The 49,719-nt window shown below is 64.9% G+C and carries 46 protein-coding genes; 23 read left to right on the top strand and 23 right to left on the bottom strand.

Annotated features, from left to right (window positions below; genetic code table 11):
- Positions 1-371: 371 nt before the first annotated feature.
- On the bottom strand, positions 372-833 hold the full coding sequence (locus AB0L63_RS21345) for an NUDIX domain-containing protein (RefSeq protein WP_364503473.1): 462 nt from the start codon (positions 831-833) through the stop codon (positions 372-374).
- A 296-nt stretch (positions 834-1,129) separates the two neighbouring features.
- Between AB0L63_RS21345 and AB0L63_RS21350 the strand changes: the two genes are divergently transcribed.
- On the top strand, positions 1,130-1,912 hold the full coding sequence (locus AB0L63_RS21350) for a pirin family protein (protein ID WP_364503476.1): 783 nt from the start codon (positions 1,130-1,132) through the stop codon (positions 1,910-1,912).
- A gap of 85 nt (positions 1,913-1,997) precedes the next feature.
- Complete coding sequence (locus AB0L63_RS21355; protein WP_364503479.1) at positions 1,998-2,459, top strand: DUF4190 domain-containing protein; 462 nt, start codon at positions 1,998-2,000, stop codon at positions 2,457-2,459.
- On the opposite strand, the gene AB0L63_RS21360 is transcribed toward AB0L63_RS21355, so the two are convergent.
- Positions 2,437-2,988, bottom strand: a complete 552-nt coding sequence (locus AB0L63_RS21360; RefSeq protein ID WP_364503482.1) for a hypothetical protein — start codon at positions 2,986-2,988, stop codon at positions 2,437-2,439. The genes AB0L63_RS21355 and AB0L63_RS21360 overlap by 23 nt on opposite strands.
- A 131-nt stretch (positions 2,989-3,119) precedes the next feature.
- Here AB0L63_RS21360 and AB0L63_RS21365 point away from each other — a divergent pair, with 131 nt between their 5' ends.
- From AB0L63_RS21365 to AB0L63_RS21375, 3 genes are all read left to right on the top strand, one after another.
- Positions 3,120-3,971 carry a DUF5753 domain-containing protein gene (locus AB0L63_RS21365; protein WP_364503485.1) on the top strand — a complete coding sequence of 284 codons (852 nt, stop codon included), beginning with the start codon at positions 3,120-3,122 and terminating at the stop codon, positions 3,969-3,971.
- A gap of 10 nt (positions 3,972-3,981) precedes the next feature.
- A complete protein-coding gene (locus tag AB0L63_RS21370; RefSeq protein ID WP_364503488.1) occupies positions 3,982-4,359 on the top strand; it encodes a DUF397 domain-containing protein in 378 nt (125 codons plus the stop codon).
- An 80-nt stretch (positions 4,360-4,439) separates the two neighbouring features.
- Positions 4,440-6,458 carry a M13 family metallopeptidase gene (locus AB0L63_RS21375; protein WP_364503491.1) on the top strand — a complete coding sequence of 673 codons (2,019 nt, stop codon included), beginning with the start codon at positions 4,440-4,442 and terminating at the stop codon, positions 6,456-6,458.
- Positions 6,459-6,486: 28 nt separating this feature from the next.
- Here AB0L63_RS21375 and ugpC read toward each other — a convergent pair whose 3' ends face one another.
- The 8 genes from ugpC to AB0L63_RS21415 all read right to left on the bottom strand — a co-directional run bounded on the left by ugpC (position 6,487) and on the right by AB0L63_RS21415 (position 15,059).
- Positions 6,487-7,566 carry a sn-glycerol-3-phosphate ABC transporter ATP-binding protein UgpC gene (gene ugpC / locus AB0L63_RS21380; protein WP_364503494.1) on the bottom strand — a complete coding sequence of 360 codons (1,080 nt, stop codon included), beginning with the start codon at positions 7,564-7,566 and terminating at the stop codon, positions 6,487-6,489.
- Between the two features lie 27 nt (positions 7,567-7,593).
- Entirely contained in the window at positions 7,594-8,922 is a 1,329-nt protein-coding gene (locus AB0L63_RS21385; protein WP_364503497.1) for an ABC transporter substrate-binding protein, read from the bottom strand.
- Positions 8,923-8,979: 57 nt separating this feature from the next.
- Positions 8,980-9,771 carry a carbohydrate ABC transporter permease gene (locus AB0L63_RS21390; RefSeq protein ID WP_364503911.1) on the bottom strand — a complete coding sequence of 264 codons (792 nt, stop codon included), beginning with the start codon at positions 9,769-9,771 and terminating at the stop codon, positions 8,980-8,982.
- Between the two features lie 144 nt (positions 9,772-9,915).
- Positions 9,916-10,845, bottom strand: coding sequence for a sugar ABC transporter permease (locus AB0L63_RS21395; protein ID WP_364503500.1), 930 nt, complete (start codon positions 10,843-10,845; stop codon positions 9,916-9,918).
- 452 nt (positions 10,846-11,297) lie between these two features.
- Positions 11,298-12,197: a L,D-transpeptidase gene (locus AB0L63_RS21400; RefSeq protein ID WP_364503503.1), complete on the bottom strand. Its 900-nt coding sequence runs from the start codon at positions 12,195-12,197 to the stop codon at positions 11,298-11,300.
- A gap of 386 nt (positions 12,198-12,583) precedes the next feature.
- The gene (locus AB0L63_RS21405) at positions 12,584-13,072 is read right to left on the bottom strand and encodes a cytochrome P450 (protein ID WP_364503506.1); all 489 of its coding nucleotides are present in this window, start codon (positions 13,070-13,072) and stop codon (positions 12,584-12,586) included.
- A gap of 120 nt (positions 13,073-13,192) precedes the next feature.
- The gene (locus tag AB0L63_RS21410; protein ID WP_364503914.1) at positions 13,193-14,416 is read right to left on the bottom strand and encodes a serine hydrolase domain-containing protein; all 1,224 of its coding nucleotides are present in this window, start codon (positions 14,414-14,416) and stop codon (positions 13,193-13,195) included.
- Between the two features lie 88 nt (positions 14,417-14,504).
- Positions 14,505-15,059 (bottom strand): DUF6764 family protein, encoded by a 555-nt coding sequence (locus AB0L63_RS21415; protein WP_364503509.1) that lies wholly within the window; start codon positions 15,057-15,059, stop codon positions 14,505-14,507.
- A 237-nt stretch (positions 15,060-15,296) separates the two neighbouring features.
- Between AB0L63_RS21415 and AB0L63_RS21420 the strand changes: the two genes are divergently transcribed.
- The gene (locus tag AB0L63_RS21420; protein WP_364503512.1) at positions 15,297-15,947 is read left to right on the top strand and encodes a hypothetical protein; all 651 of its coding nucleotides are present in this window, start codon (positions 15,297-15,299) and stop codon (positions 15,945-15,947) included.
- 38 nt (positions 15,948-15,985) lie between these two features.
- The gene (locus AB0L63_RS21425; protein ID WP_364503515.1) at positions 15,986-17,506 is read left to right on the top strand and encodes an MFS transporter; all 1,521 of its coding nucleotides are present in this window, start codon (positions 15,986-15,988) and stop codon (positions 17,504-17,506) included.
- A 43-nt stretch (positions 17,507-17,549) separates the two neighbouring features.
- On the opposite strand, the gene AB0L63_RS21430 is transcribed toward AB0L63_RS21425, so the two are convergent.
- Positions 17,550-18,224, bottom strand: coding sequence for a S1 family peptidase (locus AB0L63_RS21430; RefSeq protein ID WP_364503917.1), 675 nt, complete (start codon positions 18,222-18,224; stop codon positions 17,550-17,552).
- A gap of 600 nt (positions 18,225-18,824) precedes the next feature.
- Here AB0L63_RS21430 and AB0L63_RS21435 point away from each other — a divergent pair.
- From AB0L63_RS21435 to AB0L63_RS21475, 9 genes are all read left to right on the top strand, one after another.
- Positions 18,825-19,643, top strand: coding sequence for an ABC transporter permease (locus AB0L63_RS21435; RefSeq protein WP_364503518.1), 819 nt, complete (start codon positions 18,825-18,827; stop codon positions 19,641-19,643).
- Between the two features lie 4 nt (positions 19,644-19,647).
- On the top strand, positions 19,648-20,511 hold the full coding sequence (locus tag AB0L63_RS21440) for an ABC transporter permease (protein WP_364503521.1): 864 nt from the start codon (positions 19,648-19,650) through the stop codon (positions 20,509-20,511).
- 6 nt (positions 20,512-20,517) lie between these two features.
- The gene (locus tag AB0L63_RS21445; protein WP_364503524.1) at positions 20,518-21,990 is read left to right on the top strand and encodes an MCE family protein; all 1,473 of its coding nucleotides are present in this window, start codon (positions 20,518-20,520) and stop codon (positions 21,988-21,990) included.
- Complete coding sequence (locus AB0L63_RS21450) at positions 21,987-23,030, top strand: MCE family protein (RefSeq protein WP_364503527.1); 1,044 nt, start codon at positions 21,987-21,989, stop codon at positions 23,028-23,030. The genes AB0L63_RS21445 and AB0L63_RS21450 overlap by 4 nt, the downstream gene beginning before the upstream one ends.
- Entirely contained in the window at positions 23,027-24,025 is a 999-nt protein-coding gene (locus AB0L63_RS21455; protein WP_364503920.1) for an MCE family protein, read from the top strand. The genes AB0L63_RS21450 and AB0L63_RS21455 overlap by 4 nt, the downstream gene beginning before the upstream one ends.
- Positions 24,026-24,030: 5 nt before the next feature.
- Positions 24,031-25,143 (top strand): MlaD family protein, encoded by a 1,113-nt coding sequence (locus AB0L63_RS21460; protein ID WP_364503530.1) that lies wholly within the window; start codon positions 24,031-24,033, stop codon positions 25,141-25,143.
- Positions 25,140-26,246, top strand: a complete 1,107-nt coding sequence (locus AB0L63_RS21465) for an MCE family protein (RefSeq protein WP_364503533.1) — start codon at positions 25,140-25,142, stop codon at positions 26,244-26,246. The genes AB0L63_RS21460 and AB0L63_RS21465 overlap by 4 nt, the downstream gene beginning before the upstream one ends.
- Positions 26,243-27,421 carry an MlaD family protein gene (locus AB0L63_RS21470; protein ID WP_364503536.1) on the top strand — a complete coding sequence of 393 codons (1,179 nt, stop codon included), beginning with the start codon at positions 26,243-26,245 and terminating at the stop codon, positions 27,419-27,421. The genes AB0L63_RS21465 and AB0L63_RS21470 overlap by 4 nt, the downstream gene beginning before the upstream one ends.
- A 108-nt stretch (positions 27,422-27,529) precedes the next feature.
- On the top strand, positions 27,530-28,276 hold the full coding sequence (locus tag AB0L63_RS21475) for a hypothetical protein (protein ID WP_364503539.1): 747 nt from the start codon (positions 27,530-27,532) through the stop codon (positions 28,274-28,276).
- Positions 28,277-28,382: 106 nt separating this feature from the next.
- Here the strand turns inward: AB0L63_RS21475 and AB0L63_RS21480 are convergent, their stop codons facing one another.
- The 6 genes from AB0L63_RS21480 to AB0L63_RS21505 form a co-directional block, all read right to left on the bottom strand.
- A complete protein-coding gene (locus tag AB0L63_RS21480; RefSeq protein WP_364503542.1) occupies positions 28,383-28,961 on the bottom strand; it encodes a ribonuclease H in 579 nt (192 codons plus the stop codon).
- Between the two features lie 10 nt (positions 28,962-28,971).
- Positions 28,972-29,442 carry an SRPBCC family protein gene (locus tag AB0L63_RS21485; RefSeq protein ID WP_364503545.1) on the bottom strand — a complete coding sequence of 157 codons (471 nt, stop codon included), beginning with the start codon at positions 29,440-29,442 and terminating at the stop codon, positions 28,972-28,974.
- Positions 29,443-29,632: 190 nt separating this feature from the next.
- Positions 29,633-30,916, bottom strand: coding sequence for an L-2-hydroxyglutarate oxidase (gene lhgO, locus AB0L63_RS21490; protein WP_364503548.1), 1,284 nt, complete (start codon positions 30,914-30,916; stop codon positions 29,633-29,635).
- Between the two features lie 40 nt (positions 30,917-30,956).
- Complete coding sequence (locus AB0L63_RS21495) at positions 30,957-31,628, bottom strand: hypothetical protein (RefSeq protein ID WP_364503551.1); 672 nt, start codon at positions 31,626-31,628, stop codon at positions 30,957-30,959.
- A 329-nt stretch (positions 31,629-31,957) separates the two neighbouring features.
- Positions 31,958-32,749, bottom strand: coding sequence for a TIGR03084 family metal-binding protein (locus tag AB0L63_RS21500; protein WP_364503554.1), 792 nt, complete (start codon positions 32,747-32,749; stop codon positions 31,958-31,960).
- A gap of 209 nt (positions 32,750-32,958) precedes the next feature.
- The gene (locus AB0L63_RS21505; RefSeq protein WP_364503557.1) at positions 32,959-33,396 is read right to left on the bottom strand and encodes a MerR family transcriptional regulator; all 438 of its coding nucleotides are present in this window, start codon (positions 33,394-33,396) and stop codon (positions 32,959-32,961) included.
- A gap of 124 nt (positions 33,397-33,520) precedes the next feature.
- Here AB0L63_RS21505 and lon point away from each other — a divergent pair, with 124 nt between their 5' ends.
- Together lon and AB0L63_RS21515 are read left to right on the top strand one after the other, a co-directional pair.
- Positions 33,521-35,938 carry an endopeptidase La gene (gene lon, locus AB0L63_RS21510; RefSeq protein WP_364503560.1) on the top strand — a complete coding sequence of 806 codons (2,418 nt, stop codon included), beginning with the start codon at positions 33,521-33,523 and terminating at the stop codon, positions 35,936-35,938.
- Positions 35,939-36,045: 107 nt separating this feature from the next.
- Complete coding sequence (locus tag AB0L63_RS21515; RefSeq protein WP_364503563.1) at positions 36,046-37,686, top strand: FAD-dependent monooxygenase; 1,641 nt, start codon at positions 36,046-36,048, stop codon at positions 37,684-37,686.
- Here AB0L63_RS21515 and AB0L63_RS21520 read toward each other — a convergent pair.
- Both AB0L63_RS21520 and AB0L63_RS21525 read right to left on the bottom strand, forming a co-directional pair.
- Entirely contained in the window at positions 37,641-38,078 is a 438-nt protein-coding gene (locus AB0L63_RS21520) for a PaaI family thioesterase (RefSeq protein ID WP_364503566.1), read from the bottom strand. The two genes, AB0L63_RS21515 and AB0L63_RS21520, sit on opposite strands and share 46 nt — an antisense overlap.
- A 20-nt stretch (positions 38,079-38,098) precedes the next feature.
- Positions 38,099-38,659 (bottom strand): TetR family transcriptional regulator, encoded by a 561-nt coding sequence (locus AB0L63_RS21525; protein ID WP_364503569.1) that lies wholly within the window; start codon positions 38,657-38,659, stop codon positions 38,099-38,101.
- Between the two features lie 142 nt (positions 38,660-38,801).
- Here AB0L63_RS21525 and AB0L63_RS21530 point away from each other — a divergent pair, with 142 nt between their 5' ends.
- Positions 38,802-40,682, top strand: a complete 1,881-nt coding sequence (locus tag AB0L63_RS21530) for an ABC transporter ATP-binding protein (protein WP_364503572.1) — start codon at positions 38,802-38,804, stop codon at positions 40,680-40,682.
- Positions 40,683-41,321: 639 nt separating this feature from the next.
- Positions 41,322-41,729, top strand: a complete 408-nt coding sequence (locus AB0L63_RS21535; protein WP_364503575.1) for a hypothetical protein — start codon at positions 41,322-41,324, stop codon at positions 41,727-41,729.
- 254 nt (positions 41,730-41,983) lie between these two features.
- On the opposite strand, the gene AB0L63_RS21540 is transcribed toward AB0L63_RS21535, so the two are convergent.
- Both AB0L63_RS21540 and AB0L63_RS21545 read right to left on the bottom strand, forming a co-directional pair.
- Positions 41,984-42,979 (bottom strand): oxidoreductase, encoded by a 996-nt coding sequence (locus AB0L63_RS21540; protein WP_364503578.1) that lies wholly within the window; start codon positions 42,977-42,979, stop codon positions 41,984-41,986.
- 56 nt (positions 42,980-43,035) lie between these two features.
- Entirely contained in the window at positions 43,036-44,106 is a 1,071-nt protein-coding gene (locus AB0L63_RS21545) for a DNA polymerase IV (RefSeq protein WP_364503581.1), read from the bottom strand.
- Between the two features lie 121 nt (positions 44,107-44,227).
- Between AB0L63_RS21545 and AB0L63_RS21550 the strand changes: the two genes are divergently transcribed.
- The 3 genes from AB0L63_RS21550 to AB0L63_RS21560 all read left to right on the top strand — a co-directional run bounded on the left by AB0L63_RS21550 (position 44,228) and on the right by AB0L63_RS21560 (position 48,962).
- On the top strand, positions 44,228-44,836 hold the full coding sequence (locus AB0L63_RS21550; RefSeq protein WP_364503584.1) for a DUF1707 domain-containing protein: 609 nt from the start codon (positions 44,228-44,230) through the stop codon (positions 44,834-44,836).
- A gap of 77 nt (positions 44,837-44,913) precedes the next feature.
- On the top strand, positions 44,914-47,688 hold the full coding sequence (locus AB0L63_RS21555) for an FAD-binding and (Fe-S)-binding domain-containing protein (protein ID WP_364503923.1): 2,775 nt from the start codon (positions 44,914-44,916) through the stop codon (positions 47,686-47,688).
- Between the two features lie 338 nt (positions 47,689-48,026).
- On the top strand, positions 48,027-48,962 hold the full coding sequence (locus AB0L63_RS21560; RefSeq protein ID WP_364503926.1) for a DNA-3-methyladenine glycosylase 2 family protein: 936 nt from the start codon (positions 48,027-48,029) through the stop codon (positions 48,960-48,962).
- A gap of 149 nt (positions 48,963-49,111) precedes the next feature.
- On the opposite strand, the gene AB0L63_RS21565 is transcribed toward AB0L63_RS21560, so the two are convergent.
- Positions 49,112-49,318 carry a hypothetical protein gene (locus tag AB0L63_RS21565; protein ID WP_364503587.1) on the bottom strand — a complete coding sequence of 69 codons (207 nt, stop codon included), beginning with the start codon at positions 49,316-49,318 and terminating at the stop codon, positions 49,112-49,114.
- Positions 49,318-49,608 (bottom strand): hypothetical protein, encoded by a 291-nt coding sequence (locus tag AB0L63_RS21570; RefSeq protein ID WP_364503590.1) that lies wholly within the window; start codon positions 49,606-49,608, stop codon positions 49,318-49,320. The genes AB0L63_RS21565 and AB0L63_RS21570 overlap by 1 nt, the downstream gene beginning before the upstream one ends.
- Positions 49,609-49,719 lie beyond the last annotated feature (111 nt).

A 49,719-nucleotide genomic window follows, 5' to 3' on the forward strand; every position in this document is an offset into this window, starting at 1 on the left:
CGCATGCGCTTCGACGACTCGGACGCGAGACGGGCCGCGAACTCCTCGCTCGTAAGACTCGCTCCGTTGTGGTGGCTGATGGAGGGGCGTTCGGCGCTTGATGTGCACACGCCAGGCGGTCGAGTTCAGTGCCTGCGGCGTATGTGCTTCGACGATTCGGATGTGAGATGGCCCGCGAACTTCTCGCTTGTGGGGCTTGCTCGGTGGTGGTCGCGGATGGCAGGTCGTTCGGTGCTTGATGTGTACGTGTCGGGCGGTGGAGTTCGGTGCGTGTGGCGTGTGTGCTTCGAGGAGCTGGGTGTGGGTCGGCCGCGAAGTCGTCGCTTGTGGGGCTCGCTCTGTGGCGGTCGAGAATGGGGGCTTGTCACGGTTCAAACACAGTTGACCAGTGTGCTGATTGTCTCGCGCATATCCGGCGCCATCGGCAGATCTGCCAATGTCGCGGCATCTATCCAGGCGAAGGCGTCGTGTTCGCCTGGGGCCAGCGCGACCGCGCCTGGTTCCACCTCGACGATGAAGCTGTACTTGCGCACTCGGGGCTTGGTCCTGGTGGCGTAGTCGAAGTCGCCGAGGAATTCGGTGATGGCGCGGACGCGCAGCCCGGTCTCTTCGAACAGTTCCCGCACCACGCATTGGGCCAGGGTTTCCCCGGATTCGACTCCGCCACCGGGCAGTTCGTACATGCCGCCGTGGTAGTCGTCCGGTACGCGGCGCACCACCAGGAGTTTGCGATCGCGGAATACCGCGACACCGACGACGAAATCGCTGATGCCGTCGCGCTGTGCCGCATCGCGGAGTTGCCGCTCGATGTGTGCGAGCACCTCGGTTCGCATTCGTTCGTCGCCTCCGATTCCGTTGTGGCACATGATGTTATGAATCCGCCGTGCGCACGTTCAGACCCCTGTCGTTCGGTGATGGGCCGTGCCGACCGCAGGTTCGCCCAACCGGTCGGTACTGCTCGCTCGCCGTTCAACCGTCGGCCGCTGGTGACTGCTCGCAGGTCACTCGCAAAGATCGGCTCGCGTAAACTGCCGAGTGCAGGACAACTTACTAGGAAATCGGAGTACCACGTCATAAGTGCTCCTACCCTGAAAGCTGATCGGTGCACGGTCCTGAGAGGAGGGCCACGATGTCCACACTCACGACACCACACATCGATGTCCATCGCGGCGGCGATCGCATGAAAACGCGCGTGTCCTGGCTGGATTCGAAGCACTCGTTCTCCTTCGGGGAGCACTACGATCCGGACAACACCCATCACGGGCTGCTGCTCGTCAATAACGAGGATATTGTTTCCCCTGGTCAGGGCTTCGAAACCCATCCGCACCGGGATATGGAGATCGTGACCTGGGTGCTCGGCGGCTCCTTGGTGCACCAGGATTCGCTCGGGCACAGCGGCGTCATCTATCCCGGTCTGGCACAGCGGATGAGTGCGGGCACCGGAATCCTGCATTCGGAGAAGAACGACTCCTGGCGCCTGGACCGCGGCACCGAACACGATGAGCCGGTCCATTTCGTGCAGATGTGGGTTGTGCCGGACGAACCGGGTCTGGAGCCCGGATATCAGCAGTTGGAGATCGACGACGAATTGGCGCACGGCACCCTGGTGACCGTGGCCTCCGGCCTGCCGCGCTACCGCGATCGCACCGCGATCGCCATCGGTAGCAGCCATTCGGCGATGCATGTGGCGCGGCTGGTGGGTAGCGGGGAAACCGAACAGGCGATCGACCTACCGGACGCGCCGTATCTGCATCTGTTCGTCGCCAGGGGCGAGGTGGGGATGGAGGGCGTCGGTCCGCTGTACGCGGGTGACGCTGTGCGCCTGACCAGATCGGGTGGCCAGCGGGTGATCGCCAACGGGCCCGCGGAGATCCTGGTCTGGGAGATGCACGCTCGGCTCGGCTCGACGTAGCGTGTTCGGCACATTGACATCCCTGCTCAGGGAGTGCGATCAGAAGGCGACCGCAACACAAGCGCACCGGCTGAGAGGAAGCCTCATGACGCAATATCCACCACCGGGTCAGTACCCGCCGCCACCGGATCAGGGGCAGCCGAACTACTGGCAGGAATCCCCGAAGCGCAAGGGCATGGCGATCACCGCACTGGTGCTCGGCATTCTCGGATTCCTGACTTGCTGGACGCTGATCGGCGGTTATCTGTTCGGCTTCTTCGCGTTGATCTTCGGCATCATCGCGCTGGTCAAGATCCGTTCCGGGAGTGCGGGCGGTACCGGGATGGCGGCCACCGGGTTGATCCTGGGTGTGCTCTCGCTGGTCGCCGCGATCGTGCTCAGCATTGTCGGCTGGCATTTCTTCGTCGACTCCGGCGGTAAGGATTATCTGGACTGCGTGCAGAAGGCGGGCAACGATCAGACCAAGCTCAACGAGTGCCGGGACAAGTGGCAGCACAGTATCGAGCAGAGCTACAGCGTGACGGTCACTCCACACCCGACCCGTTGACAACACCCCTGATGCCCGTGACGACCGACCGGCGGCCGCTGCTCGCGCATGTGCGGGTGGCGGCGATGACATCGCCGAGTTCCGGGCGGTAGTCGCCATCCGGCGGTGCGATCCAGATCCGGTAGCCGCTCTGCTCATCGGTCGGTGAGGGCAGCACGATCCGGCTGCCCGGCAGCGCCACCGAGGCGCAGACCCGGAACAACTCCGGAAACAGCGTCATATCCAGGTATGAGTTATCGGTTGGGCCGGTCAGGAAGGACCACCGGTCCGAGCGCGGATGCGCGATGATCGGTCCGGTCTGCCCGGAGGTGGCCAGGAGGTGGGCGCGGACCCGCTTGCCGAGTGCGGCGGGCATGACGACCGCACCGACCGCGCCGATTTCCAACAGGATTCGTCCGAGTGCCGGATCAACGACCCCATACAGGCCGTTGTCCTTGCGGTAGCAGCGACAGCGCGCCAATGCGTCCTGGGCCGCCGCGAAATGCTGGGCTGCCAGGTAGCTACGCGATTGCATGCGCGACGTACTCATGACGAACCTCGCCTCGACTCTGAGTGGATCGACGTGAAAACCGAAGTTGCCGCTGGAATCGACAGTAAACCCGCACAAGTTCCATGACAATAGTCACACGCCGGGTAAATTCCGGCGTACCATCTCGGGCCATGGCACCCGTTTCGCCGACCGTCGCTCGCTGGGAGCTGGTGCTGCGCCTGCGCGAATTGCGCGAATTGCGCGGCTTCGATTCGGCCACCTTCGCCAAGCGGGTCGGATTCACCCCGGCCAACTGGTCGCATGTCGAGAAGGGGCGCCGGGTGCTCACCACGAACACCATCGGCCCGGTGCTCGAACTGCTCGAGGTGGATGCTGAGGAACGCACGGAATTGCTGACCCTGCTCGAGGCGAGTAAGCAGCGCGGCTGGTGGGCCAAATCGTCGGCACTGATCGGTCCGGAACTGCAGCGGCTGTATGGCATGGAGTACGGCGCGCAGAGCATTCGCAGCTATGACAGTTTGGTTTTCCCGGGTCTGCTGCAGTCCGAGGACTATGCACGGGCGCTCATCAGTGCCGATGTGATGATCCGGCCGGTTCAGGTCGAGCAACTGGTAGCCATCCGGATGCGGCGGCAGGAGCGGTTGCGCGGCAAGAAACCGGTAGAACTGACCGCGGTTATCGGCGAGGGCACGCTGCTGCAACAGACCGGTGGGCCGGAGGTACTGCGCGGGCAGTTGGAGTATCTGGCCAAGTCGATCGAGCAGCTCGACAATATCGAGGTGCGCGTCATCCCGTTCGCGGCGCGGGCGGGTGCGGTGCTCGGCGGGTCGAGCTTCCACCTGATCGACTTCGCCGGCGAACAGTTGCCGACCTTCGCGTGGGCCGAGAGCGCGGTCTTCGGCGGAGCGGTCGACGATCCGGAACAGGTGCGCGATTTGAGCTTCGCTTACGTTCGCGCACTGGAACAATCGTTGAATCGTGCAGCATCATTGGCCCTGATCAGCAGGTATGCACGAGTGTAAAATCCTGCCCATGGCCACCACCGCTACCCTCCGGTCGGTTTTCTCTGACTGGTTCACGTCGAGTCGATCGAACAACGGCAATCAATGCGTCGAGGTCCGGTTCGATGGTGACGTGGTGCTCATCCGTGACAGCAAATACCGCCGCAACCCGGCCAACCGCCCTGCTGAAGAGCCCGTCATCACCGTCACCGCGAGCCTTTGGACATCGTTCATCCACCTACTCAACAGCGGCCGATCGCACAACGAGCTGATCGCAGACACCTCCGCCGACGGCAGCGCCACCCTGCGCCACGGCGGTATCACCCTCTCCTACACCGCCGAGGAGTGGGATGCGTTCGCCGCCGGCGCGCGCGACGGCGAATTCGACCGCGTCATCGTGCCCGTCTGACGGCGCCGCCCCGGCCGTTCGTGCGGCCGGGGCCTACTCGGCGACGGCGGCCCGCGCCCCATCTCTGCATACTGGAGATCGTGACCTCCGATCTGAGCAGTCCCTCCGGTATCGATCTCTCGCACCTCGACCACGCCGTACGCGTGCAGGACGATCTGTTCGTCCATGTCAACGGCGGGTGGCTGGATACCTATGAGATACCGGCGGATCGTGCGGTCGACGGCGCCTTCCGGACGCTGTACGACCAGGCGGAGCTGGATGTGCAGACGATCATCCGGCAGGCCGCGGACTCGGCGGCGGAGCACGGCAGTGACGCGCGCAAGATCGGCGATCTGTACTCGAGCTTCATGGACACCGACACGGTGGCTGCGCTGGGGCTGGCGCCCATCGCGGGGGAACTCACCGAGCTCCACGAGGTCGCCGATCGCAGTGCCTTCGCCGCGCTATTGGGTCGCCTGCAACGCACCGGTGTCGGCGGCGCGCTCAGCTTCTACGTCGATACCGACGATAAGAATTCCAACCGGTATCTGGTGCACGCCACCCAGTCCGGGATCGGACTGCCCGACGAGTCCTACTACCGGCAGGACGAATTCGCCGCGATCCGGGCCGAATACATCCAGCACATCGGTCGGATGTTCACATTGGCCGCCGCCGAACCGCAGATCGCGGCCCTGCTGCCCGCCGACCTGGCGACGGTCGGACAGCGGATCTTCGAATTGGAGCGCAAGCTCGCGGCCGGACACTGGGATGTGGTGCGGCGCCGCGATGCCGAGTTGAGCTACAACCTCACCACCTTCGACGCGCTGGTCGCCGAGCATCCGGAATTCGACTGGCACGCCTGGACTGCCGCGCTCGCCGAGGGGATCTCGCCGTCGGGTCCCGATCTATTCGCCGAACTGGTTGTGCGCCAGCCGGATTACGTGCGCACCTTCGCCCAGACCTGGGCAGCCGAACCGCTCGCCGACTGGCGGGCATGGGCGATGTGGCGGCTGCTGCGTTCGCGGGCGGCCTATCTCACCGATCCGATCGTCGAGGAGAATTTCGACTTCTACGGCCGCACCCTGACCGGCGCGCAGGAGAACCGGGAACGCTGGAAGCGCGGTGTTTCGCTGGTGCAGGATCTGCTCGGTGAGGCGGTCGGCAAACTGTATGTCGCCGAACACTTTCCGCCGGAGGCCAAGGCGCGGATGGTCGAGCTGGTAGCCAACCTACAGGAGGCCTATCGCCGCAATATCGCTGAGCTGGACTGGATGGGGCCGGATACCAGGGCGGCCGCGCTGGCCAAATTGGAGAAGTTCACCCCCAAGATCGGCTACCCGGACAAGTGGCGCGACTACTCCTTGATCGTCATCGTCCCGTCCGACCTGGTCGGCAACTATCGACGCGGCTATGCCGCCGAACACGATCGTGATCTGAACAAGCTCGGCGGTCCGGTCGATCGTGCCGAATGGTTCATGACACCGCAGACGGTGAATGCTTACTACAACCCTGGCATGAACGAAATCGTCTTCCCCGCGGCCATTCTGCAACCGCCGTTCTTCGATATGCACGCCGACGACGCCGCCAACTACGGCGGTATCGGTGCGGTGATCGGCCACGAGATCGGCCACGGTTTCGACGATCAGGGCGCCAAGTACGACGGCGACGGCAATATGGTCGACTGGTGGACCGATGCCGATCGCGCCGAATTCGGTAAGCGCACAAAGGCTTTGATCGACCAGTACAACGTGCTCTCGCCGAAGGCACTATCCGACGACCACACCGTCAACGGCGAATTCACCATCGGCGAGAACATCGGCGACCTCGGCGGGTTGTCCATTGCCCTGGCCGCCTACCGGATTTCGCTCGAAGGTAAGCAGGCGCCGGTCATCGACGGTCTCACCGGTCTGCAACGCGTCTTCTACGGCTGGGCACAGGTATGGCGGACCAAGGCCCGTACCGAGGAGGCCATTCGCCGGCTGGCCACCGACCCGCATTCGCCGCCCGAGTTCCGTTGCAATGCGGTGGTTCGCAATATCGACAGCTTCCACGAGGCCTTCGACGTACAGCCGAACGACGAGCTGTATCTGGAGCCCGCGCAGCGCGTCAAGATCTGGTGATCACGCGGCGGGTGCGAGGACGCCGGGCTCAGCGCAGGCGTTCCTCGGTTTCGCCGTCGAAGAAGTAGATCTCGTCGAGTTTCGGGCGCAGGTGCAGGCGATCGCCGAGGGCCACTTGAAAGCGTCGGTCCACCCGGGCCAGTACTTTGCCGGAGCGGCTGCTCCATTCCTCGGTGACGCCGTGGCTGTAGATGAAGGATTCGGCGCCGAGTTCCTCGAGCAGTTCGGCGGCCACGGCGAGGCTGTTCGCGGTCTCGGTGGTGGTTTCCCAGGATTCCGGACGGATACCGACAATGACTCGCTCGCCAGTTGCGGTGCGGGGCAAGGGGATGCGCAGCTCGCCAAGGACCGCGGCGCCGTCGCGAACCGGGGCGTCGAGCAGATTCATGCCGGGTGAGCCGATGAAGCCCGCGACGAAGGTATTGACCGGGTCGTCGTAGAGGTCACGGGGTTTGGCGATCTGCTGGAGTTTCCCTTCGCGCAGCACCGCGACCCGATCGCCCATGGTCATGGCCTCGACCTGGTCGTGGGTGACATAGACGGTGGTGGTGCCGAGCCGTTTCTGCAGGGCCGCGATCTGGGAGCGGGTGCTGACCCGCAGTTTCGCATCCAGATTGGACAGCGGTTCGTCCATGCAGAAGACCTGGGGTCGGCGCACGATGGCTCGACCCATGGCGACGCGCTGGCGTTGGCCGCCGGAGAGTTTCGCCGGTTTGCGGTCGAGCAGCTGCTCGAGTTCGAGCATTTTCGCCGCCTCCCGCACCCGAACCGCGGTATCCGCCTTGTTCATTCCGGCATTGCGCAGTGCGAAGCCCATATTCTGCGCGACGGTCATATTCGGATAGAGCGCATAGCTCTGGAATACCATCGCCACATCGCGGGCGCGCGGCGGCAGTCCGGTGACGTCCTTACCACCGATCAGGATGCGCCCGGCCGCAACGGATTCCAGTCCGGCCAGCATCCGCAGACTGGTCGATTTGCCGCAACCCGATGGGCCGACGAGGACGATGAATTCCCCGTCGGCGATATCGAGTTCCAAGTTGTCGACGGCGGGCGCCGGCGCACCGGGATACAGATGCGTCACCCCGTCGAAGTGCACTGTTGCCACGGCGTCGATCTCCCTCTTGGTTGGTGCTTACTTGGGCAGCTTCGGCGTGATCTGCCGGTCGATAATGGCCTGCAGCTGACTGGCCACATTGGCGAAAGCCGTTGCCGGATCGGCATTCTGCAGACCGATCTGCTCCAGTCCGGTGCCGATGATCTGGTCAGCGCCCGGTACGAACACCCGCGCGTAATCCTGCGATTTGGTCACCGCGAGCTGCTCGATGGCGACCTTCGAATTCGGATTCTTCGCCAGGAAGTCGACCTCGCTCGGATCGGTCACCGCGGACTTGCGCACCGGCATGTATCCGGTGCCCTGCGAGAAGTAGGCGGTATTGGCGGCATTGGTGATGAACTCGATGAACTTCAGCGCGTTCACCTTCCGCTGATCCGAGATCCGGGACGGAATCGCCAGTCCGGCACCGCCGGTGGTGACGCCGGGGCCGTTGGGATGCGGCAGGAATGCGGTGCCGAATTCCAGTTTGCCCTCGGCATTCTTCTGGATGCCCTTCAGATCGCCGGTGGAGGCGATGGTGGAGGCGATGACACCGGTGCCGAAGTCGACGGCGATCTGCGGTTTGATGCCGGCGTACTTCTTGGTGTGGATCATATCGCGCAGGAATTGACCCGCCGCAATGGTTTTGGGGTCGGTGAACTTCAGCGTCCACTGATCGGAGTAGGCGCCACCGAAGGTCCAGTTCGGACCCTGGAAGGTCCAGGCCAGATAGTTCTTGGCGTCACCCCAGCCGTGGGCGAGCTTGCCGTCGCCGATCACGGACTGGATCTTCGGGCCCCACTCGTCGAACTCCTGCCAGCTCTGCGGGCCGCGGTCGGGCAGTCCGGCCTTCGCCCAGATGTCTTTGTTGTAGTAGAACAGCGGCGTCGAGCGCGAGTACGGCAGCGCATAGTGCTTACCGTTGAAGACATAGTCGGCGGCCAGCGAATCGACATAGTCGCCGAGCTCGACCCCGGCGTCGGCGAAGTGCGAGTCGAGCGGTTCGATGGTGCCGTTGAGCGCGTAATTGAACCACCAGACATCCGACAGCACAACGACATCGGGCAGCTCACCGCCGGATAGCGCCGCATTGAACTTCTGCGACACCTCCTCGTAGTTCTTACCCGCGTCGACCAGATTGACCTTCAGATCCGGATGCTTGGCCTGGAATCGGTTGATCAGCTCGGTCTCGAGTTCCTTCGAGGTGCCAGGGTGATTCGACCAAAAGGTAATGGTGTTGGCGTCACCGGCCTGCTTATCGCCACCGCCGCTGCCCGCACATGCGGTCAGTGCGGTACCCGCCGCAAGTGCACCGGCCAGGCCGATGAATCCGCGCCGCGACAGTGCCGGGAATTGTGAAGTGGACACTGGTTTCTCCTTATAACTCAGCATCGCGTAGCGATTCCGTGAGGGTGGTGGTCGGGCTCAACCCTTGACCGCACCCGAGGTGAGGCCCTTGATCATGTGGCGCTGTAGCAGCAGGAAGACGATGAGGATCGGCAGCATGGTCAGCAGCGTCCCCGCCATCACCGGTCCCCAATTGGTGACGCTCGGATTCTCGGTGTTCTGCAGCAGGGTCAGGCCGACCGGCAGCGTGGCGACCCTGGTGTCGTCGGCCATCAGGAACGGCCAGAGGTATTCGTTCCACTCGTTGACCAGCGTGACCACCGCGAAGGCCACCATCGTCGGTCCGGACATCGGCAGCACCACCCGGGTGAGCAGGCGCCACCAGTTGGCACCGTCCATCCGGGCCGCCTCGATCACCTCCGAGGGCAGCGAGAGGAAGTGATTGCGCATCAGGAAGGTGCCGAAGGCGACCCCGCAGAGCGGAATGATGATGCCCTGGAAGGTATTTCGCCAGCCCAACTGGGCGATCAGCGCGTAGTTGGAGATCACCGTGATCTGATTGGGCACCATCAGCGCCGCGATGATCACCAGGAAGACCAGGGTCTTGCCCGGAAAGCGCAGGAACACCAGACCGTATGCGCTGAACACCCCGAGCACGAATTTCACCAGCGCGATGATCCCGGTGATGATCAGCGAATTGCGCAGGAAGGTCCAGAACGGCAGCGTGGTGGTGGCGTCCTGGTAGTTCGCCGGATGCCAACTGTGCGGCCAGTACACCGCGGGCTGGGTGTAGATATCCGGACGTGCCTTGAACGAGGTGATGAAGATCCAGAACAGCGGAACACCGACGATGATCAGCACGCACACCATCGCGGCATATCCGAGCACGGTCACCGCCCGCTGTCTGCGGCGATACGAAACAGTCTCCACGCTGTTTCGCTGGCGGCCCGCGGGGGTCGCTACGTAGTTACCCATGCTGTCTCCTCCGCGTCGGTCGCTGCGGCCGAGCGTGTTTCACTGCTCGCCCCGATCCATAACGCGCACCTGGACCAGCGTGACGACCAGCAGCACGAGGAACATTATGGTGGCGACCGTCGCGCCGTAGCCGGCCCGGAAGTTGCGGAAGGACTCCTGGTAGACCTGGTAGACCATGGTCGTGGTGCCGGTGCCGAGCGGCCCGCCGCGGGTCATCACATTGATGATGTCGAAGACCTGCAGCGAGTTCAGCAGCACCGTGATCGACAGGAAGAATGTGGTCGGACGCAGTTGCGGCAAAAGCACTTTGGTGAAGGTGGTCCAGCGGCTCGCGCCGTCCATCTCGGCCGCCTCCATGAGATCGGCGCGGGTGCCCTGCAGCGCGGCCAGGTAAATCACGAAGGTGTAGCCGAGGTTCTTCCAGATATAGGTGACCGTCACCATGAACAGCGCCCAGCGCGGGTCCTGGTAGAAGTCCGGGACCTGGTCGACGCCGATGCGGTGCAGCACATCCTGGATCAACCCGAAGCTGGGATCGAAGATGAACTGGAAGGCGACGCCGATGGCCGCGCCGGAGATCACGAACGGCGCGAAGATTGCCGAACGAACCACATTGCGGCCGAATAGCTTACGGTCCAGCAGCAGGGCCAGCGCCAGACCGAGCACCATGCTGCCGACCACGGCGGCCACGGTGAAAACCACGGTATTGGTGACGATCTGCCAGGAGTCGTCGCGACCCCACCACTCCCGGTAGTTCGCGAACCCGATGTAGGTCACGAAGTTGTCGGAGATATTGAAGTCGGTGAACGAGAGCCGGATATTGTCGGCCAGCGGGCGGTAGACGAACAGTGTCAGCAGCACCAGATTCGGCCCGAGCAAGACCAGGAACAGCGCATAGTCTTGCCACGGCCGATTGCGCAGTCCGCGTCCGCGTGATTGGGGCAGCACTCGTTCCGGCCGGGTTCGCACGGTCGAAACTCTACGGCGCGTAGCAAACAATCGGTTAACGGCGAACGCTGATACGCTGAACTTCTCGCGTGCTCTCCGGACCTTTTGCCGGTCGTCGGGTGCGAGGCCACCTTCGTCGCGGGCCGACAGTCGCGCGGGTGGCTGGATGTCGGGCGTACTCGAGGAGTTACCCATGTGCTCGTCCGCCTCCCCGGGCCGTTTGCCGGTCGTGGGGTGTGGTGCGACCTTGCCGGCGGGCCGACGGTCGTGCGGGTGTTCGGATTTTGGGCGTACCCGGCGAGTTACCCATGTTCTCCCGAAATCAGTTGTAGCGTTCCGCTACTCGGGAGGTTAACTGCCAATTGGTCTGTCGTCCGGAAAATCCCGAACACCATCTGCTGAACAAAAAGAACTCAGCCCAGGCCCTTTGAGGCTTGGGCTGAGTTCAGCTCGGGGAGCATCCGACCAGACGGTCAGTCGTTCCAGTCGCCGAGGCCGTCGCGGGCGTTCAAGGTGCCGCCGGTGGTGTTCTGGACGATGACCGGGTCACCCTTCTTGGCGTTCTCGAAGAACCACTTGGCGTCCTCGGTACTGACGTTCAGGCAGCCGTGGCTGGAATTCGAAACACCTTGCTGCGCAACCGACCACGGGGCCGCGTGTACGAAGATGCCGCTGTTGGAGATCCGGGTGGCGTACTCGACGTCGACCTTGTAGCCCTCGGGATCGGTGATCGGCACGCCGTAGGTGGACGAATCCATGGTCATCTTGCGCAGCTGCTCGCCGACGAAGTATGTGCCGTTCGGGGTCTCGTGCTTGGTCTTACCCATCGAGGTAGGCATGGTCATGATCTCCTCGCCGTTGCGAGTGATCGTGATGGTGTGTGTGTCATCGTCGGCGGTGGCGATGAAGGCGTCACCGATCCGGTATGCGGTGCGGGTGCCACCCGCCTCGACCGTCACATCGGTATCGGCCGGCCAGAACTCGTTCGGCCGCCAGCGCACCTGCTTGTCGTTGAACCAGTAGAAGTGGCCCGGCGCCGGATTCGAGGAGGTGATCTTGATGGCCCGCTCGGCGGTGGCGTGGTCGGTCACCGGTTCCTTGAAGTTGATGATGATCGGCTGCGCGACGCCGACGGTTTCGCCGTCACCCGGGCTGATGCTCGGCGGGGCGAAGTTCGCCTGCACACCCGGATCGGTGGCAGGCGAGGCGGAGGAGCCGGTATCCGGAAATACCGGATCGGCCTGAGCCGGCGCGACGGCGGTGATGCCGACCGCGGCGATCGCCGCCGACAGCAGGACGCCCTGCCGGAGTCGGCGGGCTAGCGCTCCGCGACGAGGAGCAGTCGACGTCCCGGTGTGCAAAGCGGCATGCATAGGTTTCTCGTCCAATCCATCTCTCGCCTACGCCGGTGACGCGGCGAGATCTCTCTTCAGTGTGGAGCTCGCACGGTGGTTCCACGAAGACCCTTCGTGGATTCCGCGCGAACGCCCACGGAAAAACAGCGCGGGGAACTCGACGCACCCCACGGGTTATTGATGACGCACCCGACCCCTGGCGTCCTTCCTACCTGCCGAGGCCATCCGAAGCCAGTGGTGTTTCAGATTGATTCGCGTAGTCCGTAAAATGTGTCGAGCGCCACATGTGCCATCGGAGTCACCGCCTTTTGCGAATCTGCCGGTCAGGCGGCGAGTTTCGCTAGCCTCGGACCGGCGCCAAAGTGGCAGACCGCGCTACGCGCTAAACCGCTTCGTGAGGTAAATCACGCAATGACATCGAATGAGATCGACCTATGCGGACCCGTCGCGATGTTATGCGGCACCGACGGCGGTACCCGCCCACGCGCATACCGCGGCGACAATCGCAGCCGCAGTCGAGCGAGAATGGTGGCGAGGACGATGCGCGGTTCGTAATCGGCCAGCGACGCCCCGACGCACCGCCGATGCCCGCCGCCGAATGGTGCGAATTCGAACGGCTGGATGCGCGGACGAGTTCGCCGTAGGCGCGGATCCGTGCACTGTGGAATGCGGGTGCTTGCAATGCCCGATCGCGCCGGTGGCGTTCGCCCGCGGCCAGGATGAGCGATGCGGAGCCGACCAGCGGTTCGATCGGATTCGGCCGCGGCGGTTCGAGCAATTCGATCGGCGCGCGGAAGAGTTCGCGGGCACCGTCGGCCGTGCCGGTGAACAGCACCGCGCCGAAACTGGGAAAACGCACGGAGAACGGATCGCCCTCGCGTCGGAGTCGCCACCGGAAGTACCGCTCGAACTCGATGCCCGCCGCCACCGCGTGCGCCACCACCATCCTCGGTGCGCGCGGCGGCGCCGATTCGTCGAGTGCGACCGCCTGCTCGATAGCTGTAGCTACGAATTCACGGTGGTCCCGGTTCGACCGACCTCTTCGGGCGCAACCGGCGCACCGTATTGCTGGCGAGGGCGGCCAAGCGCGCGAGCCGGGCATCCCCGAGCGCGGTCACCGCATTGCCGAGCCGGTTGGTGACAAAGGCGATCGACATGCCGAGTTCGGGATCCGCATAGGCGCCCGAACCACCGAGTCCATAGTGGCCGAAGGCATTTCGCGGCTGCTGCTTGGACATCACCACCGGTCGGTGATAGCCGAGGGTGAATTTCAGCGGCACCCCGAGCACATAGTCGCGGCTGTCGGCTCGCTGCGTCTCATTGATGATCGTGATCGTCTCCGGCCGCAGGAACTGCACTGCGTCGATGCCGTCGCCACCGCGTTCGGTGGGCAGCGCCTCGACTCGGCCGTTATTCGCAAGGGCCCCATACATTCTGGCCAGCGCGCGCGCCGAGAAGACGCCGTTCCAGCCCGGCATCACCGCATCGTGTACCCGCGGATCGCGGACGAGTTCGTCGAAGCTCTCCGGCATACCCGCCTCCGCGAGTCCGCGCACCGGGCCCACCCAGGAAAGCACCGATGACGCGGTATTCCAACGGATGCCTGGTGGATTCAGATGCGGAAAGATCTTGGCGATCCGATAGCGCTCGGATTCCGGTACCCGGAACCAGAATTCGTCATAGCCGAGTGGCTCCGCGATCTCGCGCCGCACCACATCGGTGAACGCAGCACCGGTGACGCGCTGCACAATCTCGGCAACCAGCCAGCCGAAGGTGATCGCGTGATAGCCCGATGTGCGGATCCGCCGCGGGTCGGCCGGACTCGCGGCCAGCGCCGTCACCACGGCGTCGTAGTCGAGGATGCCCTCCCGGCCGGGGACCAGGCCGCGCACCCGATGCAGTCCGGCACGGTGCGAGAGCACGTCGCGCACCGTTATCTCGGCCTTGTCGTGTGCGCCGAATTCCGGCCAGTATGTGGCGACCGGGACGTCGTATTCGATCAGCCCGCGCTCGGCCAGTCGGTGCAGCACGGTCGCGGCGACGCCCTTGCCGGTGGAGAAGGTGAGCGCCACATTGTCGCCGTTCCAGCGCCGATCCTTGGCCGCCCAGCCCGCCCAGATATCTACGACGGGGCGACCGTCGAGATAGATCGACAGGGCGCCGCCGCCGCGCGTCGGCTGGGTGAACATGTGGAAGAAATGGTCCGCGAGGCGGACGAACCTCGGATCGACGACCATCTCCCGTGGCGCCGCTGGCCACCGGTCCGATGTGGGGAAGGCAGAAACCACGCGTCATACCTCCTGCTGGCTGGCTGGGGGCGGATTCTCAGCCTAACTCGGATCGTGGTGTTTGCCAGCGTCCGAAAGGCGTGGTCAGACATGTCGCACCGGTTGCGGAATGCCACGCCAAGGCCGCCGTGCCAAGGCATACCACCGTGTTGTCGGCGGTCGTGACCTGTGCGCGCGAGCCGTCCAAGGCGATCGATACCGCGAACAGTGGGGTGCGTGGGCTCGGTTGGTCGGTCTCGGAATCCGTTGTCGGAGCCGCGATCGAGGTCAGCGCGATGGCATCGGTGCCGTAGCCGAGCGCGATCGGAATTCCGCCGACCCCGTCGCTGGCGCCGACGCCGCCCGCCGCACCGATGCCGAGTGCGGCGGCGCCGAGGCTCGCATGGGCGTAGCCGACGCCGTCATAGCCGACCGCCCATGCCCGGCCGTGGGTTTCGGCCGCGGCCCGGCATGCGGTGCTTCCGTCGATTACAGTGACATCCGTCCCGCCGTCGGAGACGCAATGCACATCGGTTGCCGAGGCCACCGCGGGAAGGAGCAGCGCGGCACCGAATGCGGCGGTGGTGCAGGTGATCGCGCTGATCAGCTTCACGGACGACTCCTCTCACACTGGAATTCCCACCATACCCAGATCGGTTGCTGGAAAGCCGATTCCGCTGGTGGGCCGCAGTGCGGCGGTGCTCGAACCACCACTTCGGCAGGCACTGTCGACTCGACGCACGTGCGCTCGGTGGTGTATGCATGGCGTGGTATTTCACGCATTGCTAGATCACTTCGGATTCCGACCCGGGGGTATGAGTTCGGAGCGTTACAGCCGGGAGGACTGTAAGTGTCTCGTCACCTGATCTCGGGTCGCCTCGCAACGGCGGTCGTCGCGGCGGTCGCGGTGGTCGCCGCGCTCTCGCTAGCGGGCTGCGGCAACAAAATCAGCGGCACCGCCCAGCCCGCGATAGGTGACGGGACCATCGACGCGGTCTCGTCCACCGATACGCCGAAAACCTCAGGGGCCCGGCCCACCTCGGGTCGCCCGACCTCGGGTAAGCCGACGGCCACGACCTCGGCGACCAAGGGCGGCAATACCGACTTCCAGGCCAATGTCGGTGACTGCGTGACGCTCGGCGGCACGACGGATAACGCCACCATCGCCAAGGCTTCCTGCGGCAGCCGGGCCTCGAACTACAAGATCATCGGCAAGGCGGCGACCAGTTCGCAGTGCGTCGCCGACCGCGACTCCGCCTACTTCGAAACCCTGAACGGCGCGCAACAGGGCGCGATCTGCCTGGACATCGACTGGGTCGTCGGTGGCTGCATGGATATCGGCGGCGAGGATCCCAAGCGCATCGACTGCACCGAACGCGTCAGCCAGGGCGTGAAGGTGACCAATATCCAGCAGAACGCCGACGACGCCAGCGTCTGCGGCAGCAGCAGCGGCTTCGAATACCCGACCCGGCACTTCGTGGTCTGCGTCCAGAATCTCTGACCGCCACGAAACCTGCCGATAGCGGTTACGTTGGGTCCGTGAGCGCTGAGTTACCTCGGCTGGGTTCGGTCACCGGCCGCTGGATCCTGCTGGCCACCATCCTCGGTTCGTCGGTGGCTTCGTTGGATGCCACCGTCGTCAATATCGCGTTGCCGCGCATCGGCGAATCCCTCGACACCGATGTCGCGGGCCTGCAGTGGACGCTCAACGGCTACATGCTCACCCTGGCTTCGTTCATCCTGCTCGGCGGTTCGCTCGGCGATCGTCTCGGCCGCCGCAAGGTGTTCGTCTGGGGCATTATCGGTTTCGCGCTGACCTCGGCGCTCTGCGGTGTCGCGGTGAATATCGAGATGCTCGTCGCCGCGCGGATTCTGCAGGGTGTTGCGGGCGCGATGCTCACCCCTGGCAGCCTGGCCCTGATCTCCTCGTCCATCGATCAACGCGATCAAGGTGCGGCGATCGGCCTGTGGTCCGGTTTCGGCGGTGTCGCCGGTGCGCTCGGGCCGTTCCTCGGCGGCTGGCTGATCGAGTTGGCCGGTTGGCAGTCCATCTTTTTCATCAATGTGCCGCTCGCGGTGATCGTCGTGCTCGTCACGCTGCGATATGTGCCGGAGAGTCACGACCCGAATGCTGTGTCGAAAGCGGCGTCCGCGGGGCCCTCCGTGGTTACGCAAGCTGCCGCCTCCGTGCCCGTCGCTCCCGCCGCGGCGCGACTGGATGTTCGGGGTGCAGTGGTGGTCGCGGTGGCTCTCGGCGCGCTGACCCTCGGTCTGATCGATGCGATGCCACTGCTGGTGGTCGTCGGTCTACTGCTGCTCACGGTCTTCGTGGTGATCGAAATGCGCAGCGATCATCCGCTGGTGCCGCCCTCGCTGTTCGGATCCCGCGTCTTCACCGCCGCGAATCTGGTCACCTTCGCGGTCTACGCCGCGCTCGGCGGCGTGTTCTTCCTCCTGGTGATGCAGCTGCAACTGGTGGCGAAGTACACCCCGCTGATGTCGGGGGTGGCCACGGTTCCGGTTACCTTGATCATGTTGGTGCTTTCGGCGCCCGCGGGTCGGTGGGCCCAGGCGCACGGTGCGCGCATTCCGATGACGGTCGGTCCGCTCCTCGCCGCACTCGGCCTGATATTGCTGCTGCGCATCGGACCCGATACCACCTATCTGACCGATGTTCTGCCTGGCGTGCTGGTCTTCGGTCTCGGCCTGTCGATATTGGTCGCACCGCTCACCGGCGCGGTACTCGGCGCAGTGCCCGCCAGTGCGGCCGGTATCGCCTCCGGTGTGAACAATGCCGTCGCCCGTACCGCCCAGTTGCTGGCCGTCGCCGCGCTGCCCGGACTCGCCGGAATCTCCGGATCGCTCAGCGACCCAGTGGAATTCGACCGCGGTTTCGGTGTCGCGATGTGGATCTGCGTCGGCCTACTGGTGACCGGCGCACTGATCGCGGCCGTACTGCTGCGCGCGCCGCGCCGTGCCGCGACACTGGACAATGTCGACTGCATGCCGCAGTGCGGGGTGGCGGGTCCGGCGCTGTCCCCGCTCCACAAAAAGGAATGAGCGGGTCATTCGACCCGCTCATTCGGTATTCGACTGATCCTGGCTAGATCGGGTGGAAGCCCGCCCCGACGTCACCACGGGCATTGATATCGCCCATGATCGAGCTCATATTGGTGCCGACCTCGGGTCCGAAGCAGGCGAGGGCGAGATAGGCGTTCACCATGCCGACCAGCGTGGTGCCGACGACGACCGGTGCTCCGGAATCGCCCTCCACCACACACATCTGCGACCAGGTCTCCATATTGGTGCCGAAGATATCGCCGTAGGCGAGGCCGCAGGTGTTGCCGGTGGTGCGGCCTTCCTTGCAGACGATCATCGGGAACCGGGCCGGGCCACCGATCCCGGTGATGGTGACATTGCCGATCCGGTTCACCGGGACGATCTTGCCCGGATCGAACTGGATGATGGCGTAGTCCAGGTCGTGGTTGGAGTAGACGAACCGGCCGATCGCGCCTGCGTCGCGGTCGGCTTCGGCGTACACCTGAGCGCCCGGGTCGCCGCAGTGTCCCGCGGTCAGGCCGACCAACCGGCCCGCACTGTCGTAGCCGACGGTCGTGACAGTGCATTCGAACTGATTATCGATAATGATTCCCGACCCACCGCCGATGACGGGGGGTCCCGGCGCGGCGTCCGCGGTCCCGGCCCCCGTCGCGACCAGCGCCGCACCCAGAGCTACGGCGAAGGCGGCGTTGGCCACCTTGGCGAGTTTGCTGAACATGTCCCTCCAGACGTCGGAAGTCCGCACGATATCAATGTGTCGCACCCATCGTCTCAGTATTCGGCTCCGGGCGCGTCCTGTATCCCGTGACAGTCGCTTATGGCTCGCTCGAAAGGGTCGGCCCTCCGATGGCGGACGTGTCGGCGAAGACCGCACTTTTCGACATTTCAGATTCAGCGTCTCATTTTATCGCGATAGCAAAAGTCTATTACTGTAATCGTCGAAAAGTGCGCGATTGCGTCTCGGTTGTATGTTGATCGGTGTTGTAGAAGCCATTCGAATCGCGCCGAGAGTTTGCATGAATATTTTCCGCGCAAATAGCGGAACGAGTCATATCCGATGCTGATCGGAGCCGGTAGAACTGTGACTCGTTCTAGAAGTATCACCGTTAACTTTGGGACCTGTTCCAAGCATCGGGCCACTGCTCATAGCGTTTTCCCGCAGCGACTCCAATCTGTGACTGCAATCACACGATGATCGTGTGTTCTGCACTACTCCGTAGTAGGGTGCCACAAGCAAACAAGTCGTCGGGGTTTGGTTACCGGCGTCGAGAGGGGTTAGCCAGTGCAGTCGACCAAGAGTCCACCAGCGCGGTCACGGATGCGTGCTGCGGTCGATTGGACGAAGGCCTACTGGGAAGACCATCCGAAGCGCTCATTGGAGACCTTCGGCAGACAGATCACGATGGGATTCGCGGCGGTCGCGGAGTTGTTCATCGCGATATTTCGACGCCGCTTTCCCTACCGTGAGTTCATCCGTCAGTGCGCGTTCATGTCCAGTGTCGCCGCGGCACCGACGCTGCTGGTCGCCATTCCGATCGGCGTGATCGTTTCGATCCAGGTCGGGGCGGTCGCCACCCAGGTCGGTGCGACCTCGTTCATCGGTGCGGCGAACGGTCTCGGCATCATTCAGCAGGGTGCGCCGCTGGTCACCTCGCTGATGATCGCGGGCGCGGTCGGTTCGGCGATCACCGCTGATCTCGGTTCGCGCACCATCCGCGAAGAGATCGATGCGATGCGGGTGATGGGCGTGGATCCGCTGCGTCGTCTGGTCGCGCCTCGGCTCGGTGCGGCCATGCTGGTCAGCGTATTGCTCTGTGGCTTCGTCGTATTCGTCGGATTTTTGACTGGCTACATTTTCAATATTTTCGCGCAGAACGGCACCCCGGGTTCCTATGTCGGCACCTTCTCCTCGTTCGCCACCACCATCGATCTGCTTGTCGCACTGGTGAAATCGTTGATCTTCGGGTTGCTCGCCGCAATCATCGCCTGTGATACCGGGCTCAATACCCGGGGCGGTCCGGGCGGAGTCGCCAACTCGGTGAACTCCGCGGTGGTCAGTTCCGCCATTATGTTGTTCGGCGTGAACTTGATCATCACCCAGATCTACAACGTTCTCCTCCCCCCACAGGTGGTCTGAGCCGGTGTCATCGACCTACATACCGCCGCTGCTGCGGCCACTTCGGCACATGAAGAAGTCCGCGCAGGCCCCGGTGGATATGGTTGCGCGCCTGGGGCACCAGGTGTTCTTCTTCCTGCGGTCGGTGGGCTCGATCCCGTTGGCGCTGCGGCACTATCCGAAGGAAGTCTGGCGGCTGCTATCGGATGTCACCTGGGGCAACGGCAGTCTGGTGGTGGGTGGTGGCACCATCGGCGTCATTCTCATCCTCAGTGCGTTCGGCGGGATGACGGTCGGCATCCAGGGCTATACCTCGCTGAATCTGCTCGGCCTGAGCCCGATCACCGGCGCCATCTCGGCATTCGCCACCACCAGGGAGCTGGGCCCGCTGCTCGCGGCACTCGCCTTCGCCGCCCAGGCCGGTTGCCGATTCACCGCCCAGCTCGGTGCGATGCGGATCTCCGAGGAGATCGACGCGCTCGAGTCCATCGCGATCCGGCCGCTGCCCTATCTGGTGAGCACCAGGATGTTCGCGGCGATGATCGCCATCATCCCGCTCTATTGCCTCGGTTTGGCCATGGCCTACATTTCGTGCTCGCTCACGGTGCAGTTGATCGGCAACACGCCCAGCGGTACCTACACGCACTACTTCTACCAGTTCCTGATACCAGGGGATGTGCTCTACTCGCTGCTCAAGGCGATGGTGTTCGTCGCGATCACCACGTTCATCCAGTGCTACTACGGGTTCTTCGCCTCGGGCGGTCCGGAGGGTGTGGGTGTCGCGGCCGGTCGGGCCATCAAGATGTGCATCATTGTCGTGGTTTTCGCGGACCTGTTCATGACATTGGCGATCTGGGGCGTCAATCCCGGCATCCGGATCTCGGGGTAGGACGAGATGATCATCGATCCCAGTGGGCGTGGCCCCACCATGCGACAACTGTTGGTCGCCGGCGTATCCGGACTGGTCGTCTTCGCGCTGATCCTCGGCTTCCTGATGGCAAGATACCGAGGCTATTTCATACCCAAGGTGCATGTGGTCGCCAATCTCTCCACCACCGGTGACGGGTTGCCGAGCGAGGCCGATGTGAAGTTCCGCGGCGTGCTGGTCGGCGTGGTCAAGGACGTCGAGATCGCCGACAAGGGCGAATTGCAGAAGGTGCAGATCGACCTGAAGCCGGAGTTCGCCGGCGATATCCCGTCGAATGTGACCGCCCGAGTGGTGCCGAGCAACCTGTTCGCCGTCACCTCGGTGGAATTGGTTTTCAACGGTCCCGCGGACAAGTACCTGCACGAGGGCTCGATCATCGAGCAGGACCAGAGCAGGGGCACCATCGCGCTGCAGGACACCCTCACCAACGTGCGGAATATCCTCAGCAAGATCGACCCGGTGCAGTTCGGCCGGGTGCTCGGCACGCTGTCCCAGGCGCTGGACGGCAGCGGCCGGATGCCGGGCTCCACCATCGAGCGGCTGGACAGGTGGCTTACCTCGGTGGACGAGTCCATCCCGAATCTCGGTGTGCTGCTCGATGATTTCGCGGCCTCGGCCCGCGCGCTCAACCAGTCCGCGCCCGAATTGCTCGATGTGCTCGGCAGTGCGGTGAAGACCGCGCAGACCATCGCCGATCACCGGTCCGCACTGGTCGCCCTGATCAGTGGTACGGCGGGCACGGTGGATACGGTCAACGCGCTGTTCGCTCGCAACGGCGATATCGGCAAGCAGGTGACCGCGGGCACCAGCGATATGTTCGGCGCGATCGCCGCAGATGCGAATTCGATCCCGGACACCATTGCCACACTGAACAATTCGCTGCGCAAACTCGGTCAGACCTTCCACTGGGGTCCGCAGCGGCAGATGGTCTGGAACGCGGGTATCACGCTCACCCCATACCGGCCCTACGAACAGGCGGACTGCCCGCGCTACGGCGATCTGGCCGGCCCGAGCTGCGCCACCGCACCGGCGGTCTCCGATCCCGGTTATCTGCCGGACTCGATGAAGCCGCGTTCGCTGGAAACCGCGCAGGGTCTTGCGAAACTGCCGCTGCCCGCGGGCTTCCCGGAGATTCCGGGTCTGATCTCGCCGGGTGATCTGCTCGCGCCGCCCTCCGCCGAGCCGAAGCCGGCCGGCCCGTTCGCGGGTACGCCGCTGGAGGGGTTGTTCCCGAATCCGGCGCCGAATGCGCCGCCCTCCGCCGACCAGCCCGCGCCCGCCCAACCGGCGAGTGCGCCCGTAACCGCCGGTCCGATTTCCTACGAAGGAGATGCCGCGATCGTGGCGCTGCTCGGACGTCGGCCGACGGCGGCCGAATATCTGCTGCTCGGTTCGGCAATGCGCGGGGGCACCCTGCAGGTCCGGGGTGCCGCCGAATGAGCATTCGTAAGCCACTGATCGGCTTCGGCCTCTTCGCGATCGTCTCGATCCTGGTCACCGTCGTCGTCTGGAATACGCTGGCACGGATCGTGGCGGGTGATACCAACTCCTACACCGCGACCTTCAGCGATGTGCTCGGCCTGCGCGAGGGCGATGACGTCCGGATGGCAGGTGTGCGGGTCGGCAAGGTCGAAAAGATCGAACTCACCCGCGATGCCAAGACCAAGAAGTCCGTCGCCAATGTGACGTTCATCGTGCAGCGCAACCAGACGGTGTACGACGACACCAAGGCGCTGGTGCGCTACCAGAACCTGATCGGTCAGCGCTATATCGCCCTGGCCCCGGGCAAGGCGGCGAGCCCGGCGGCGTTGAAGAACAAGGCCACCATTCCGCTGGAGCGGACCGAACCGTCTTTCGATGTGTCCGCGCTGCTCAACGGATTCCAGCCGCTGTTCCAGGTCTTACAGCCCGAACAGGTGAACCGGCTCTCGGAGACCTTCATTCAGGCATTGCAGGGTGACGGTGTTTCGTTGAGCTCGTTCATCACCCAGGCCGCGACCCTGGCCACGGATTTCCAGCGCCGAGACGCGATTCTCAGCGATGTGATCACCAACCTCAGCGGCGTCATGTCCGGGTTGGCCAAGCGAGGTGATGAATTGGAGACCCTGGTTACTCAGACCCGGGCATTGATCGGCGGCCTGTACGACCAGGGTAAGTCGCTGCAAGCGTCCACGGTGCAGATCGCGGATGCGACCAGCGGGCTGGTGGACATGCTGGCCAAGATCCAGCCGAAGCTGGCCGGCGCACAGGATTCGACCAGCGCCGCGCTGACGGTGCTGATCGCCAACGGCGCCAAGCTGGACCAAGCCGCGATCGACCTGCCAGCGGTGCTGGCCGACCTCGGCAAGTCCACCCAGGACGGCGCCTACGTCAATGCCTACGTCTGCAAGCTGGATATCTCGCTGTACGGCATCCTGCTCCCCCGCGGCCTGCTCCCCATGATCGGCGGTAACGGACAGTCGGCGGTGTGCCGCCCATGATGACCAAGATCAAGGACAGGTTCGACAGCAATCGCTACTTCTGGCTGGGTGTCATCGGCGGTGTCCTCGTCATCGCGCTGCTGATCGGGTCCAGTGCCTACAAGCTGATCGGCGTCGGTGAGCAGACGGTCAAGGCCGAATTCGCGCAGACCGCCGGGGTCAAGGTCGGGGACAAGGTCAATGTCGCCGGTGTCCCGAGTGGCCATGTGGCCGGTGCGACGCTGGAGAACGGGCACATCCTGCTCACCCTCAGCGTGAACAACGATGTGCAGCTCGGACCAGATGCCAGGGCATCGATCAAGATGGCGACGCTGCTCGGTGCGCGCTACGTCGATCTCGATCCGGGTAACGGATCCGGGCTGCGGGGCGGCCGAATCCCGTTGTCCAACACCTCGGTTCCGTACAACCTGGCCGATGTGGTCGAGTACGGCACCCCGAAGTTCGAGGCACTCGACACCAAGCAGCTGGCGACCTCGCTCGATCTGATCAATAAGCAGATGGGCGATTCGCCCGCGCTGACGGTGCAGGCGCTCGACAGCGTCGGCGCGCTGGCGAAGATCATCGATTCGCGCAAGGAAGAGGTCGACAGCCTGCTCGAGGATCTCGACCGGGTCACCAGGATCCTCGGCGACAACCGCAATAGCGTGCTCTTGGTGATCACCCAGGGCGAGGCCATCGCCAACCGGGTGATGGAGCGCCAGGTTCTGCTGCGGCAGCTGCTCGACAATGTGTCGACACTGAGCCGCCAGCTGCAGCAGATCGGCGCGGCCAACCACAACCAGTTCGGCCCGACCATCAAGCAGTTGAACACCATAGCCGAAGGCCTGCAGAAGAATAAGGACAACCTCGATCGGATGCTGCAGATCATGCCGGTGTCGGTGCGCACCTTCAATAATACGTTCGGCAATGGTCCCTACGGTGAGGTCGGCCTGCCGTGGGTCTTCCCGGACAACTGGTTGTGCTTCGCCCATCTGATCGAGGGGTGCCGGGGATGAAACCGATGCGAATCAACCTGCGGCGCCCGAATATCGGGCGCATCGCCAGACCCCTGATGATCAGCGCGGCGGCCCTGGCCATCGGCAGCTGCTCGCTGGTGCCGAGCTCGGTGAACAGTGCACTCGGCAACACCATGACGATCACGGCGGACTTCGAGAACATCGCGGGCGTCTTCGAGGGCAATCCGGTCACGGTGCTCGGGCTACAGGTCGGCAAGATCGACAAGATCATTCCCAAGGGCACCATGGTCGAGGTGCACATGGTGATCGATAAGGACGTCAAGATCCCGAAAGATGCGATGGCCGCGATCATTTCGCCGTCCATCGTGACCGACCGCCACGTCGAACTGACCCCGGCCTACACCCAGGGCGAGACCATGTCCGACGGTGCGCATCTGCCGAAGGCGAAAACCAAGACACCGGTCGAGCTGGACACGATGCTGAAGACCATCGATCAGTTCGCCGCCGCGCTCGAGCCGAAACCGGGCACCGAGGGCATCGGTCCGCTGTCGGGGCGGGTGCTCTATCCGATGTTGAACGGCAATGGCGAGAAGATGCGTGACACCCTCAACGCGCTCTCCAGTGCGTTGAAGATCGGCGTCGACAATAAGGACGCGGTAGCCAGCATCATCATCAAGTTGAACGAACTGACCACCATGCTGGCCGAAAACGACCAGTCCGTACGCGATTTCAGCAATCGGATGACGCAGCTGTCCGGACTGCTCAGCGATCAGGCCCCCGGCTTGGCGGCGACGCTGCAACAGCTCAACGACTTTCTGGCCAATACCAGTTCGGTCTTCGTGCAGTATCAGGATCAGCTGGGTAGTTCGCTCGAAGGGCTGACCAACGTGACCGATCAGCTGCGCGCCAACGCCCGCGGCGTCACCGAGGTCGTCGATCTCGCGCCGCTGCTCATGCAGAACCTGGATCGCTCGATGAACCGGCAGTTGGGCTATATCCGGCTGCACGGCAACCTGCCGACCTTCCTCAACGGTGAACTGCTGAGCCTGTTCTGTGAACGGATTCAGATGCGTTCGGATGGCTGCCGCACCGGCAAGCTGGAGGATCTCGGTCCGGACCTCGGTATTACGGCGGCACTGCTGGGGATGACCAAATGAGCGACCGGTTCACGATGAAGGCCCGCCGCACGCTCATCGCGTTGGCGGCGGTATCCGGGGTGGCCATCACCTCCGGCTGTGGTCTCACGGTGGAGAAGCTGCCGCTGCCCAAACCAGGTACGGTCGGTGAAACCTACACCGTGCACGCGAAGTTCGAGAATGCGCTGAATCTGCCCGATCAAGCGAAGGTGAAGATCGGTGGCTCGGATATCGGTGTCGTCGCCAATATCCAGACCAAGAACTTCGAGGCCATTGTCGATCTGAAGATCAGCAAGGACATCGAACTTCCGGTCGGCAGTACGGCGGAACTGCGCCAGGCCACCCCGCTCGGCGATGTGTTCGTCGCGGTGTCCAAGGCCAAGGCGGATCCGGGTGCGCCGGTGCTGCACGACGGCGACACACTTGGCCGGGACAAGACCTCGGCGGGTGCTACGGTCGAGGAGCTGTTGATCTCGGTCTCCATGTTGTTCAACGGCGGTGGTGTGGCCGCACTGGCCAAACTGACCTCGGAAATGGATTCGATCGTCGGCGGTCGCGGTGATCAGATCGCCCATCTGATCACTGAAATGACCGGCGTGGTCGGCAGTTTGAACGAGAACAGCGCTCGAGTCGACAGTGTGCTCGCCCAGTTCGGTGCGCTGGCCAGCACCATTGAGGGGCGGCATTCGGAATTGGGCCAGGTGGCCGACACCTTGCCGCAGATGATCGGCGCGGTGGCGGAGAACAACCAGGCCATCGGCGATCTGCTGCAAAAGATTTCGGTGACCAGCGCGGCGCTCGGCGACTACGCGAACAGCTCAAGCGATCAGCTGGCCGATCTACTCGACAATGTGAAGAAGTTGATGGACGCGCTGTCGCAGACCGAGCAGACTTTGGGTCCCGCGCTGGACGCGTTGCACGAGATGCGCGGTCCGGTCGACGCGTCGTTCCGCGGCAATAGCCTCGCGGTCTACGCCACGCTGACCAATATCCACAACTTCAGCGTGTTGTCGGATCCGGCGCAGGGCAAGTTCTTCGACGGTCGCGATCTCGCGGACTTCGCGGGCAGCCTGATCACCGTCTTGCAGGCAATTCAGGGACGACTGCAAGGGGGGCACCGGTGAGCTGGCTCGGCAAGCTGCTGCAGCGCAAGCTGCTGCTGTCCACCATCGGCCTGGTGCTGGTGTTCCTCGTGGGCGCTACCTATCTGCTGGTGAGCGTCATGCGGGTGAACCCGCTGAAATCGACCTATGCCGTCACAGTGCATCTTGATCGGTCCGGCGGTCTGCAACCCGGCAACGATGTGACGCTGCGTGGCTTCCGGATCGGCAAGGTGACCTCGATCGAATTGGTCGACCGCGGGCAGTCCATCGCCGCGAAGGCCGATATCGACTCGAAGTTCAAGATTCCGGTCGACGCCGATATTTCGGTGGGTGCGCTCTCCGGCGCCGGTGAGCAGTACATCGACTTCCGGCCGAATACCGAGCAGGCACCGTTCCTGAAGGACGGTTCGGTCATCCAGTTCACTGCGGAGAAGATCAAGACGCCGACCCCGATCTGGTCGGTGCTCGACAACTCCAGCGCGCTGATCTCCCAGATCGATCCGGATAAGTTCAGCGTCATCCTGGCCAATCTGGACACCGCGCTGAGCGGTGGCCCGGATCAGTTGCGCGGCTTGGTCAATGGCATCAGCCTGGCCATGGCCGGATTCGACAATCTGCTCCCGCAGACCCAGAACCTGATCACCAACCTGCGCACCATCGCGAGCACCACCTCGCATGCGCAGCCCGATCTGGAGACGCTGACCCGCAATTCGGGTCAGTTGTTCGATCAGTTCAACAATGCCAACACCGAACTGCGGGCGGTCCTGGAGAAGGCGCCGGGACAGCTGACCAGCCTCGGGGCGGTCCTGGACAAGACGGCCGATCCGATCACCAGTCTGGCGGCCAATTTCGCGGCGATGACCAAGGCCGCGCAGCTGCGGATTCCGGCGCTGCAGGCGCTGTTCCCGGCGCTGAACCTCGGGTTTTCCGCCGCGGGTGTGCCCGCCCACGACAACGAGTTCCACACGGTCCTCGATGTCTGGATTCGGCCGATCTGCCAGTACAGGCACGTGCCGATCCGCACTGAGGTCATCCAGGACGGCTCGCTGCCCAAGTGGAACTACTGCGAGAATCCACCGCCCGGACTGCAGGTTCGCGGTTCGGCGAATGCGCCGCGACCGAATGTTCCGGACAACGGCGCGCAGATGCCGCCGGGAGTGGATCCGAATGAAATGACCCCGCCGCCGCTGCGGTGAGCAGCCACAGCGATACTCGCCCCCAGACTGCGAACGGTTCGTCCGATGCGGACCGACTAGGCCATATCGGTGCGCTCGGGTGCGCCGGGAAAGTGCAGGATTGTATCGATGCCCACTGATGATGTCGGCGCCGGGAAGCTGAACGCGGATGCCGAGGAAGCCGATGCCAAGAACGCCGACGCCACCGTCGACGCGGCTGCGCAGGACAAGACGGTCGAGATCGAGAAGTCGTCCGATGCGGTAGCCGCCGCGGCCCCGCAGCCCGCCGAGCCGAAGCAGACCACGGACAATCTGGCCAAGGGTGCCGCGCAACCCGTGGCCCACAGTGGCGCCAAAGGCGGCGCGCTTGTCCCGATCGTCGCGGCGTTCGTCGCCGGTGTGCTGCTCGTCGCGGCGGTCACCGCCATCGTGGTGTTCTATCGGCAGGCGAGCAACCGCGGCGCCGAGCTGGACGCGCACGCCGCCGCCACCTCGGCCGCGTGCGACTACGGCAGGCTGATCTCCACCTACGATCCACAGACCATCGACGACTACCTGAAGAAGGTGGATGCCGCGTCGACCGGTGACTGGAGGGAACAGTTCGCCAAGCTCGGCCAGGACCTCAAGGGTGTCGTCATCGATGCCAAGGCCACCTCGTCCACCTACGACATGCAGTGCGGCTTCCAGTCCGGCGATACCGAGAGCGCGAATGTGCTGGTGGTGATCGGTCAGACCACCACCAATGTGAATATCGCCGCCGCGAACAAGCCACCGAGCAAGGTGGAGCTGGTGGTCGTGGCCGGTCTGAAGAAGGTCGGTGACAAGTGGCTGGTCGATAAGTTCGACCTGCCCATCCTGAAGCAGATGGGCAACTGATCGACTACCCGAACAACCGCGAAAAGCGCCTCCGGGTGGGTGGGAATGGCACCACCCGCCCGGAGGTTCTTTCCGGCGGTCTTGCGCCCGGTCGCGCCCGGCGGACTCAGAACAACGTCAATGCCTGAGGTGCTGGCGCAACCGGCTTCCCCGCGGACCGCGGTCGGGCGGATTTTGTGGTCTTGTCGGAGCAGTCCTCGAGCACCGGTTGCAGCTCACGGAGTTCCGCGGTCGGGATCTCACCGGCGGCCGCGGAGGCCGCGGCCTTTCTGGCCGCCTCGCCCGCGAGGGTATCGGCCATTTCGTTGAAGTAATTGCCGACATGTCCACGCACCCAACGGAACCGAACCGGCCCCGGCCGGGAGGCGATGGCCCGGTCGATCTGCTTGATGAGTTCGATGTTCTTCACCGCGCCGCCGCTGGCGGTGCGCCAGCCATTGGTCCGCCAGCCGGCGATCCATTCCGAGGCGCATTTGATCGCGTATAGCGAATCGCTCTCGATGAACAGCGGTTCCTCGCCGGGGTGGGCGAGCACCGCCTCAAGGAGCGCGCGTAACTCCGCGACCTGATTGGTTCCGGTGGCGGCTCCCCCGCTGCGTGAACCGCCCTGATGATTGACCCAAGCCCAGCCGATGGCGCCGCCGGGATTGCGGAGGCAGGATCCGTCGGTGCTCACGATGATCATGGATGGCACCCTACGCAATCCGACCGACAAGATCGGTACCGTGGAATTCCTCTATCTCCCTTCGCAACTGGGATTCGGTGCGGCGCAGCGCCGACCGCACGGCGGAATCCACCAAGCGCAGGCACAGCCGACCGAACAGCCCACTCGGTGGAGCGTACTCCGCCTCCGAGGTCAGCACCGAGCGTCCATAGCCCAGCGGGTCGAAGTGCAGCGTCAAGGTGCCCGACAATCGCCCGCGCAATGTGTAGCCGATCACCACATTGCGTCGGTATTCGGTGATCTCGCAGTCAACAGTCGGCCGCCAAGGCCCCAGCCGGATCCGAGTCGTGAAGACCGCACCGATACCTTGGTCGAGCTCGTCTTTCGGCTCGAACGCGGCGACGGCGAACATCCAATCCGGCACGAACCGATGGTTGTCCGTATAAGTGAAGGCCACCTCGACCGGGGCTCCGACGTCGCTCGCGTACTTGATGTGGCCCATAGGGCCCCTCCCTGTTGGCTGCCGCTAAAAGTACTACAGCTTTCCTCTTTATTCGAGAGATTGTCCGGAATTTGGTTGGCGGGCTTTCCACATGGGGGATGGCAGCCGGCGAAGCCGTCGGGGTGGGTAAACACCAGCCCACCGGGTGGTTTGGTTTGCTGGCACGCGCGACCCACCTAACGCGGCGGAGTCACAGTTGGTCGACGATGTACTCGGCGATCGGCATGGCGGAAGTCGCCGCCGGTGATGGTGCGTTGAGCACATGAATCGAGCGCGGTGTGCGTTCGATCAGGAAGTCGTGCACCAGAGTGCCGTCGCGCAGTACCGCCTGCGCGCGGATGCCCGCCTCCCGCGGCTGCAGGTCCGCGACCGTGAGATCCGGACAATACCTTCGGCATTCGGCCAGGTAGCCACGTTTGAACAGGGAGTTGCGCAATTCGCGCAGTCCGGTGCGCACATGGGTGCGAGCCACCCGATGGAAGCCAGGAAACCCGAGCATCGCGCGGGCGTCGCGGGCGTCGAAGCTGCCCTTGCGGTAGCCCTCCCTGGCCAGGCCGAGCACCGCATTGGGGCCGACGGTCAGGGTGCCGTCGATCATCGGGCTCAGATGCACCCCGAGGAAAGGCAGCTTCGGATCGGGAATCGGATAGATCAGCGTGCGCACCAGTCCGGAACGGCTGGGCGGTAGCTGGTAGTACTCGCCCCGGAACGGCACGATCCGGAAATCGGTGCGCAGACCTGCGAGTGCGGCCATGCGATCGGCCTGCAGACCCGCACAGACCACCAGCGTGCGCGCGGTCCAGGACCCCGCGGGACCGGCCACGGTGACCGCGTCCGCGGTTTCGGTGAGTGCGGTGATCTCGGCGTTCAGCACGATCTCGCCGCCCGCGGCCCGGACCTCCTCGGCGAGCGCGGTGGTGACGCGGGTGAAGTCGATGATGCCGGTGGCGGGCACGAACAGTGCGCCGACACCGGTCATATGCGGTTCACGGCGGATCAATTCGGCGGAATCGATCAGCTCGACATCGACACCGTTGGCGACCGAGCGTTCATGTAGCGCGAGCATCCGCCGGTACTCGACGGCATCGGTGGCCACCAGCAGTTTTCCGCAGACCTCGAACGGAATGCCGTGCGCCGCGGCGAATTCCTTCGTCCAAGCGGCGCCGTTTCGGCACAGGCGGGCCTTCAGGCTGTCCGGCGGGTAGTAGATGCCGGAATGGATGACGCCGCTGTTGTGCCCGGTCTGATGGGTCGCGAGGGCATCGGCCTTGTCGATGAGCACCAGGCTCGCGCCCGGATGACGTCGCAGAATCCGATGCGCCGTGGCGACTCCGACGATCCCGCCCCCGATGACACAGAAGGCATATTCGCCTCCCCGAGCCTTCTGCCGGCCGTTGGGAGCCTCGTAGGTTCCGTTGCGGGCCGACCGTTCAGTGTGGGGTTGGGTTTTGGGCGTGCCCGGTGAGTTACCCATGTGTATACGAAATCAGTTGTCGCCTCGGGCAGGCAATCTGTCACATGGTGATGGCACTGTTCGTCTCCGGAACCGTCGATTTCGCTACGTCGGGCGTGCTGGTGCTGGGCGACGGATCGCGGTCCAGTCGAAGGTCGTGCGCACCGAGGTTCGGATCCGAGAAGGCGAATGTCACTTCGCCGTTGTGCGTATCGACCTCGGTACGCAACTCGGTGACGGCGCACGGGTCTGCGTGGATGCCGAGTCGCTCCCGATCCGGTTCGGTGAGCAGGAAATCCGTCAGTACCGTCAGTGCATTGGTATCCACGGTGAGGGCGACGGAATTCGCGGGCCCGGGTGTCACCTGTGCGCCGACATAGGCGGTGCCGAGGCGCAGTTCGCCGCCGATTCCGGCGGTGGCGGATGAATCGGTATGGGCCTGAGAGATTTTCACGGCGCCGTCGGCCGGCTCCGCGGGGAAGCGGCCGAATTGTGCGGGCAGGTCGCGACTTCTGCCGCTCAGCACGGCATCGGAGAGCGCGGGTCCGTGGTAGGTGCCGATATCCGGAATCCGAACCGATGGTGGTGCGGCGACGTTATTGGCGGCGTGCTGGGTATCGGCCATCTGATGGGCGATGTAGGCCCCCGCGGCGACCGTGAGGCCGAGGCTGGCGGCGCCGGCGAGCACGATGGCGGTATGCCGAGCGATTTGGGCAGGCCTATGTGCTGGCACGATGCGTTCCTTCCGTCCTCCCTGATCCCCTCACCGCGCGGCCCGCATCGTTGAAAACCGCGCTCTCGTCCAGGTTACAGGTGCGGCCGCGGGTGGCGCCTCGTGGGGGAGATCGGCATCACAAAAGCCGATGAACGCGCGCGATCCGGAATTCGTGCGGAATGGCGTCGTTCATGTTTCCGCGAGCTGACAAGCGGGTAAATATCGTTGGCTGGCGAGCGTCATTCTCGACTGCCACATCGAGACACCCGGCCAACGGCGTCCGGCCGACACGAACGGCGCACCCAAGTGTGACGCTCGCCCGCACCTGTCCGGTTCGGTGCGGCGGGTCAAGCGAACTGGCCCGCCGACCGCCCAGCCCCCGTCGGTCCCGCGAAAGCCTGTGCGATGGTGAGCCATTCGGCGGCGTCCGCACCCACTGTTTGCAGCGCGAGATCGGCATGGTGCCGGCGCTGCGTCACCAGCAGGCAGAAGTCGAGTGCCGGACCGGTCACCTGCTGCGCGGCGTCCTCGGGACCCCATGACCACACACTGTCGTCCGGTGCGGTGAGTTCGACCCGGAATTCCTCGGTCGGTACGGTCTTGCCGCGCACGGTGTAGGCGAAGTTCCTGGTCCGTACGCCGATATGGGCGACTGTGCGCAGCCGGGCGGTCGGTGTCCTGGTCAGCCCAAGCGCGTCCGCGATGTCCTGGCCGTGGGCGAAGGTCTCCATCATGCGCGCGCTGACCATGGATGCCGGGCTCATCGGCGGTCCGAACCACGGCAGTTTGGCGCCGGACGGCACCGCGCGCAGGGCCTCGATCAACTCAGTGCGGCCACGGCGCCACCGGTCGAGCAGCTCGGCGGCCGGTGCGGTGGCCGCCGCCTCGGCGGCCTCGTCGACGAAGGTGAATGCCCGCGGACCGGCCTCCTCGACCAGTTTCGCGAAACCGTCCGGATCGGTGGCGGCCAGCGTGGCGACCTCGTCGGTCCAGGTCAGATGGCCGATCTGATGGGCGATACTCCAGCCGGGTGCCGGTGTCGGTGCGGACCAGTCCGCCGGAGTCAGCGGCGCGACGATTCGTTCCAGTTCCGCGCAGTCGTCGGCGAAATCGCGCAGGAGCGCGTTTAGATCGGCCATCGGATCCCTGTCCCGTCCAGGCGCACTGCTGCGTACACCGTCGTGGTTCAGCATCCCAGCGGGCTCAAAAAAATGCAAGCATGCGTGCTTGTATTTTGCCCGGGCGAACGGCCTAGCCGATTAGGACCGGTTACCAGCGAAAATCGTCAGGTGGGCGGCGCCGACCGCCAAGCCGAGCAGTGCGCCGTGCAGATGCAGCAGTTCACCGATCAACCCGGCCTCGGGTCGCCGATGGCGATTCGTCCTCGGTAGATGTCTAGTTTGCGGTCGATGAGCGCGAGGTTTTCCTGGATCTCGGAGAGTTTGGCCACCACCTCGGCGCGGTGCGCTTCCATCAGCGCGATGCGTTCGGGTTCGTTGCCGTTTCCGGCGGCCACGAGTTCGGCGTAGCGACGAATGGTCTGGATGGGCATTCCGGTGGCACGCAGCCTGGTGCATACGAAGATCCAGTCCAGGTCGAGCTGGTGGTAGCGCCGGCGCCCGCTGGCGGTGCGGTCGACCGGGGTGATGACCAGGCCGGCGCGTTCGTAATAGCGCAGGGTGTGCGCGCTGACCCCGGTGCGGCGGGCCGCCTCACCGATACTCAGGCCGTCCGGGTTGTCGCAGCGAACAGGTCCGAACACCGGCTGCGCAATGACTTCGAGCACGCTCCGAATTCTAGTGCCGCATCGAACGCCGATCGCTTTGAGCGAACGTGGGCGGCGGGGCGGAACAAACGTAGATGGCCCGAGGTTGACTGGACATCGCTCAACTTTTGGAAGGGTCGAACACGTGACTACACCACAGAACCTGCCGGTGCTGTTCCTGACCGATCCGATCGTGCTGCCGGGCATGGTCGTGCCCATCGAACTGGACGAATCGGCGCAGGCCGCTATCGACGCCGCACGCGCCGCGAATACCGACGCGGTGCTGCTCGCACCCCGATTGACCGAGGGCTACGCCTCCTACGGCGTCGTCGCCACCATCGAACAGGTCGGCCGGATGCGTGGTGGCGCGCCCGCCGCGGTGCTGAAGGCCGAACGGCGCGCCAAGATCGGCCACGGGGTCACCGGGCCGGGTGCCGCGCTGTGGGTCGAGGCCGAACCGGTGCAGCCGCCCGCCGTCGACGGTCGCACCAAAGAGCTTGCCGCCGAATACAAGAAGCTGGTCGTTTCGGTGCTGCAGCGCCGCGAGGCCTGGCAGATCATCGACGCGGTCAATCAGCTGACCGATCCGTCCGCGATTGCCGATACCGCGGGCTACGCGCCGTACCTGACCGCCGACGAGAAGCGTGAGCTGCTCGAAACTCCGGATACCGCACAGCGTTTGACCACGCTGATCGAGTGGACCAAGGCGCATATCGCCGAGGCCGAGGTCACCGAGAAGATCAGCGAGGATGTCCGCGCCGGCATGGAGAAGAGCCAGCGCGAATTCCTGCTGCGCCAGCAGCTCAATGCCATTCGCAAGGAACTCGGCGAGGACGAGCCCGACGGCGCCGACGACTACCGCAGCCGGGTCGAGCAGGCCGATCTGCCCGATGACGTGCGCGCCGAGGCGTTGCGCGAGGTCGGTCGACTGGAGCGGGCCAGCGATCAGAGCCCGGAGTCCGGCTGGATCCGGACCTGGCTGGATACCGTCCTCGAGCTGCCGTGGACCGTGAAAACCACCGACAGCACCGATGTTTCGGCCGCCCGCGGGGTGTTGGACGCCGATCATCACGGCTTGGACGAGGTCAAGGATCGCATGGTCGAGTACCTGGCCGTGCGCTCTCGCCGCGCCGCGCGTGGACTCGAGGTCGTTGGTGGACGTGGTTCCGGCGCCGTGCTCGCGCTGGTCGGTCCGCCCGGTGTCGGCAAAACCTCGCTCGGTGAGTCGGTGGCACGGGCCATGGGCCGCAAGTTCGTTCGCGTCGCCCTCGGCGGTGTGCGCGACGAGGCGGAGATCCGCGGTCACCGGCGCACCTACGTCGGTGCGCTGCCGGGTCGGATCGTGCGTGCCATCAAGGAGGCGGGATCGATGAATCCCGTTGTCCTGCTGGACGAGATCGATAAGGTCGGCTCGGACTTCCGCGGCGATCCGGCCGCGGCATTGCTCGAGGTGCTCGATCCGGCGCAGAACCACACCTTCCGCGACCACTACCTGGATCTGGACCTCGACCTGTCCGATGTGCTGTTCATCGCGACCGCGAATGTCATGGAAACCATTCCGGGCCCGCTGCTGGACCGGATGGAGCTGATCACCGTCGACGGTTACACCGAGGACGACAAGGTGGCCATCGCTCGCGACTTCCTGGTGCCACGGCAGCTGGAACGCAATGCGCTTACCGCGGCGGAGGTTTCGATCACCGATGAAGCATTGCGCGAGGTCGCGGCCAACTACACCCGGGAAGCGGGGGTGCGGCAGATGGAGCGGTTGATCGCGAAGGCATTGCGCAAGGCCGCGACTCGGCTCTCCGAGGACGGAACCGACTCCGCCACCGACGAAACCGTGGTGCCGCTGGGCCATGACGCCGAGCTGGACTACGACGCGCTGGTGCAATCCGGGTCGCTGAGCATCGATCTGGACAACCTGAGGGACTACCTGGGTCGCCCGCGGTTCACCCCGGATTCGGTGGAACGCACCGCAGTCCCCGGTGTGGCAACGGGTTTGGCGGTCACTGGTTTAGGCGGCGATGTCCTCTACATCGAGGCCAATGGCGCCGAGGGCGAGCGCGCGCTCACCCTGACCGGTCAGCTCGGCGATGTCATGAAGGAGTCGGCGCAGATCGCCCTCACCTACGTGCGCTCGCACCTGGCCGAGATCGGCATCGAACCGTTGGTGCTCGATCGCAATATCCACATCCACTTCCCGGCGGGTGCGGTGCCGAAGGACGGGCCGTCGGCGGGTGTCACCATGGTCACCGCCCTGGTGTCGCTGGCACTGGGCCGGCAGGTGCGCGCGGATGTCGGCATGACCGGTGAGGTGACTCTGAACGGCCGGGTGCTGCCGATCGGTGGAGTGAAGCAGAAGCTGATGGCCGCGCAGCGCGCGGGACTGAAGACGGTGTTCATCCCGGCCCGCAACGAGCCGGATCTGGATGACGTGCCAGCGGAGGTGTTGGTCGCCCTGGATGTGCGTCCGGTCGCCGATGTCGCCGACATCCTGGCCTACGCCATCGAGCCGGTCGCCGAACCGGCCCTCGAGGCTCCCGCCTTCGCGGCCAGCGCCTGATAATCGCCTGGAACGGGCCGTGCCTGCGGGTACGGCCTGTTTCATGTGCATGGTCGCCGTAACTGCGATGCAAGGGCGGTGCAAGCTTGTGCGCACATGATCGTGGCATGACTTCTACACAGCGGATTCCCGTTCTCGTTGTCGGCGGTGGCCTGGTCGGCCTGTCGGCTGCGCTGTTCCTCGAGTATCACAATGTCCCTTATGTTCTCGTCGAGAAGCGGACCAAGAGTTCGGCGCTGCCCAAGGCTCGCGGCCTGCACGCCAGGACCTCCGAGCTGTTCCGCCAAGTCGGCGTCGAGGGGCGGGTCCGGCAGGCCGCCGTGACCGCATTGCGGGCGGGTAGCTTCGGTGGCGCGAGCCGGGGCACCAGCCTGATCGCGGCGCAGCCGCTGGACATCAGCCACATGCGGGCGGCCATGGCGGCAGCCGATCCCAGCCCGTCGCAGTTCTGTTTCCTGCCCCAGGCGCTGCTCGAGCCGGTGCTCGCGGCGCAGGCCCGCGAACGCGGTGGTGATCTCCGATTCGGGATCGAGCTCATCGACTTCGAAGCCGATGACATGGGCGTCACGGCAACCTTGCGTGACGAATCGGGCCGCAGCTCGGTTATCCGGGCCGACTACCTCATCGCGGCAGATGGCGCGGCCGGCGCGATCCGTCCGGCATTGGGTATCGCGGGATGGGAACTACCACCGACCCGCCACTACATCAATGTCTTTGTGCGGACGGACCTTACCGGTGTGCTGGACGGTCGCACCTTCAGCCAGTGCGAGATCAGCAATGACACGGTGCGCGCACTTATCTTGTCCAAGAACAACACCGATGAATGGTCCTTTCACCTCGAATACGATCCGGCCCGCGAGACGGCGGCGGACTATCCAGACGAGCGCTGTGTCGAGCTGATCCGCGCCGTCATCGGCGTGCCCGATATCGATGTCGAGGTGCTGGCGCGAAGTGCTTGGGATACCGGCTGTTTCGTTGCCGACAAGTATCGATGCGGTCGAATCTTCCTCACCGGCGACGCCGCCCATCGGCACGCGCCGTGGGGTGGATTCGGCGGCAATACCGGTGTCGCCGACGCACACAATCTGGTCTGGAAACTGGCCGCTGTGCTGTCGGGTACGGGTGGCCCCGCACTGCTCGACACCTATCGGGCCGAACGATGGTCACGTGCGATCGTCGCCGCCGAACAGGCCAATCTAGGCGACGACTTCGAGACCCGCTACGGCATCGAAACGCCCGCCAACGCAGACATTTTGGCGAAGCGATTGGACCACGGCGCGGTCATGTCGCGCTTCCGATACTCGTCGAGTGCGGTATCGCGTAGACCCGTGGATTGCGTCGAATGGGCCGAGCCGCATGTCGATCGGCTGGCGGGACAGATCGGAACACGACTGCCGCACCTGTGGCTCGATGCCGAGCACACCACCTCGACGCTGGATTTGTGCGGGCCCGGCTACGCGATACTGATCGCCGGAAACTCGGCTGCTTGGCGCGACGCCGCGGCCGATGCGCAGCGCGAGACCGGTATCGAGATCGCGGTACACGGCTTGGGCGCCGAATGGGGTACGTGCACCGATCTGCCGGAAGGTGGTGCGCTGCTGGTGCGTCCGGACGGACATGTGGCCGCGCGCTCCGACGAGGGCATGTATCCCAATTCGCTTGGCGCTGTGTTGCGGGCGCTTATGGGTTGGTCGGCGGATGCTCAGTCGCCGCCGAGTTTGCGCTCGACCGAGCGCGCGGTGCCTTGAGCCACCGCGCACAGCACCGGTTCGGCGTCGGGACGTTCGGCATAGATTTCGCAGGCGACGACGGCTTGGCGGCGTGTTGCCCCGGTGACGGTGGCCGCCGCGCGCAACCGGGTACCGGCGGCAGGACGCAGGTAGGTGATGGTGAAGCCGCCGGTAAGCACATTGGCGCCGAGCACCGTTCCCGCGGCGAAAGTGAGTGCGTTATCAGCCGCGTAGGACACCACACCGCCGTGCACAAAGCCGAATTGCTGGCCCAGTTCGGGACGGATGGGAACGACGAGTGTCGCCGCGCCGTCACCGAATGCGGTGATCTCGGTACCGATCAGCTGCGCGAATGGCTGCGCAGCCAGCACCTGCTTCGCGAGATTCAGGTCGAGGGTGGTCGTTGGCATGGATGGCTCCGTTGTGTAGGTCAGTGGTCGGTTGTGCCCAGCGCCTGCCAGGCGGCATCGGCGAGTTCACGCGCAACAGCGATGGGGGCGGTGCGGATTTCGCCGCCGAGCCAGTGCCGGGAGTACTCCTGCGCCGGGCCGAGCCACAGTGCGTAGACGAGGTCGAAATCGAGATCGCGCACCGCGCCGTAGCGGACATGGGTGCGCCACCAGCGCAAGACATTGCGCAGGAATTCGCGGTTGCTATCGCTGTCGCGGACACCGGGCGGCCGGGCCGAGGTGAGAACCTTTGCGCGGTACTGATTTTCGGTAATCCACCGCAGATGTTCGACGACACCCGCGGTAACGCCCGCGCGCGCATCGGTGCTCTCGCCGACGACCACCCAGAGGTGCTCCTGATAGTCGGCGAGCGCATGTGTCCACACCGCGCGGTACAGCTCCGCCTTATCCGGAAAGTGGTGGTAGAGCGCGCCGACGCTGGCGCCCGCCGCATCGCGGATCTGGGTCAGCGTGGTCTCCAGTGTCCCCCGTTCCGCGAACTGCCGCTCGGCCGCCAGCAGCAACCGATCTCGAATCTGCATGGCCAGAATTTAGTTCTGTTCTGCGGTCGGGGCAACACCCCGGTTTCGCTGTACGCGGAATCGGCTTGTGCTCAACCTTTGTTGAGGTCTTAGTGTCGGTGGCCAAGTGTTCGATGGGTGGGGAGCGAGAGGGAGCAGTACGGTGAGTATCGAATCGGTGGCGTGGAGCCAGATGTATCGGCGCGCGAACGCGCCGCAGGAACAGCGGCCGTTCCGGCTCGCCACGGCGCGGCGCATTCTGCGGTTCGCGCAGCCGCATCGCCGTCGTATCGGTGCGTTCTTGGTGTTCAGCATCGTGTCCGCATTGCTTGCGGTGGCGACGCCGGTGCTGGCGGGGCGGGTCGTCAACGACATCGTCGGTGGCGCGGCGCCGCGCGTCGTGGTCACCCTCGCGATCCTCATCGCCGGACTCGCGGTGATCGATGCCGCGCTCGGGGTGATCATTCGCTGGTTGTCCTCGCGCATCGGTGAGGGGCTGATCCTGGATCTGCGCACGGCGGTTTTCGATCATGTGCAGAAGATGCCGGTCGCGTTCTTCACGCGGACGCGCACCGGTGCCCTGGTCAGCCGCTTGAACAGCGATGTGATCGGGGCACAGCGCGCGTTCAGCGATACGCTCTCCGGTGTCGTCACGAATCTGGTGACCCTCGCGCTCACACTCGCCGTCATGGTCCGCATCTCCTGGCAGATCACGCTGCTCGCGCTGGTGCTGCTGCCGGTATTCGTGGTTCCGGTGCGGCGGATGGGAAATCGGCTGGCCGGATTGCAACGGGAAGCCGCGGGCCTCAATGCCGCGATGAGCACCCAGATGACCGAACGGTTCTCGGCACCGGGCGCGACGCTGGTGAAACTGTTCGGACGGCCGCAGCAGGAGTCGGAAGAATTCGCGCTGCGCGCGCGTCGGGTGCGCGATATCGGGGTGCGTACGGCGATGCTGCAGACGGTTTTCGTCACCTCGCTGACCTTGGTTTCGGCGCTGGCACTGGCCCTGGTCTACGGACTCGGTGGATGGTACGCACTGCGCGGCCAACTGGATGCCGGTGCGGTGGTGTCGCTTTCGCTGCTGCTGACCCGCCTCTACACGCCACTCACCGCGTTGGCCAGTGCCCGGATGGAAATCACGTCCGCGCTGGTGAGTTTCGAGCGGGTCTTCGAGGTGCTGGATCTGAAACCGCTGATCGAGCAAGCACCGGATGCCGTCGCAGTGCCCCCGGGTCCGGTCGCCGTGGAACTGGACAATGTCACCTTCGGCTACCCGTCGGCCGACAAAGTGTCGCTCGCCTCGCTCGAGGATGTCGCGACGCTGGATACCCGCGGTGGGGTGGAGGTGCTGCACAATGTGTCGCTGCGGGCCGAGCCCGGTCAGCTCGTCGCGCTGGTCGGTTCCTCGGGTGCCGGAAAATCCACGGTGGCCCAACTCGTTTCCCGGCTCTACGACGTGGATGGCGGTGCGGTGCGGCTGAACGGTACCGATGTGCGCGACCTGACCACGACCTCCATCCGGGACACGGTCGGCCTGGTCACTCAGGACGGCCACCTGTTTCACGACACCATCCGGGCCAATCTGTTGCTGGCCCGGCCCGAGGCGACCGAGGCCGAGCTGTGGGATGCGTTGCAGCGGGCGCGGTTACGTGAGTTGGTGACATCGCTGCAGGACGGCCTGGATACCGTCGTCGGCGAACGTGGCTACCGCCTCTCCGGCGGTGAACGTCAGCGGTTGACCATTGCCCGGCTGCTGCTCAAGCAGCCGCGGGTGGTGATCCTGGACGAGGCGACCGCCTCGCTGGACTCGACCTCGGAAGCCGCTGTCCAGGAGGCACTTTCCGAGGCGCTGGACGGTCGGACCGCACTGGTCATCGCGCATCGGCTCTCCACCATTCGCGCGGCCGACCAGATCCTGGTGCTCGAGGACGGCCGAATCGTGGAGCGCGGCACGCACACTCAATTGCTGGCCGCTAACGGACGCTACGCGGAGCTGTACCGCACGCAGTTCGCGGAGGAACCGGGCGAAGTCGCGGCCTGAGCAACCCACCGCAGCCCGCCTCAATCCTATCGAGGCGGGCTTCGGTGGTGAGGGAAGCGCGGTTCGATGACCGGGTCCCAGGGCGGTGCCTGGACGGGCAGCTGTACCGACCTCGGCGATTGCTGCGCATCGCCTGCGCCGAGGCCGCCGTGGTCAGCCACGCTGCTCGAGCCACGCAGGGGCTCCGATGACTTACATTTCAGCGCCAAAAACCCAGTGAGGATGTAACTAAACCTGCCATAGGCTTACATTGTGCGTTCGGGAATGTTCGCAAACAGCCCTACAGGTTGTCTTGTGCCGATCAGCGGAACGGACCCGCGATGGGGTGAGCTGAGCCTGCCGACGCGATGCGGACGCCCGCAGCGGTGGCCAAGGCGGCGAGTATCAGTTTCTTGGGTGCACCGACTTTGCGCGACATGTGTACTCCCCCTGTGGGATCGGTTCGACATCGACATCGACCGGTAGCCCTCGGCGACTGTGGTGGTCAATCAGCTGGCGACACCATGGCCAGTGCCTCGTCGGGACGGTCGATGCGGTAACTGTCGGGGCGGAGGATTGGTCGCGGTGCTGCTGTACAACACCGGTTTCGCGGCGAAGAATGAGAGGCGGCCAATGAGTTCCTCCCGATGAGAGGATGTCATGTCGCATACTCATGAGCTCTTCGAGAGCTTGAAAATCAAGAGCAATCTCCGCAGTGAGCACATCGCCACCAGCGTGGACGCCCTCCAGGATTGCGAGGGGGCACTCACCGCGTGCGTGGCGGGCATGCTGTCGGAACCGAACGTGGGTCCGCTGATCTCGTCGGTGGTCGCCGACCTGGATTGCGCGGACGTCGTATCGGCCACCCGCAGACTGCTGACCAGGCACGCCGGCCCGGACAGCAGCGTGCTCAGCGCTCAACTCGAGGCCTGCCTGCTGGCCTGTGAGCGCAGCAGTCGGCTGTGCGGTGCCCATGCCGAGCATCACGAACACTGCCGCATATGCACCGAGACAACCCAACGTTGCGTCGAGACGATCAGAGAGTTGATCCGCGAAATTCATCACTGACGCGCGCCCGATGCGCAGGGCGGCATCCGGCCCGACGATCGAGATGCGACGACGATCATCCCAGCGACCTGTCTGGACGGGACATTAGTTCACCAGGACCGGACGAGGCTGGGCTGGTCAAAGCAGCGTGCGCTACCACAAGCTCGTTGAGAAGATCCGAGGAATGGCCACGGAATTGAGACCGATTCCGTGGCCACGGTGTGAGACAACGCAAAAGCAGGAGGTCAGGGCGACGGCAGTGGTCACGCCAGGCGTCAGAATTCGCCCGCGACGCCGAATACGGTGCGGCCGGAGTGGCTGCCGTGGTGCATGGCGCGCAGGACATGCTCGGCGTCGGTGATGGGAGCGAAGTTCTCGATGGTCGAAAGGTGTTGGGGCCGTAGATCATTGGCGAGGCGAGCCCACAGTGCGCGGCGCTTGTCGATCGGGACGTACGCGGAGTCGATGCCGAGCAGTGATACGCCGCGCAGGATGAAGGGCAGGACGGTGGTCGGCAGATCCGAGCCGCCGGTGAGGCCGCTGACCGCGACGGCACCGCCATAGCCGATCGCGCTGAGGATGTAGGCGAGGGACTTGCCGCCGACACTGTCCACCGCACCGGCCCAGGTGGCTTTCGATAGCGGACGCAGTTTCGCATTCGGATCCGCCGGCAGTCGGCCGATCACCTCGTTCGCGCCGAGTTCGGCGAGCCGATCCCCCGCATCGGTCTTACCGGTGGAGGCGATCACCTCGAAACCGAGGCCCGACAGAATATCGATGGCCACGCTGCCGACACCGCCCGTCGCTCCGGTGACGAGCACCGCGCCGGTCTCCGGGGTGAGTTCGTGCTCGAGCAGGCTCTGCACACTGAGCGCGGCGGTGAAACCGGCGGTGCCCAGCGCGGCCGCGTCACGGGTGCTGAGACCGTCGAGCTTGACCACCCAGTCGGCGGGCACCCTGGCGTATTCGGCGAAGCCGCCGTGATGTGAAACGCCGATATCGTAGCCGTGCGCCACCACCTGGTCGCCGGGCGCGAAATCGTCGACCTCGGAGCTGACGACCTCGCCGGTGATATCGATGCCGGGGATGATCGGATAATTCCGGACCACGCCACCGCCCGCGGTGATCGCCAGCCCGTCCTTGTAGTTCGCACTCGAGTAGTGCACCTTGATCGTGACCTCACCCGGCCCGAGGAAGTCCTCGTCGACCTGCTGCCGGGTGAGCACGATCCCACTGTCCGATTCGTGTGCCACCATCGCCCAGAACTCCATGTCGACGAGCATACGAGCGTCGGCCGGCGCCGGGTGGATCTTCACGTCGGCCCCCGCTATTGCGGTACGAGTTCGAGGCGGACGCCGAGCAGTCGAACCGGGCGATCGAGTTCGAATCGGTCGATGATGCGCAGGGCCGTTTCCACGATGGTCGCGATATCGGTGGTCGGCTCGGGGAGTTTCTCCTGTTTACTGCGGGTGAGGAAGGTATTGCTGCGGACGGTCACCGAGACGCGCACGGGGATGCGGCCCGCGGCGGCCATCTCCTCGCCCACCTCGGTGGCCAGTCGCGCCACCTGGGCGCGGATCTCGCCGGTTTCGGTCAGGTCGTGCGGGAAGGTCTCGGATTTACTGCGGCCCACCGGAATTCGCGGTTCGGTGGTCACATCGGTATCGCCCTTGCCGTGGCCGAGCACCCAGAGATACGGGCCGGTATTCGGACCGAATTCGGCGGCCAGGCGCTGCCGATCGGCGGACATCAGGTCGGCGACCGTTTCGATGCCGAGGTCGGCCATCCGCGCGGCGATCCGATTTCCGATGCCCCACAGCGCATTTGTGGGACGGTGCGCCATCACCTCGACCCAGTTCGCCGCGGTGAGGCGGAAGATGCCCGCCGCCGCGCCATCGGTATCGGCGGGTGCGGCCGAGGACTTACCGGCGGATTTGGCGAAGCCGGTCGCCAGTTTGGCGGTGAGCTTGTTGTCGCCGATGCCGATGGCGCAGGTCAACTCCAATTCGGCGATGGCACTACGGATTTCGCGTGCGAGCTGTTCCGGATCGTCGGTATCGGCGGCCAGGAACGCCTCGTCCCAGCCCCACACCTCGACGCGGCCGGGAAAGGTCCGCAGCAGCGCCATGACTTCGTCGGACGCCTCCTCGTAGGTGGCCATATCCAGCGGCAGGAAGATCCCGTCGGGACATTTGCGCTTGGCCGAGCGCAAGGCCATCCCGGCGCGGACCCCGAATGCCCTGGCCGGATACGACGCACAGGTCACCACCTTGCGCGGTTCGTCGGGGTCGCCATTACCGCCGACGATGACCGGCAGGCCGCGCAGCTCCGGATGGCGACGGAACTCCACCGCCGCCTGGAACTGGTCGAGATCGACGTGCAGCAGCCACCTCGGCATAGCTATGTCTTACCGCATGACAGTGACAAGCAGCGCAAATGCGCCCCCCGGGCCGGTTGCTCCTGCCATGGGCGCAGCCGACATCGTACGATCGCAGCAGACGAGCCAGGGGATGTATTCGATGACCGATGCACAGGACAACCTGCCCGCGGTGCCCGCGGTCCGGGTCGGCGATATCGATCGCGAGGTCGCGGCCAAGCAGCTGCAGCTCGCCCTCGACGCCGGGCAACTCGATCTGCTCGAACTGGATAAACGGCTGCTCGCGGTCTATTCGGCGCAGACGACGCAGGAACTCCTCGCCATCACCTCCGATCTGCCGGTGCTCGCCGCAGCGCGCGAACCCATCGAACTGCGCACCGGTAGCGGGGCGCGGGTGAAGGATGGGGAGTGGATCGTCCCGGCCGAGATCACGGCCGAATGCAGCTCCGGCGGTATCACCATCGACTTCACCCGGGCACTGTGCCCGCATCGCGAGGTCGCGGTGCATGTCGCCGCGGGTTCCGGCACGGTCCAGTTGATCGTGCCGCGCGGCTGGCGGGTCGACCTCGATCGGGTGCAGGCCGGGAGCGGTGCCGTCAAGAACAAGGTCACCGAGGGCAGTCTGCCCGGGTCGCCGCTGCTCCGCGTCGACGGGGAGATCGGTTCCGGGGCCGTGGTGGCGAAGTATCCGAGCCCGCCGCGGCGATCGTTCCTGGCCTGGCTGCTGCGCCGTCCGCGCCGGATTGTCTGAACCCACCCAATCCCGCGGTTTGCCGAGGTGGCCGCGGCTGTGGGGATGGGCCGCGTGCCTAGGCTGGCAGGGTGGATATGCAGCGATTGGTGGTGGCGCTTGGGCGCGGGATTGCGGGTGAGGTCGACATGTCCGCGCGCAGGCGTGCCGAATACTCCGCCGATGCGTCGAACTATCGCGTGCTCCCGGCCGCGGTCGTTTTTCCGCGCGGGGTCGAGGATGTGGCGCGCACGCTCGAATTCGCCAGGGGCAACGGTCTGTCGGTCACCGCCCGGGGTGCGGGGACGTCGGTGGCGGGCAATGCCATCGGTCCCGGGATCGTGCTGGACTTCAGCCGATATATGAATGGCATCCGCGAGCTGGACCCCGAGCAGCGCATCGCACGCGTTCAGCCCGGTGTCGTCCTCGCCGAATTGCAGCGAAAGGCCGGTGTGCACGGGCTGCGATTCGGGCCCGATCCGTCGACGCAGAATCGGTGCACGCTGGGCGGGATGATCGGCAACAATGCGTGCGGACCGCATGCCGTGGCCTGGGGGCGCACCTCGGATAATGTGCGTCAGCTGCGCATTCTCGATGGGACCGGGGCGGAGCGGACGTTGGCGGCCGACCCGGGGGCAATACCCGGACTGCCCGAATTCACCAGGGCGAGTCTCGCGGTGATCCGCACCGAACTCGGCCGATTCGATCGGCAGGCGTCCGGCTATGGACTGGAACATCTACTGCCGGAACGTGGTTCGGCGGTCGCGAAATCGTTCGTCGGTACCGAGGGGACCTGCGGGCTGCTGCTCGAGGCCACGGTAGAGCTGGTGCCGTTGCCGCGGGCCACCGTGCTCACCGTGCTCGGCTATCCCGATATCGCGACGGCCGCGGACGATGTCGCGGCGGTCATGGCAGGCATGCCGATCGCGGTCGAGGGCATCGATGCGCGACTGGTCGATATCGTGCGCGTACACCGTGGCGCCACCAGCGGTGTGCCGGAACTGCCGCGCGGTAGCGGCTGGCTGTTCGTCGAGTCCGCTGGCGATACTCCCGCGCAGGCGTATGCCGCGGCGGCGCAGCTGTGTCGAACCGTCGACGCGCTGGACTCCCGGATTGTCACCGATTCCGGTGTCGCCGCGGCACTTTGGCGCATTCGAGCCGAGGGTGCCGGACTCGCCGGTCGCACTCCGGCGGGCCATCCGGCCTGGCCGGGCTGGGAGGATGCGGCCGTACCGCCGGAGCATCTCGGTGCCTATCTGCGCGATTTCGCCACGCTGACAAAGGACCACGGCGTGGACGGACTCCTCTACGGTCACGTCGGCGACGGCTGTATCCATGTCCGTCTCGATCTGCCGATTGCCGATGCGCCGCAACGATTTCGGAAATTCATCCAGGACGCGACCGAGCTGGTGGTCCGCTACGGTGGCTCGCTCTCCGGTGAACACGGCGATGGCCGGGCCCGCTCGGAATTGCTCTCGATCATGTACTCCTCCGACGCACTCGACGTATTCGCCGGATACAAGGCGCTTTTCGATCCGGACGATGTGCTGAATCCGGGCGTCCTGGTCGCTCCGCGCCCCATCGATGCCGATCTGCGGCTGGTCGGAGTGCGACCGGTCGACGGTGCGGGTGGTTTCGCATTTCCGCACGACAACGGTGATATCGCCGCGGCCGTCCATCGCTGCGTCGGGGTCGGTAAATGCCGGGCCGACACCCGCGCGACCGGTGGTTTCATGTGCCCGTCGTATCTGGCCACCGCCGACGAGAAGGACAGCACCCGCGGCCGGGCGCGCGTGCTACAGGAGGTGGTGCGCGGCGCACTCCCCTGGCCATCCGAGGCGGTCGCCGAATCGCTCGATCTGTGCCTGTCCTGCAAGGCATGTCGCTCCGACTGTCCGGCGGGCGTCGATATGGCGACCTATAAGTCCGAGGCGCTCTACCGTCGCTACCGGCGCCGCCCGCGTCCCATCGATCACTACGCGCTGGGCTGGCTGCCGCGCTGGCTCGGGGTCGCGGGCCGGATGCCGCGAGTGGTGAACGTGCTGTCCGAAATCGGGTGGTTGCGCCGCATCACCTTGCGTGCGGGCGGAATTGATCCGCGCCGCGGGATACCGCGACTCGCGGATCGCAGCTTCCGCAGGGGCTGGCAGGATCGAAGGTCGGGAGATTCGGCACCCGAAGTGCTGCTGTGGATCGACACCTTCACCGATGCCTTCGACCCCGAAATCGCCCACGCGGCGGTGCGACTGATGGAATCCCTCGGCTACCGAGTCCGCATACCGCGACGGCGGGTGTGCTGCGGGCTCACCTGGATCAGCACCGGCCAACTCGACGGTGCTCGGGTCCGGCTGCGCGCCACACTGACCGAACTGGATGAGCATGTGCGCGGCGGCGGCCTCGTCGTCGGCCTCGAGCCGTCCTGCACGGCGGTCCTGCGCTCGGACCTGCCGGAACTGTTACCGGACGACCCACGCGCCGCCGCGACCGCGGCCGCCGTGCGCACACTCGCCGAATTCCTCGCCGAACAGCCGAACTGGCGCTCGCCACTTCGGCCCGGACAGTCGGTGGTCGTCCAACCGCATTGCCATCACCATGCCGTACTCGGCTTCGATAAAGATCGCCAACTATTAGCCAGCACGCAGGCTAATATGACCGAGATCACCGGCTGCTGCGGTCTGGCCGGAAACTTCGGAATGCAATCCAATCATTACGATATTTCGGTCGCCATAGCCGAGAATGGCTTACTTCCGGCGCTTCGGAATGCCGACAGTGATTCGATTTTGATAGCCGATGGGTTCTCGTGTCGAACTCAGGCCATGCAACTGAGCGGCCGTCGAGGGCTGCACCTGGCGCAATTCCTGCTCGGCGAATGAGAATCAGCTGCCGAACGGCAACGTGCCGGGCGGAATCTGGTAGCCCGAGCTGCCTGCGGAAACCGCACCCCAGGCATTGAGCAACCAGTTGAGCGCGTTGGTGATCATTTATGTACCTCCACTATGGCGACTGCCAGCTGTTTGCCGAACAGCATCAATATCGCTCTCCTTGCTCATTGCGTTACAAAGAGCGGCGATCTGTGATTATGTCGAATTGGTATCGCAAGTCGTACATTCGAATCGAAAACAATTGTGAGCCGGACAACATTCGACATGCCGCGGGAGGTCCGCGCTCGCGCCGCCGGCCCACCGGGCACAATGGGTCGGTGCGCAATCAGATGGCCGCGCCGGAGCTGAGCCGAGCCGGCCTGACCAGAACGGTCAGGGCCGAGCGGCCGATCGATCTCGCGTCCACCCTCGCACCCCTGTCCCGTGGCCGCGGCGACCCGTGCCATCAGATCACCCACGACGGCGCGCACTGGCATGCCTCTCGGATGCCGACCGGCCCGGTCACCTACCGCCTGACCCAAGCCGATCGGCACACGGTCGACGCCCGAGCCTGGGGTCCGGGCGCGGCCGAATTCCTCGACCGCCTCGACCGCATGCTGTGCCTGGACGAGGACGTCTCCGACTTCGACCCTGCACATCCGAAGATCGTCGACGCCCACCGCCGTTTTCCCGGACTGCGCATGTTGCGCACCGGCCTGGTCTTCGAGGCCTTGGTGCCCGCGGTACTCGAGCAGAAGGTACACACCGTCTCGGCCCGCGCGTCCTGGCGAAAGCTGGTGCGACAGTTCGGATCTCCGGCTCCCGGTCCAGCGCCGGTCGGACTGCTGCTGCCGCCCGACGCCGATACCTGGCGCCGGGTCCCGTCGTGGACCTGGCACCGCGCCAATGTCGGGCCGCAGCGTGCGCAGACGATCGTGCGCGCGGCCCGGGTGGCGGACGCGCTGGAGCGGGCGGCGGCCGAAAATCCGGCGGAAGCCGCCCGTCGCCTGCGTACAGTGCCCGGTATCGGAGTGTGGACCGCCGCCGAGATCGGGCAGCGCGCCTTCGGTGACGCGGATGCCCTCTCGGTCGGTGACTACCATCTGGCCGCCATCGTCGGCTGGACACTGCTCGGCGAGCCCATCGACGATGACGCGATGGTCGAATATCTGGAACCGCTACGGCCACATCGCTATCGGGCCATCCGCCTGCTGGAGGTCAGCGGTTACGCGCACCAGCCGAAGTTCGGTCCGCGCACCCCGCTCACCGATCACACCTGGCATTGAGTGGATCCGCCGGACAACTCGTTTCGGCAGGCCGTATGTCGTCTCGGCCGCGTTGTGCCGTCGATGCGCCAGGGATTCGGCGATCATCCAGCGCAGCAGCCGAATGCAGTCGGCAAGCGCCTCCGGTACACCCGGCGGCTCGGCAGGCCTCATAACTGCAGCGCGCGCTCGTCCAGCACACATTTGCCCGCCTCGACCAGCGTGGTCCGCGCCGCACGGCGGACCTGGCACCGGTCGACGGTGCAGTCGATATGCAATTGCATTGCGGCGTGGGCTTGTTCGGTTGTCAGTACGCCAGGATCGTTTCCACAGGCCAATAGCGATGCGACCGGCATGTGTGGGTGGGTGAGTTGCATCAGGCAACCTCCGCCCGTCGTCGCACCGCGCGAACGTGTCGGGTGTACCGGGAGATCGGTCCCTGATCCCACGGGGCCTGTCGAACCGCCATACCCACCGCCTCGAGTACGGTCAGGCCGACCTCGTCCGCGAGATCGCCGACCGCGGCGAACAGTGACGGGACCACTTCGGCAACCTTCAGTGCGGCAACCGCCTGGTCGCAGGTCAGCGTGCGTCCGGGCAAATACGAAACCACCCAGTTCTCCTGGCCGACACTACGGGCGCGATGCGGGGTCAAATCGCTGGTCATCAACGACGACGCTATGACACTTACAGCCATGACTCCTCGTTCCTACGTGCGATTCCTGCGACTCTCGCGACGCGCCAGCCGGCGGTAGCTTGCGTGACCGCGGAGGGCGCC

The sequence above is a fragment of the Nocardia sp. NPDC051990 genome, from assembly GCF_040680755.1.
In the GTDB taxonomy this organism is placed as follows: Bacteria; Actinomycetota; Actinomycetes; order Mycobacteriales; family Mycobacteriaceae; genus Nocardia.

What these genes read in the sequence shown, in the direction of transcription:
- AB0L63_RS21345 (WP_364503473.1), bottom strand. Translation starts at nt 833, where the DNA reads ATGCGAACCGAGGTGCTCGCACACATCGAGCGGCAACTCCGCGATGCG.
- AB0L63_RS21350 (WP_364503476.1), top strand. Translation starts at nt 1,130, where the DNA reads ATGTCCACACTCACGACACCACACATCGATGTCCATCGCGGCGGCGAT.
- AB0L63_RS21355 (WP_364503479.1), top strand. Translation starts at nt 1,998, where the DNA reads ATGACGCAATATCCACCACCGGGTCAGTACCCGCCGCCACCGGATCAG.
- AB0L63_RS21360 (WP_364503482.1), bottom strand. Translation starts at nt 2,988, where the DNA reads ATGAGTACGTCGCGCATGCAATCGCGTAGCTACCTGGCAGCCCAGCAT.
- AB0L63_RS21365 (WP_364503485.1), top strand. Translation starts at nt 3,120, where the DNA reads ATGGCACCCGTTTCGCCGACCGTCGCTCGCTGGGAGCTGGTGCTGCGC.
- AB0L63_RS21370 (WP_364503488.1), top strand. Translation starts at nt 3,982, where the DNA reads ATGGCCACCACCGCTACCCTCCGGTCGGTTTTCTCTGACTGGTTCACG.
- AB0L63_RS21390 (WP_364503911.1), bottom strand. Translation starts at nt 9,771, where the DNA reads ATGGTGTGCGTGCTGATCATCGTCGGTGTTCCGCTGTTCTGGATCTTC.
- AB0L63_RS21400 (WP_364503503.1), bottom strand. Translation starts at nt 12,197, where the DNA reads ATGCATGCCGCTTTGCACACCGGGACGTCGACTGCTCCTCGTCGCGGA.
- AB0L63_RS21410 (WP_364503914.1), bottom strand. Translation starts at nt 14,416, where the DNA reads ATGGTCGTCGATCCGAGGTTCGTCCGCCTCGCGGACCATTTCTTCCAC.
- AB0L63_RS21430 (WP_364503917.1), bottom strand. Translation starts at nt 18,224, where the DNA reads ATGTTCAGCAAACTCGCCAAGGTGGCCAACGCCGCCTTCGCCGTAGCT.
- AB0L63_RS21435 (WP_364503518.1), top strand. Translation starts at nt 18,825, where the DNA reads ATGCGTGCTGCGGTCGATTGGACGAAGGCCTACTGGGAAGACCATCCG.
- AB0L63_RS21445 (WP_364503524.1), top strand. Translation starts at nt 20,518, where the DNA reads ATGATCATCGATCCCAGTGGGCGTGGCCCCACCATGCGACAACTGTTG.
- AB0L63_RS21450 (WP_364503527.1), top strand. Translation starts at nt 21,987, where the DNA reads ATGAGCATTCGTAAGCCACTGATCGGCTTCGGCCTCTTCGCGATCGTC.
- AB0L63_RS21455 (WP_364503920.1), top strand. Translation starts at nt 23,027, where the DNA reads ATGATGACCAAGATCAAGGACAGGTTCGACAGCAATCGCTACTTCTGG.
- AB0L63_RS21460 (WP_364503530.1), top strand. Translation starts at nt 24,031, where the DNA reads ATGCGAATCAACCTGCGGCGCCCGAATATCGGGCGCATCGCCAGACCC.
- AB0L63_RS21465 (WP_364503533.1), top strand. Translation starts at nt 25,140, where the DNA reads ATGAGCGACCGGTTCACGATGAAGGCCCGCCGCACGCTCATCGCGTTG.
- AB0L63_RS21475 (WP_364503539.1), top strand. Translation starts at nt 27,530, where the DNA reads ATGCCCACTGATGATGTCGGCGCCGGGAAGCTGAACGCGGATGCCGAG.
- AB0L63_RS21480 (WP_364503542.1), bottom strand. Translation starts at nt 28,961, where the DNA reads ATGATCATCGTGAGCACCGACGGATCCTGCCTCCGCAATCCCGGCGGC.
- AB0L63_RS21485 (WP_364503545.1), bottom strand. Translation starts at nt 29,442, where the DNA reads ATGGGCCACATCAAGTACGCGAGCGACGTCGGAGCCCCGGTCGAGGTG.
- lhgO (WP_364503548.1), bottom strand. Translation starts at nt 30,916, where the DNA reads ATGGGTAACTCACCGGGCACGCCCAAAACCCAACCCCACACTGAACGG.
- AB0L63_RS21500 (WP_364503554.1), bottom strand. Translation starts at nt 32,749, where the DNA reads ATGGCCGATCTAAACGCGCTCCTGCGCGATTTCGCCGACGACTGCGCG.
- AB0L63_RS21515 (WP_364503563.1), top strand. Translation starts at nt 36,046, where the DNA reads ATGACTTCTACACAGCGGATTCCCGTTCTCGTTGTCGGCGGTGGCCTG.
- AB0L63_RS21520 (WP_364503566.1), bottom strand. Translation starts at nt 38,078, where the DNA reads ATGCCAACGACCACCCTCGACCTGAATCTCGCGAAGCAGGTGCTGGCT.
- AB0L63_RS21525 (WP_364503569.1), bottom strand. Translation starts at nt 38,659, where the DNA reads ATGCAGATTCGAGATCGGTTGCTGCTGGCGGCCGAGCGGCAGTTCGCG.
- AB0L63_RS21535 (WP_364503575.1), top strand. Translation starts at nt 41,322, where the DNA reads ATGTCGCATACTCATGAGCTCTTCGAGAGCTTGAAAATCAAGAGCAAT.
- AB0L63_RS21540 (WP_364503578.1), bottom strand. Translation starts at nt 42,979, where the DNA reads ATGGAGTTCTGGGCGATGGTGGCACACGAATCGGACAGTGGGATCGTG.
- AB0L63_RS21545 (WP_364503581.1), bottom strand. Translation starts at nt 44,106, where the DNA reads ATGCCGAGGTGGCTGCTGCACGTCGATCTCGACCAGTTCCAGGCGGCG.
- AB0L63_RS21550 (WP_364503584.1), top strand. Translation starts at nt 44,228, where the DNA reads ATGACCGATGCACAGGACAACCTGCCCGCGGTGCCCGCGGTCCGGGTC.
- AB0L63_RS21555 (WP_364503923.1), top strand. Translation starts at nt 44,914, where the DNA reads ATGCAGCGATTGGTGGTGGCGCTTGGGCGCGGGATTGCGGGTGAGGTC.
- AB0L63_RS21560 (WP_364503926.1), top strand. Translation starts at nt 48,027, where the DNA reads ATGGCCGCGCCGGAGCTGAGCCGAGCCGGCCTGACCAGAACGGTCAGG.
- AB0L63_RS21565 (WP_364503587.1), bottom strand. Translation starts at nt 49,318, where the DNA reads ATGCAACTCACCCACCCACACATGCCGGTCGCATCGCTATTGGCCTGT.
- AB0L63_RS21570 (WP_364503590.1), bottom strand. Translation starts at nt 49,608, where the DNA reads ATGACCAGCGATTTGACCCCGCATCGCGCCCGTAGTGTCGGCCAGGAG.